The organism is Kitasatospora sp. NPDC088264, from assembly GCF_040685715.1.
Lineage (GTDB): Bacteria > Actinomycetota > Actinomycetes > Streptomycetales > Streptomycetaceae > Kitasatospora.
Genome location: NZ_JBFBIR010000054.1, coordinates 1 through 57,153 on the forward strand (window position 1 = coordinate 1; position 57,153 = coordinate 57,153).

Genomic DNA, 57,153 nt, shown 5'->3' on the forward strand with positions numbered 1-57,153 from the left:
CTCCACCAAGCCCCACTCGGCATCGGAGAGTTCATGGCGACGTATCACCACACCATGATCCACTAGCCAAGATCACTTTGACGACACTGCCTAGGGCCACCTGAGACAGCGACAGCGACAACATCGCGTGAGACGGGACAGTAGACCCCGCCGGACCAGATCATCTGAGACGACGAGCGAATCGGACCAGATCACCTGAGACAGGGACCAGATCGACTGAGACGGGACACCCGACCTGCTGATCGGTGCTGGTGGAGGCGCTCGTGGGAATCGATAGTTGGCCCGGATCAGAAGCGGCAGTTGGCCCGAGAATGTCGCGCGATGTCACGAGGAGTAGCCGCCTGGTTGGCGATCGGCGGCGGGGTTCCCTGCCGTCACGTCCGCCTGCTTGGCTGAGCAGTCGCTCCATGTAATCCCGAGGAGGACTGGCCGGAGGGACGCCTCCGAAGCATGATCCGCACGAGCTTCCGGGCTCATGGAAGAACTCCACCGGTGGGACTCGGCGCGCTCAGCACACAGAACCTGGTCAACATCTTCGTCGCCCATAACGAGAACGGCCCCCGAGACAACACCGCCTTGGGGGCCGTCAGCATGACAGCGCGGCTACCGTCGTCGCCGGTCAGTCTCCGTAGGGGTGGATCTTGAGGTGGACGTCAGCGTCCTGCCTCGGCTGATCGCTGCTCCAGTACGCCCATCCATTCCAATGGCCCGGGTGATCATGGTCGCCGTGAGCCGTCGTTGCGCTGAGAGAGGCCCCGGTTCGATACGACGTCACCTCGACATCGTCGCCGTAGCAGACCGGCGCACCGCCGTTCGCTCCGATGAGTTTGCCGCCGGGTGTAAGTCGCGCCTGGGTGCCGCCGTCCCTGGTGAAAACCAACTCACCGTCAGCGCCCTCGGAAATGCTCCAGCTCCCGATGGTGACTTTGTTGCCTTCTGCCACGACGTTCTCCTCACTCCACAAGGTATCCGGGCTAATCGGTGCCTTGTTGAAGGTAGGCAGTCACGCTGAAGGCAGCGCGGTAGCCATCCCGGGACACACCGTCAGCTCCATCGAACGTGTCTCGACCTTGCCTACGTTGACGAAAAGTCATGGCCACGGGCCCCCCGCCTTGCGCGGGGCCGATTCGCGAGATCATGGGAAAGTCGGAAGCCAGGCCGTCGCCCACCATCGCAACCGGGACCCGTCCAGCACCAGCCGCGACCGAAAAGCGGCGCCACCCGTGAACTGGCCGATCAGCGCCGCCAGATCACACACATCCGACCACGCCCCGGGCCCCGCCCTCGTCGACATGCCAGAACGACACCACCCGGTACGCGTACGCGCGGGCGGGATCCCCAAACGAGACCTCTACTCGGGAAGCTTCACCCACCCTAGTGACCGATTCGGTCACCCACCGTAGCCGTAGGGCCAGTGCGGCCAGCGGCGGCAGGCGGAGCTCGAGGAGCTGCCCCCATGGGGCTGGTGACAGGTTCGCAAGGGCCAGGCCCCATCCTGAAAGGCAGGGGGCGCAGCAGGGCATCCCTGTTGCCTGGCCGGCCAGCGGGGATCGAGGTTCGGCGTCGGCAGGGGTGGTGCCGGACCTCGGCCCGGCCACGCTGGCCCGCGCCGGACTGCCGACGCGGTGGCAAGGAGGCTGTGGAAGTGGTTCCTGAGACCTGGCGTCGCTCACCGTGGCAGAAGTCCGCCGGCCCTTGGCGGCTGCCGACCAGGTAGGGGCTTCACACCGCGTATTGAGGCGCGCGGTCACCTGACGTCCGGGCGACGCCAGCGCCACTCCGTCGCCGTCGCTGCTGGCGTCGCACCGGCCTTGCGGATGTTCTCCGCACCGAATCCGGCCCTGAGGTCACATCGGTCGCCGAGCTCACAACACGGCCGCTGATCAGCCGGGACGGAGAACCGGCGCTGGGGCGCTGGGCAAAAGAGGCGCCTACCGGTCCCACCGGTAGGCGCCTCACTGTCTTCTCGGGCTGGGACGCTAGATGGACACGAGTCCGGACTGATCGAAGTTGCTTGCCCATTCCCTGATGATTCCGATCATCTGGTCCCAAGCTCCTGTCAGCAACAGGACTCCTACGATGACTAGCATGCCGCCGCCCAGCCTCATGACCAGGAGGTAATGCCGTTTCACCCAGCCGAATGCTCCGAGTGCGCCACGGAAGGCGACTGCCGTCACCAGAAAGGGAAGGCCCAGGCCTACGCAGTAGGCGGCGCTGAGCAGGGCTCCCCGTCCGGCGCTCGCCTGTTCCATGGCGAGCACCTGTACTGCGCTGAGTGTCGGTCCCAGGCATGGTGTCCATCCCACGCCGAAGACCACGCCGAGCACGGGGGCTCCGATCAAACCGACAATCGGCCGTCGGTGCAATCTGAACTCGCGCTGAGCAAATTTTGGCAGCAAGCAGGCGAACGTCAATCCCATGAGGATTGCAAACGCTCCGGATACTTGTTGAATAATACGCTGATGCTGCTGGAGGAAATATCCGAACGATCCAAATAATGCTCCTGCGGATACGAACACGATCGTGAATCCTGCAACGAAGAGGGTGGCGCCGAGTAGAACTCGGCCGCGTTTTCTACCCTCGGCGTCGGCAAGGTCCGCAGCAGAGAATCCAGTGACATAGGGCAAGTAGCCTGGGACGAGAGGGAGGACGCAAGGAGAAAGGAACGACACAAGGCCTCCGAGCATCGCCACCGGGATTGCGAGGAATAGGGCACCGGTGAAGATGGTCTGACTCCCGTCGAAAACCAGAACGACTCGCGCTGTCTAGCTCACGACGCCACCGCGATCACGGCAAAACGCACCTTTTGTCGAAAGGCGGACAACGAGACGAGCGCGTGAGGGCGCTGAATCAGAGTGCAGCACATGAAACAAAGCCTCTCACGGTAGTGGACGGGGCTTGAATGCAGGGGCGACCGACCGTATTTGGCCAGGGCCAGGGCAGCGGTGCGCACCTCTCCACTCACTCCCGTGGCCCGCCTGTCAGACCCCACGCCTCGTCGACCGGGACAGCCGGCTTCTGGTACCCGTCGCCTGCGCGGCGGATGGAGGTATACCGGGAGATGAGCGAGGCCGACGACTGTGTGTTCGGCGGCACCCTGCACCACTGGTGGCTGCGCGCCCAGCTCTACCGAAACCCAGAGGGCGACCGCATCCACGCCGCCGTCAGGGCTGGCACCACCCCCGGCACCTCCGCGGCGCGGACGGCGGCGGGACGGCGGCGGCGCCGACCTGGTGGCCGCCGACGACGCACTGGCGCGCGGCCTGCTTGGATACAGGTATGAACAGCGGCAGCCATCAGGAATCGGGCCTCTCGAAGAGTGTCTGGAGCGACACCGACTTCGAGGAGATGGGATGGCACGACGCCACCGTCCACGGCCTGTACGTGCAGCAGACGCGAGACGTCCTGCCTCGGCTTCTGCTCGACCTCGACTACATCGTCCGCTGGGTCCACCCGGTCCGGCCGGCAAAGAACTTCTCCTTCTGGATCGCCCCTGCGACGCTCGTCTTCGAAGAGGTCTGGGACCTTGAGGGCGACCTCGGTTTCAAGGGCATGCATCCGGAGCTGGAGATCGACTCGGTGCGCCGGCTGGCGCCGGACGACGGCAGGCAGGACTGGCCGCAATGGCACGTCGAAGGCCACTCGTTCGACCTGAAGTTCCGCGCGTCGGGCTTCCGTCAGTACTTCCGCGACACCCCGCGGCTCACGTCGGTCCAGGCCCTGTCCGCAGCCGAGCGCGGAGGCTGCTGCTTCACCGAGGTCGGCTTCGGCTGAGCAGGTCCGGTCCCGCGTCCTCGACCGGGAGCGGGTGACACCACTCGGCAGTACGCCACGGGCCTCGTTCCGAACCCTGTCTGACCTGAGTTCAACTCCCGGCCGATGGTGCCCGAAGGGACCCGCCCGCCGAGACGGTCGCCATCGCTGGACCGGGTTCGGACCGTCGGCGAGCGGCTGAACGCCCCATCCGCCCGCCTGTCGGACAGGGCTGAGGTGCCGTCGCCGACCCACGCACCCCCACGCACCGCGCTCGAACTCGAACTCGAACTCGGACTCGACTGACGCCGGGACGGCCGGCGGCCCTGACACCGGCCATGGGGCGCCCGGCCACCGGTGTGTGACCGCCACGGTGGCCGGGCTCTGAACCCCGGTGGCACGGGTCCGGACGATGAAGAGGGGGATGTCCACCGCCCGAACCACGCTCTCGACCACCGGTCCTCTTCTCACCCCGATCCGCCCCCGCAAACCACCAGGCATCGCAGAAGGCCACCGGCAGTGGCGACGACGTCCAGGGCGTGCTCGGAGAACGCCCTGCCCTGGCCGTCCCGCTCGAGGCGCAGCGCGGACAGCTTCGCCCCGGCTGGGAGCAGGGCGGCGGCCTCGCGGCGCCCGGTCGCGGTCAGGATCCACAGCTTGCGGTTGTCCGGCAGGCGCAGTTCCTCCCGCACCCTCCCCGCGGCCTCCAGGTCGACCACGGCGTCGCGGGTCGCCCGATCGTTGCGCTGTCCCGGCAGCACCAGATGCCACAGCTCCCGCCCGGTGGCACGCTGGAACAGGCCATGGCCGGGCTTGTGGACGCTGGCCCATCGCGGCGGCCTGGGTGTCCAGGCCCTCACCGTCTGGGTCTTTCGCACCGAGGCGGACACGCTGGAGACTGGCTCGGCAGGAACGCAGCCTCGCCGGTCTTCCTCGGTCTGCCGACGATTCGACAGCATCGCAGCCGCCGCCGTGCAGTGAGGCTCAGCACGGCACGCCTGCGACGCTGTCGTCCAGGCACGACGGCGTCGGGCCCTGAGGCCTGTCCGACAAATGACCAGACAAATGAGCAGTTGAACACCTCATCGGACAGACGTCGACCGCCGGATGTCGCTGGCGACGAGGTCACCGGGCGGTCTGGAACCGGTAGACCTTCCGGCCGCCGGCGGGCCCGGCCAGGGTGGTGGGGCGTGGGACGCCGGACGCACCGACGCCTCGAGGTACACCGTCTCAACCCTGCGACGGCGTCCAGAACGCGGTGATCCTCGCGGCTCCGGGCCCGATCCTCTGCCAGGAACCGTCGAACTCGAGGACGGCCACGGAGGCGGTCGGGAACCCAGACTCCTCCACCCATCGCGAGAGGTCGCCGTCGGCCGTTCCGACGAGGAGCCGGACCAGCTCGGACAGGCTCGGATCGTGTCCGACGACGACCAGGTCGCCCACGTCGTCCGAACTCCCCCGCACCATCGCGACCAGCTCGCCGATCCCCGCTTCCCCCCGATGGATCTCCACACTGAGGTCGTAGAGCCCCTGCTCGTGGACCGTCTCGGGGAGCCGCGGCAACGCGGCGCCCACGCGTTCCCAGGTCTCCCTGGTCCGGCGGGCGCCGGACACCCGCGCGAGATCGGGCGTGATGCCGGAACCCGCGAGCCATCGTCCGGCCCGGGACGCCTCCTCCCGCCCCCACTCGTCGAGACGCCGTTCCCTGTCGACCGCCGTCTCCCGTTCGGCCTGCGCATGACGGATCAGGACGAGCCTCCGGCCGGTACCCACGATCACGTTGACCTCCCCCTGTCTGCGGGCCGTGGCGCCGCCCGGCGGAATCGCCTGATCCTTTGCATCCGAACACTATCCGGCGCGAGTTACGCAGTAAGGAAGTACTTGACTGTAAATATGTGCCGACTCATAGTTAAGTACATGCCTAACTATGCTGGATCGCTGGACCGGGTGTTCCAGGCGCTGGCGGATGAAACGCGCCGGGCGATGGTGCAGCGCCTGATCCGTGGGCCTGCGCCGGTCAGCGAACTGGCCAGGCCACTGGAGATGTCACTACCGGCGGTCATGCAGCACATCCAGGTGCTGGAAGCGTGCGGGCTGGTCAGATCCGAGAAGGTCGGCCGCGTCCGCACCTGCCGCATCGAGCCGGAGGTACTGCGGACGGCCGAGGACTGGCTTGCCGAGCAGCGCACGTCCTGGGAATGGCGCCTGGACCGGCTCGGCGACTACCTGCTCGATGATCCCGGCACACCGGAGCAAGGGAACTTGTGATGATCGACCGTTCTGTCACGCACGCCACGTTCACCCTCGAACGCCTCTACCCGGCCACGGCGGCCCGGGTGTTCGCGGCATGGGCCAACCCGAAGGCGAAGGCCCGCTGGTTCTCCACCCCCGACGCGGAGCATGAACTGGACTTCCGGGTCGGGGGCCGGGAGGTCAACCGCAGCCACCCGGACAACGGCCTGTCGATGACGTTTGAGTCGTTGTACCGCGACATCGTCCGGGACGAGCGCATCGTCTACACCTCCGTGTTGCACGTGGAAGACGACCTGGCGACGGTATCGCTGACGACCGTGGCGTTCTGCCCGGCCGATGGGGGCACCCGGCTGGTCCTCACCGAGCAGGGCGCCTTCCTCGACGGCCGGGAGGAGCCCTCCTGGCGGAAGCACGGTACGGGCGACTGGCTTGACGCGCTGGGCGTCGAGCTGGGTACGGGAGGGCGCGAGTGAGCCCGCGGGCGGCCGCCTTGAGGTGGCGGGCGCTGGTGTTGCTGGGCACGGCGTTCTTCATGACCATCCTGGACGGGACCAGCTTGCTCACCGCCCTGCCGGCCGTCGAGCGGGAGTTTCGGGTGCACGGCACCGCCGTCCACTGGGCGGTCACGGCCTACGCGCTGGCCTTTGCCGGCCTGCTGCTGTGCGGCCGCGCCGCGGATCTGCTCGGCCGTCGCAGGGCCTTCCTGGCCGGGATGTCGCTGCGCGTGTTGGCCTCGTTGGGACGCGGGTTCGCCCCGACGGTCGAAGCCCCGGTTGCGGCCCGCGCTTTGCAGGGTGTGTCGGCCGCCATCATCGCCCCCGCAGCCTTGCCCATGGTGACGAACGCCTTCGCCGAAGGCAGCGAGCGGAACAGGGCACTGGGAATCTGGGGGTGGGATCGGAGGGTTCGGTGCCACCGCCGGGCTGCTGCTCGGCGGCCTGATCACCACTACGCTCGGCTGGCAGTGGGTCTTCTGGACCGACGTCCCGGTCGGGGTGGTGGTGCTGATCCTCGCGCCGGTGATACTGCCTCACGGCCGGGGTGATGACCGTGGCGGCCGTCGTCGGCGCTCTGGTCTGCCAGCGGGTTGTGACCAGGATCGGCGTGCGTCCGGTCGCGACCGTCGACACTGCCCTGCTCGGTGGAGCCTGCCTGCTACTCACCCTGGTGGTGCCCGAGCACAGCTCACCGGAACTGCTGACATTTGCCCTGTTGGTCTTCGGGGCGGGCATGGGCACCGCCACCGTCTGTACGCAGATCACGGCGTTCACCGGTGTCGCTGAACGGCACTCCGGTCTGGCCGCCGGACTCGCCGATACCTGCTTCGCGGTTGGTACCGCCCTCGGCGTAGCCATCGCCGGCAACGTTGTCGCCGCGCAGGCACCCACGCCTGGGATCGCCGCGCCGCAGACGCTGGTTCCCGGTCATCCGGCCGCGTTCGCCGTGATCGGCCTCGTCGCGGCAGTGGGCGTGGTCATCGCTCCGGCCGTGCTCGGCAGGCGATCGGCACCGGTCACCAGAGAGACCGCGGCGCCTCCCGTCGACCAGATCGTGACCGACCCCATTTCCAACTGACCCATTGAGGAGCTTCCATGTCAGACCGTGACCCGGTCGCCGAGATCGGACCCTTCAGCGACTCAGGCGCCGACGCGACCCCCTGGCCGACCGCACTGCGTGAGCTGGAGCAGGCGCGACTGTTCTGGCTGTCCACCGTCCGGCCCGACAGCCGGCCCCACGTGACACCGTTGCTGGCCGTCTGGACCGGCGGCGCCCTGTACTTCGCCACCGGTGACCAAGAGCGCAAGACGCGTAACCTCCACGCGAACGACCACTGCGTCATGACGACCGGCACGAACGTCCTCGACGGTATCGACATCACCATCGAGGGACGTGCCGAGTTGGTGTGCGATCCGGCTGAACGCAGCACCACCGCCGACGCCTACGAGAGCAAGTACGGCGACCTGCTGACGAGCCCGGACGGCACCTGGCACGGCCTCGGTGACACCATCCGCTCCGGCAAGGTCCTGCTGTACCGCATCGACCCGGAGGCCGGATTCGCCTTCGGCAAGGGCGAGACGTACAGCCAGACCCGCTACCGCTTTCAGCACTGACCGCTGACTCCGCGGGCGCGTGTCAGACGGCCGAGCGTTGGCCCGTGAACCCGCGCAGGATCACCTCGGTGGACGCGGTACGGGTCCGGATCGCGGTCGCGTACTTGACTATCTGATCGTGCTGCTGGGTGATGAGTTCCCAGCGGATCGGGCGGGTCAGCGCCGGGGCCAGCTGCGGGTAGGCGTCCGGCTCGCCGGCCCGGCCGGTACAGCTTCACCTTGTTGATCCGCTTGGTCCTCGGCAGCAGATCAAAGTTCAGCAGCCTCGTGACGCCGAACCCGATTTCCGACCTTATGTGGACAGTTCAAGTTGATCTTCCTTCGGCTTGCCGCTCGGGGCGTTGGCGGTGTTGGTGCGGGCCGGAGAAGCCGCGCGCATAGAGTGAGATCTTCGATGGAGTGGCAGGGGTGGAGGCCGTGGAAATCACCGTCCAGTGGATACGGACGTCCTGGACGAAGCAGTCCCGCGGAGGAGAGGCTGCCGCCCGGAGGAACGCGACCCCAGTCGGCTTCACTGTCCCGTATATGCCGCCCTCGTTTGCGCACGTAGTCCGCATGCATGAGCGAGACGGCTTCGAGCCCCATGGCGTCGAGGAAGACCTGCGCAAGGTCGACGTCCAGCTTCGCGAAGCCGACGGCCGACTGCGCGTCCTTCCCCGAGTGCAGCCCCTGTTCGCCATCCCACCTCGGCCGCGACGGCCCCCAGCTGTGCGCCTTGCCTCCGGCCAGTGGGTCCGCTGGCAGCTCAACTACCGTTTCAGCAGCGCGGCGGGTGTGCGGGGCTGGTCGTACTGGCTGGACACCTTCAACATCGCCTATGGCCCGGTGGATGCCGACGTGTTCTTGTCGGATCCCACTGTCCACGTTGACGAGCAAGGACCGCTCCGGTAGCTCAGCCATGGGGCAATCACGCACTGGAGCCGTCCTCCTCCGCTTCCGCGTTGACCGGCTGCCTGAGGTCGGCCAGGAGTCTTTCGATGCGTTCGCTGGTGCAGCGGTGGCGTTCGACCTCGCGGTCCCAGCCGCGTTCGGCCGCGTCGCGGGCGAGGGTCAGCTCGACCTCGCGCCGTGCCCGCAGTCGTGGTGCGTACTCGGGCGTGGTGACGAACTTTGCGCAGGTCAGGTAGAGGTCGCATTCGCAGGGGCCTTCGGCGGGGAGCCGGAGGCAGCGGCCGAGTTCGAGTTCGGTCTTGAAGAAGTTGGTCTTGAGCCAGTCGACCAACGTATCCGGCAACGTGCCGTTGCGCAGTTCGTCGGCGGCAGGGCCAGCGATGGTGGCGCCGGGGCCGAGCACTGCCTGGTAGTCGCGCAGGACTTCCTGGTCGCTGATCTGCGCGTAGACGAGGGCCATGTTCACGGAGGTGTGCCCGAGGACCTTCATGATGGTGTGGAGTTTCGCGCCGCGTTCGGCGAGCTGGGTGCCGACGGTGTGGCGGAAGCGGTGGGCCGAGACGGTGCCGCGGCCGGTGCCGCCGCGGCCGCCGGGGCGGACGAGGCCGGCGGTCTTGCAGGCGGCCTGGATCGGGGTCTCGAACAGGTAGTACGTCGACAGCAGCTTGCCGTGGCTCATGAACAGGTAGCGGATCTCCTCGCCGGTCCGCTCGTCGGTGAACGGCCGCTCCGGTGCGTGTCTGCGCAGGTCGATGACCTTCTGCAGGGCCTCGGCGGCGTCCTCGTGCAGCGGAACGACGCGCTCTTGGTAGGTTTTGCGGCCGGACAGGCGGAGCCGCGGGGTTCCGTCGGGGTAGCGGTCCAGGCAGTCCAGCGGCAGGCGCTGGATCTCGGTGCGGCGGGCTCCGGACCAGCGGGCGACCAGCAGGGCGGCTCGCTGGAACGGGCAGGCGATCGCGTCGATGGCGGGCATCAGCCGGTCGAGGTCCTGGTCGGGGATGAACTGCGGCACCTTCTCGGTGTACTTCGGTGCGTCGCCGGCGCCGATGAGGGTGTGGCCTGGCACGTCGTCGTACTGCCAGAGCGCGGTGTCACGGAAGAACTGCGACAGCCCGGAGATCCGCTGGATCCGTGACATGACGCCCAGCGGTTTGCCCGTGGTCGGGGCCGGGACCTCGGCGATGTGTCCGATCCAGTCCAGGCAGTGCTGACGTCTGACGTCGGCGAAGGTCGTGATGTCGGGGTGCTGTTCGCCGAGCCACTGCCCGAAGACCCGGACCGCGAGCTCCAGCTTCTCCACCGTCGAGGGTGCGTCGGTCAGTCTGCGGGCCGCGAGCCACTTCTCCGCGACGGCCTGCATCCGGGGAGGCAGGGCCAGGGGCGGTTTCCACGACGGCATCAGCTTGCGTGGCTGGACGGCGACCTGGCCTCGGTGGAAGAGCACCACCTCCAGCTGGTGCAGGTGCGTGATCCAGCACCTGGCCGGGCCCTCGTAGAACTGCTCGGCTGAGGGGTAGAAGGCCCCGAACTCTGGATTCTTCGGGAAGAGCCGGATGGCTTCGAGGACCTCGGCGATGTGCTCGCCGGTGATGTCGGCGACGTCGGTCAGGCCGTTGCGGAGCACGATCCGGGCCACCGACCAGTGCATCGCCTGCTTTACCGCCGGTCCGCTGTAGCCGAGGGCGATCGCCTCCTCGACCAGCGCTGTGGTGCCCAGGTCGATCCCGGCGAGCGTGGCCTGGTCGTGAACACGCAACTGGCCGACAGCGAACATCCACGGGTAGTCGAACGTCGCATATCCGCGCAGGCCGAGGTAGGTGAGGTAGGGCCGGGCCTTGTGCGAGGCGGGAAACGGCGGGGAGTGGAAGGACTCGCCGGGCAGTCGGCCCACCCGGTCGGCCAGCGGCTCAGCGAACCACGCGGACAGGTCCGGCCACCGTTCGCGAAAGGCCCGGTAGAAGCGCAGTTTGGCGTTGAGGTAGTGGTGGTTGAAGCCGTCCTGAGCGCGGACGAATCGCACGTACTCATGGTCGGGGCAGTGTTGGGGGCGCTGTCGGCGGACCGGGTCCGGGCTGGCCGCCATGGCCGCAGTGGAGATCGGGCCACCCCTCATGAAGTGGCCTCCCGCGGCTTGCCCAGGGTGTCCAGGGCCCGGTGGCAGTCGGCGACGACGGCAGGGTCGGAGACTCGGGTGTAAAGACGCGTCGACTCCGGCGAGGCGTGACCGAGTCGCTTCTGCAGCGTCAACTCTCGCATTCCGCCCTCCCACATGCGGGTCGCGTGGGTGTGGCGCAGGGCATGGGGCGTCACCCAGAGCTCGCGGATCCCGGCGCGGGCGCAGGCCCGGGAGAACATCCGCACCAGCCCGTCGTAGCCGAGAGCTTCCAGGCGCCGGGTGCCGCGGCCGCCGATCAGGAACACGAGCCGGCTGTCGGCGTCCTGCGGGCGCTCGTTCATCACGTAGGCGCTGACCGTGGCCAGGGTCTCCGCCTCGTGCAGGTCGACGACCCGCTCGAACCGGGACTTTGACCGGACGCCCTTGGGATGATCGTCACGGTGCCGGACGACCACTCGGCGCCGTCCGTAGGCCAGGTCGTCCAGGTGCAGGCCGAGGACTTCGCCAGGCCGCAGACCACCGTGGAGCATCAGCAGCACGATCGCCCTGTCACGCAACCCACGCAGTTGCGCGAGCAGCAACTGGACCTGGTCGTCTTCCAGGGGGCGCGGTACCCGCTGAACGGTCTTGACACGCACGGCCCGCCGTACGGGGCGCTGCCGGCTGGCCCGTCCCATGAACGGGCGGTGGCGGTCGGAGACACGCTGCAGCGCAGGGTCCGGGCGCTTCTCGATCGGGTTGGCGCGCTCCAGCAGCCCCGCCAGGATCACGTACTCGTAGAACGAGGACACCGCGGCCAGGATCCGGTTCACGGTGCTCGCCGCGAGCTTGGTGGCCGGGCCCTCGGCGTCCATCGTGACCACCGACAGCGTCATGCGGCGGCGCGGCCGGCGGGACGGCACCGACCGCAGGTACTCCAGCAGCGCGATCGCGTCCGGCGGCCCGAACCGCTCCCAGCTCAGATCCTTGCTTGCGAAGAAGCGCCACAGGTGCCGAAGGTCGTAGGCGTACGAGACGAGGGTGTTCGGCGAGCAGTCCCGGGCGCCGAGGAACCGTAGGAACCCCGCAACGACCTCGACCGGCACACCGTCCTCGTCGACCAGCTGGACCAAGGTCGAGCCGTCCTCGTGACGCTGCTGCTGTACCCGCACGGAAGCCCCCGGAGCCATCGCACCTGACGGCACGACCGGCCGCCCCCGCCCCTCAACGAGGGCCAAGGTGTCCAGGTAACTAAATGGCCGTGCGAGTCCGTGTAGTTGGCCTCCACGTCCATGGTGGTGTCGTGCCGCATCGTGCCCTCGATCATCGCAGCGACCTCGGAGGCGGTGCAGTTGATCAGCTGGGAGTGGATGGCCAGGGACTTCTTATCCACGTGCCTTGTGATCGTCTCGGCGCCATGTGGCCACCGCACGCCGCGGGTCAACCGGATGTGGGCCGCAGATTGTTCATGAGCAGGCCGAGGGCGAACTCGAAGCGGTCGTGTCCGGTGCCTGAGATCAGCTCGGCGGCATGGCGTCGGGTGTGCGGGAACTTCTCGGCGGGCAGTGCGGTGAAGCGGTCCAGCAACTCCTCGTGGCTGAGCACCCATTCGTGATCCTGGTGCCGGCGCCGTTGTCGGACCAGCGACTGCTCCAGTGCATAGGCGCTGACGTAGAGGGAGAGCGCGTCGCGGGCCCATCCGGCCGTCCTCGGTTCGATGCCGCCCGCGAGCAGGATCGCCAGGATTCCTTCGCCGACTCGCAGCGTTTCCAGGTTGGTCGGCACCATGGCCAGCGCGGCGCGCGAGATTCCAGGGTATTCCAGGTACAGGTCGCGGATCTGTGTGTACACCCCGAGCAGCTGCTCGCGCCAGGCGGCCGGGTCCGGTTCGGGGAGCATGACCTCGGCGTAGAGCCTGCCGATCAGCAGATCGTCGATGTCGTCCTTGTTGACGATGTGCGCGTACAGCGACGACGGACCGGTGCCGAGCACGGCGGCGACCCGGCGGATGGTCAGCGCGTCATACCCCTCGGTGGCGACGACCTCCAGGGCGGCGTCGGTGATCCGTTCGACGGTGATCGGCTTCTTGCGTGGCGCCGACGCGGCGACCTCCGCTGCGGGTTGGGCGTGGCGAGCTGCGCGGCGTTGGCGGGGATCGGCGGACATGCCGACCACTATACCTTGACGCGATCTAAGTTCGTTGAGTAGAACTTAGATCACCAAAACGAACTAAGTTCGTACCGATGTTCCGGAGGTATGCGATGCGAGTTTCCATTGTCGGAGCAGGCCTGGGAGGCCTGGCCCTCGCGCAGGGTCTGCGCGGTGCCGGGATCGAGGCCGACGTGTTCGAGCGCGACCCGGGGATCGCCGCACGATTCCAGGGCTACCGGCTCGTCCTGGACCCGATCGGTTTCCAGGCGGTGCGCGACTGCCTGCCGACGCGCTGGCACCCGCTGCTGGACGAGATCGTCATGGACGCCTCCGCCGAGCAGCTGATCCTGGACCCGCAGCTGAACGAGATCGGCAGGCTCGGCGCGGGCCGGACCGGCATCGTGGTCGACCGGCAGGTGCTGCGACACCTGTTGCTGACCGGCCTCACCGTGCACACCGATGCCGCGCTGACCGGCTACGACGTGCTGGCCGACGGCAATGTCCAAGCCCAGTTCGCCCGCCGCGACCCGGCCACCGCCGACCTGCTCGTCGGCGCGGACGGCGTCACCTCCGCGGTCCGCGAGGTGCTGTCGCCGCAGACCACCCCGACCGACACCGGCGTCCGGTTCGTCATCGGCCGCACCCCGCTGACCGACGAGTTCGCCGGCCTGTCCAAGGCATACGGCTCGAAGATCGCGGGCGACGGCGTCAGCCTGCTGCTCGGCGCGATGCGCTTCCGTACCCCGCCGAAGCAGGCCGCCGAGCAACTGGCCCCCGAAGTCACGCTGCCCGACATCGGCGACTACGTGCGCTGGGCCATGATCCTGCCGCCGAACGGCTCACCGGAGAACCTGACCGCGCAGGACACCGTGCTGTCCAGGATGGAAGGGTGGCACCCGCGGCTACGCACGCTGATCGAGCAGGCCGACCCGGACAACAGCACCCTGCTGTCCATCCGGGTGGTCAGGCCCGGTGAGCGCTGGGCGTCCGGCCCGGTCACGCTGCTCGGCGACGCGATCCACGCCACCTCCCCGACCGGCGGCAACGGCGCGAACACCGCACTGCGCGACGCCGACCTGCTGCGCCGCTGCCTGATCGAGGCACGCGAAGGCCGCCAGGATCTGCTCAGTGCGGTCGACGACTACGAGCGGCAGATGTTCGAGTACGGCGCCGAGGCCGTGCGCAGCAGTCTCGAGAAGCTGCCTGCCTTCGCCCCCGAAGCGAAACTGTCCTGAGGTCGAAGTTCACCTTGCGCGATCAACCGGACCCGCCCGCTCGTGGACATCCTGATCTCCGCCAGCTGACGACGCGGTCGACCGCTGGAGGCCAGCGACAAGATCGTTCGGCCGTTGGCAGCGCACGGTGGCGCGTCGGCCCCGCACGCGCGGGGGTGGCTCGCTCGGTTGGGTCGCCCGCTGGTCGAGCAGTCGCAGCCCGTCACGCGCCCGTGGGTCAGCCTTTGTCAAGGCGGGTCGATGTGGGTCGACGGTTCGGCTCGACGCGAGTGTGCGCTGGTGGTCCCCGATCAGCGGCGGCCGGTGGCCAGGATGACGAGAAACTGGCCGCCGCCCGCCTCGATGTCGGCGGTCACCGGCAGCCCCGGTGCCAGTCGGGAGAACCGGTCCACCAACCAATCCGCCGCTTCCTGGGCGTCCTGCCTGGTCGGACAACGGCCCACCATCTCGCGGCCCCCCTTGCGCTCCAGCCTCGTGGCAACGGTGATCAGCGGCGCGGGTTCGGCCACGTACAGGCGGTCCGGCCAGGCGATGACCACCTTGACCGCGCCCTTGCGGGTGTTGCACCCGCGGTGCGCGAGCCGCTCGGCGACCTTGGCCTTCCGGTCGGCGGTCCGGCTGTCAACGCTGGGCCCCCTGGGATCGTTCACCGACTTGTCGGGGTCGACCGGTTCGTCGCACACCCAGCATCGCCAGCCGTCGCGCTCAGCCACATCATCGAGGAGACTCACCCGGACAAACTAGCTTGCCCGGCCGCCACCCCGCGCACCAGGGCCTCGGCAACCAGGTGAGCGGTGGTCCACGTTGTTCCTGAACGACGGGCGAATGATCGGGAATCTGCGGTCACCACCCGACTTTGCCGGCCTCTGGAGGAAGGTCACCGTGGTGACCGTGCCCCGGAGGCCTACCTGTCTCATGCGTTCCAGGAGTTCCGTTCGCTGAACGCTTCCGCAAACTTGTCGTTTCTGGCTTTATCGGGCAGTGGTGACGTCACTTGTCGACGGGTTCGGGAAGCGCCCAAAACCACGGTCTGGTGATGTTGATGAGTTTGGGTTCTGGCACGAGTTGTGCGGTCGGTGGCGGGGAGTGGCGGAGTTGCCTTTCCTCGGCGACCGAGGGTGGGTTGCTGGTCGGGAGGATCACTCAGGTCGGCCGAACGCGGAGCGCCACAGGATCGGTGGGTGAACAGTGACTATCCGTTCGAGAACGGCCGCGACCTCTCGTGGGCACTGGAAGGATTCGGTCCCGACGAGTGGCCCTGCTCGTCCGTCACCCTGGCCCGAGAGCAGTTCCTCAAGGTCAGGGGCCTGTTCGCGCTCGGTGATGACGAGTGGATGACGACCGGCGACCATCCGGTTCCTGTCGAGGTTCAGGGCTCGCTACAGGCAGTCGTCGAGACCGCTCTGTTCGAGGAAGGAGTGGACTACTTCCTCGGGGCTTGTCAGGACCTCCCTCCGGGCCCTGGCCTCCCACTGGATGATCTGGCCGTTCCCGGGGTGGACCCCTCCGCCGTAGCGTCTACACAATCCGTGACAGCGCCACAACGCCACAACTTGTGATTCATCGTCCGGCTTCGAACAGCGTACGGACCGCCCCCCCCCGCCCGGCGTTCGGGCTTCCCTTCGGAGCTGTCAGCAGCGTGGTGCGGGGGCGCCTTCAGTGCCTGTCGGGTACCTGACATTCCTTGGCTGTTCATCCGCCGTCTCCACTGCCTCGAAGCTCCCGGGGGAAGGCCACAGGTGGTCCGGTGCGGTGACATCCCGCACGCGCACCGGCGCGACGGAGAGGGTGGGGCTGATGTCCGGAATAACCCGACGGAGGCTGCTGGGATCGGCGGCCGGCGCGATGGGAGCGGCAGCGGCGATGAGCCTGCTGCCACCGAGTGTCCAACGAGCGGTAGCGGCGGGGGTACCGAAGGCCGGTTCGCTGCGGGACGTCCAGCACGTGGTCCTGCTGATGCAGGAGAACCGGTCCTTCGACCACTACTTCGGCACGCTGGCCGGTGTCCGCGGCTTCGCGGACCCGAACGCGCTGCGGCTGGACAACGGACGCTCGGTGTTCTACCAGCCCGACAGCGTCAACCCGGACGGCTACCTGCTGCCGTTCCACCTGGACACCCTCACCACGAGCGCGCAGGCGATCCCGTCCACCAGCCACTCCTGGTCGGTGCAGCACCGGGCCTGGAACGGCGGGAAGATGGACCGGTGGCTGTCCGCGCACCGGTCCGCCGACGGCGTCAACGGCCCGTACGTGATGGGGTACTACACCCGGGAGGACATCCCCTTCCAGTTCGCCCTGGCCGAGTCGTTCACCATCTGCGACAACTACTTCTGCTCGGTCCAGGGACCGACCTGGCCCAACCGGCTGTACTGGATGACGGGTTCGATCGGAGCCGACGGCGGCCAGGGCGGCCCGATCATCAGCAACTCGGCACCCGAGCCGCTGACCTGGAAGACCTACCCCGAACAGTTGGAGGCGGCCGGCGTCAGCTGGCAGGTCTACCAGGAAGCCGACAACTACGGCACCAACATGCTCTCGCTCTTCAAGAGCTTCCAGCAGGCCGCGCCCGGCAGCGCGCTGCACCGCAAGGGCATGACGGCCCGGCCGGCCGGCACCTTCGAGGACGACGCGCGCAACAACCGGCTGCCCGCCGTCTCCTGGATCCTGCCGACCGGCTACCAGTCCGAGCACCCGGACTACCTGCCCGCCGCCGGTGCCGACTACGTCGCCTCCAAGATCGAGGCGGTCGCCTCGAACCCCGAGGTCTGGGCGAAGACAGTGTTCATCCTCAACTACGACGAGAACGACGGGCTGTTCGACCACGTGCCGCCACCGGTGCCCCCGGCCGCCACGCCGGGCGAGTTCGTCGGCGGTCTGCCGATCGGCGGCGGCTTCCGGGTGCCGTGCATCATCATCTCGCCCTGGACGGTGGGCGGCTGGGTCGCCGGCGAGGCCTTCGACCACACCTCGGTGCTGCAGTTCCTGGAACGGTTCACCGGGGTCCGGTCGGCCACCGTCACCGACTGGCGTCGCAACGCCTTCGGGGACCTGACCTCGGCCTTCCAGTTCAACGGCGGCGTGTGCAAGGCCCCGGCGCTGCCCCCGACCGCCGAGCAGCTCGAACTGGCCAAGTACGAGGTGTCGAACTATCCGGCGCCCGCCCTTCCGGGCGCGGGCCAACAGTTCCCCACCCAGGAACCCGGCGACCGGCCGCACCGACCGCACCGACCGCACCGACCCCGATAACGCCCAGTAGCACCCGGCGGCCTTCGGCCAGGGCCCGGGCCGAAGGCCGCTGCGCACCGCCAGCGGGGCCTACGCCGCGTCAGACCGGCGTCCCAGCCACCGCGACGCTATTGCCGATCGTCAACGTGACCGCCCGTCCCCGAGAGTGCGGTCCGGGAGGTCCATGCTGAACCCGCGACGGCCACGGCCACCGGGGGTTCGAACTGCACCGAAGCGCCGAGCAACTCGACAGCCTCACCGACGTCCCCGAAGCATCAGGCCGCACCATCCGATGGCGGCTGTCCGACAACGTCGCGGTCGAGGAGTTCCGGAACCGGAGCAGCGACGCGCCACGTCGTCGGCGCGCATTCATCTGGAGCCGAGGTGAATCCGGCCGACGCCAGGTGGAAGAGGCCGCTGCACGAGCAGCAGCCGCACAGCAGATCACGACAGCCACCTGATGACGACCGCTGCTTGACGGAGCTGATTCCACACAATGATGCGGTTGACGGTCCTTCGACCGCGCCGGAGCGGTAAGTTGACGGCTGCCGACTATGGAAAGAAGCACCGACGTGACCATCGACCAGGCTGCCCTCGGCAGCGCCGTGAAGGCAGTCGCCGCCGCCGCACACGCCGATGACCCGGCTGCGCTGTACCGCGCCGTGATGCCGCCGGCGGGCACGGACACGCCTCCGGCCGAGGCCGCCAACTGGTTCGGGTCGCTCCTCATTCACCTGGCGCTCGCCGCGGCGAGCGCTTCGCGGTTGGAGCGGGGCTGCCCCCGGGAGACCGTCGCGGGGTGGATCGGGGAGGTGCTGGGCCCGCTGCCCACCCCCGCGCTGCTGCGCGCTGCGGATCCCGGCCGCATCGACCACGTCGAGGCGGTGCGCGCCGTAGCGGACTACTCCCGGTGCCGCGAGTACGCCGTCGACCTGGTCCGGGTGGGCCTGACCGAGCCGGATGAAGCACCGGACGAGCGAGGCGTCGATGCCCACTGTGCGGTGACGAACGACAAGGACGCGCGGATCACCGTGATGGCGATGCTCGGCCGCCTCGCCTCCGTTCCCGGCGGGCGAGGTTGACGGCACCTCCCCGGTGGTGCGCGGGGCGTCGGGCCGCCTTCGGGTCGCCCGGCTCGGCCTCGCCGCTCGGCCGGACGCCTTCGCCGGGCTGTCGGGGCATCAGGCCGGCGTAGACGATCTCCACGGCCGGCTCAGCCGCCCCAATCGAAGCCGTCGAGGGTCACGGTCGGAACGGGGGCACCGACCGGGGCCGAGGCCGTGGCGGCGGAGGGCGCGAAGGCGATGACGGTGAGGGCGATGGCGGCGACCGCGACGGCCTGGGCGATACGGGTGCGGATCACGGCGGGTGTCCTTCGCTGCTGATGGTGTGGCTGTCCGGTACCGGCAGGCGCCTCGCGGTTGGCGCCTCGTCCGGTTGCCGTCCCGGGGTGTTCTCCCTGGCGGCGATCACCAGCTTTTCCGCTCGCCGACGGCGCCGGAAGATGTTCCGGCTGTCGCCCACCGGACTGTCCGGGGTCGGACATGGAGACATGTCCACAACAGGACTGTCAGCGCGATTCGGTCCGAAGAGTTCGTCGACGGGGCGGTCGAAGCGGGCGTGGGCCTCCCGGTCGAGTTCTTCGGTGTCGCGGTAGGGCTAGCCACAGGACGGATACACCCGCTGGCCGGGCTGTGGCACGAGGGTGACCGTACGTAGCGTCGGCGACATGGAATCCACCTACTTAGCAGGCACGCTACGGCCCGTGCTTGGCCGGCGGAACGTCCGAACAGTCCTGGCCGTGCTGGCTACCGCGGCTGTGACGACGGGAGCCGCCTCGGCGGACACGGTGCATCGAAGCGATCGCGGACGGCTGGTTTCCGTTCAGCAGACGACCACCCTGGCCGCGAAGGAGGACGTCACCGCCGCGCTGGCCGCCGCCGGGTATGACGCGGGTGCAGTCCGGTTCGGAGTGGACGCCTACCGGCTGGTGTACCGCACCGTGGACCCCAGCGGCCGGCCGATCACCGCCAGCGGACTGCTGGTGCTGCCCCGTGGCGGCGAACACGAGTTGCGGACGGTGTCATTCACCCACGGCACGACCAGTCACCGGTCCGACGCCCCGTCCTCCACGGCCGAGGCCGGGTTCGTGTCCTCACCCGCCGTCACGTACGCGTCCGCCGGGTTCGCCGCCGTCGCCCCGGACTACATCGGGCTGGGCGCCGGCCCGGGACTCCACCCCTGGATGGACGTGCCCTCGGAGACCACCGCCTCCCTGGACATGCTCCGGGCAGCCCGCGCCTTCGTCCCGCGTACGGGCCGGGCGCTGGGACACGACGTGCTGGTCACCGGGTTCTCCCAGGGCGCCTCGGCGGCTATGGGACTCGCACGGGCACTCCAGGCCGACGACGACCGGTGGTTCCGGCTCCAAGCCGTCGCGCCGGTCAGCGGCGCCTACGACTTCCGGCACGCCGAGCTGCCGGCGCTGCTCGACGGCTCTCTCGACCCGAAATCAAGTGTGCTGTACTCGGCGTACCTCCTCGTCGCCTGGAACCGGCTGCACCGTCTCTACGACTCCCCCGGCGAGGTCTTCCAGGCCCCGTACGACAGCACGGTCGAGATGCTGTTCGACGGTTCACACACCGGCCCGCAACTCTTCGCCGGCACACCCGACACCATCGACGCACTGCTCACCCCACACGGCTTCGAGATGCTCCGCCACCCAACCGGCCGACTGGCCAAGGCACTTCGGGTAGCCGACAACACCTGCGACTGGGCACCACGCGTCCCGGTCCGCTTGTACGCGGCCGACGCGGACGAGCAGGCGGCCAACGCCAACACCGACCACTGCGAGGCCACGCTGCGATCGCACGGCGTGAACGCGGCGGTCGTCGACCTCGGCACCCCCGACTTCGCGGGTTCCAGACACCTCGGCTCCAACGTCGCCGGCACCGCCGCCATCGTGCGCTGGTTCAGTCGACTGCGCTGAGATCCCGCCGGCCCGCCCCGCCCGCTCCGCACCGACCGGGCCGGTGCGGAGCGGGCGGCGGGTGTGCCGGGCCCGGGGTGTGGACGGCGCGGACCGGGACGGCGTCCCGAACGGGTAGGGACGGGGACCCCGGGCAGCTCTCCCGGCTGGTGTGACCAGGCGGTGCGCGACGAAGCCGAAGCGTGGGACGTGACGGAAATGTGTTCGCCAGCGGGGGGTACCGTTGCTATACGATCACTCGGCCGACCGTCGCGAGGCCGCGACTGGCTCATCCGTGTTGCAGATCCCGGGGGACCGTTGAAGATCCGTCATTCGCTCGCTGCCGTCCTCCTCGCCGCAGCCGCCGCGCCCGTCGCCCTGGGCGCCGCCCCGGCGTTCGCCGACACCGTCCCGACGGGGCAGGAGCAGACCGACCCGGCCGAGACCAAGGCGGACGAGGAGAACCGGGCGGCGATCGAGAGGCTGCTCGTCTACCCGAACGACTACCTGCTCACGGCTCCGAGCGACTACCTGCGCGAGCACGCGGGCCAGGCCCTCGCCGGCACCCCCGCGGACCGGGCGCACTTCCTCGCGGTGGAGGCGGACAGGATCCGCCGGGACGACGCGCGGATCGCGATCCTGCGGACCATGAACGCCGCCGGCCCGGCCGTCACGAAGGCCGCCAACGCCGCGTTCGGCTCGAACGACCTCGACGTGTTCCGCGCCTACCTGAACGTCGGCCAGTACACGGCCCGGACCGAGGACGAGAACCGCGCCAAGCTGCAGCAGCTCCTCGACGACCCGAACAGCGGACCGGGTGTGCGCGAGGGCGCCCAGCAGGCACTGGCGGGAACCGCCGCGGATGTCGAGCGCTTCCTCGACACGGGGCTGAAGACGGCCGCCGAGCACGACGACCGGGTCCTGCTCAGCCAGATCATGTCCCACGGCGGCCCGGCGGTGAAGAAGGCCGCCAACGCCGCGATGTCCGGCACCGTCGAGGACGTCCGCGCCTTCCTGAAGACCGGCCAGTACGTCGCCCGGGCGGAGGACGAGAACCGCGCCAAGGTCCAGGACGTCCTCGCCGACGCGGGCACCGGCCGCCACGTCCGGGAGGCGGCCGAGAAGGCGCTCGCCGGCAGCGCGGCGGACGTCGAGAACTTCCTGAAGACGCAGCTGGAGCCGCTGCGGGCGAGCGACGACCGGATCCACGTCTCGCAGCTCGTCGAGGCCGGGGGGCCCGAGGTCCGCAAGGCCGGCCTCGCCGCGCTCGACGGCGGCATCGCGGAGGTCCGGGCCTTCCTGAAGGAGGGCCAGTTCACCGCCCGGGCCAAGGACCAGGCCGCCGCGAAGACCTCTGCCGAAACCGCTACGGAGACCTCGCGGAGCGGCTCCGGTACCACCCGGGCGGTCACCACCGTGACCCCCGACGCCACGGTCGCCCCCGTCTCGGCCGCCGGCGGCACGACGACCACCGCGACGACGACCACCGCCACCACGGACGGCCGGAGCACCGCCGGTGGCTCGCTGGCCGCCACCGGCTCGACCGCCCCGCTCGGGCAGCTCGGCGCCGCCGCCGGCGCGGCCGTCGTGCTGGGCGCCGGCGCGGTCGTCGCCTCGCGCCGCCGCTCGCAGGCCTGATCACCCTCCTCCGCCGGCCGGTCCACACCTCGCGCCGGCCGGCGGAGCGTTCCCTGCACACCCGGTCCCACGCCCACGGACGGGCCGCGCGCCCCACGCTTGGTCCCGGCCCCCGCCCGTACCCGCTCCCCCGCCCCGCGTGGTGCAGATCCCCCCTTCTCCAGCACGCGGGACGGACACCCGGCCACCGCTCCACACCCCCGGCGCCGTCCACCCGGAGGCGCGCGGCCGATGTTGAGGCGCCCCGGCCCCCGGGCGGGAGCGCCCGGGGGCGGCGGCGAGCTGCTGGGCCGCGGCGTCCTCGGCCCTGCTCGTCAAATGGTGCTGCTCACGAGCGGGCCCCGCAGGGGCGCCGGAACGCCGGTGCTACTTCTGCCAGCCGATGGTCTCGGGCAGCGGGCTGTAGAAGATGGTGGCACCGACGTTGGCGAGGCCCTTCCTGATGCCGTAGGTGGAGGGTCCGCTGTAGAGCGGCAGGAAGGCGTACTGCTGGAGGGCCTTCTGCTCGACCTTGTTGACGGCCGCGACCTGCTGGCCGAGGTCGGCGATCTCGCCGGTGGCGCGGATCTCCTTGTCCAGCTCGGGAGTTCCGGCTCCGGTGATGTTGGAGTCACGGTCCGAGCAGTAGAAGTCGCACAGGTACCGCGCGCCGAAGGGGTCCGTCGAGCGGTTGCCGGAGATGAACAGGTCGAAGCGGCGGTCGCTGAGCACCTTGGAGAAGTCGTTCTCGGAGACCTTGTTGACGTTCACCTTCACGCCGACGGCCTTGAGCATCGCGGTGAGCGCTCCGGCGGTGGCCTTCTCGATGGGGTCGTCGCCGAGCACGGTGTAGCCGAGCTCGAGTTGCTTGCCGTCCTTGGCGCGGATGCCGTCGGCTCCGGGCTTCCAGCCGGCCGCGTCCAGGGTCTTCCGCGCCTCCTGCGGGTCGTACTTCAGGACAGCGGCGACGTTGTCCTGGTAGCCCTGCTGGAAGCTGTAGAGCACCGCCGAGCCGGGCAGCGGCTCCGTGTAGTCGAGGCCCTGGAACCGGATCTTCGTGATCTGCGGACGGTCGATGCTCTCCTGCACCGCCTTGCGGACCTGGACGTCACCGAGGAACGGGGACTTGGCGTTGAGGTACAGCGCGTACTCGAAGGGGCTGCCGCCGCTGCGGATCTCGGCGTCCTTGACCGTCCTCACCTGCTTGAGGTTCTCCGCGGTCCCGACGGGGGCGTAGTCGAGTTCGCCGTTCTTGAAGGCGTTGATCGAGGCGGCGCTCTCCAGGTTGACGTAGACGCGCTTGTCGAGCTTGCCCGGCCGGCCCCACCAGTTGGGGTTGCGCACGAAGGTGATGTTGCCGGAGTGCTCGTCCCAGGTGCCCACGGTGTACGGTCCGGTGCCCCATTCGGGGTGGGCCGTCTTGACGTACGCCTTGTTGAAGTTGTCGACGGTGGCGGCCTGGGGGTGCAGGAAGGTGGTGAACAGCGCGGACCAGGAGGCGTTGACGCCCTTGAAGGTGATGACCGCCTGCTTGTCGTCGGCGCCCCGGGTGACGGAGGTGATGCGGTCGTAGCCGTCGGTGGAGGAGGCCGCGTAGTCCTTGTCCGAGCCGTTGTTGGCCTTCCAGGTGGCTTCGATGGCCCGCCAGTCGATGGGGGTGCCGTCGTTGAAGACGGCCTTGGGGTTGAGGGTGATGACGACCTTCTGGTCGCCACCCTCGACCGAGACCTTCACGTCGCTGTAGTAGTCCGGGTTGTACTGGACCTCGCCGGTCGGCGAGTAGGTGATGGCGTGGGCGTTGTACCAGGACCAGATCCGCGAGGAGTTCAGGGTGCCGTTGACGTTGAAGGGGTTGCCCTGCTCGTCGAAGGTCCCCGCGGTGGTGTAGGTGCCGCCGTCCTTGATGTTCTCGTACGGCTGGGGGTTGTAGTCGGTGACCGAGGACGCGACCTTGGCGGCGTTCTCGGCGTTCGGCCCGGAGGATCCGCCGGGGGATCCTCCGGAGGCAGACGAGGAGGAGGACGAGGAGGAGCACGCGGTGGCGGCGACCAAGACGGCCGCGGCGAGCGCGAGGGGCAGGGCGAGCTTCCGGCGCATGGGTTGTCCTTGGTGGGAATCGGTGAGAAGGGGGTGGGACGGGGCGGGTGTCAGACCGCGTGGCAGGCGTACTGGTGGTCGGAGCCGTCCGGGGCGCCGACGGTCGCCGGCCGCTCGGTGCGGCAGCGGGTCCGTACGCTCTCGTCGGCCTCCCGGTACAGCGGGCAGCGGTCGACGAACACACAGCCCTCCGGCAGCCGGGTGGCACTGGGCTGCTCGCCCGCGAGGACGACGCGCTCGCGGTGGCGCTCGCGCTCCGGGTCGGGCACCGGGATCGCCGACAGCAGGGCCTGGGTGTACGGGTGCCGGGGTCGGGCGAAGATCTCCTCGGTGGCACCGGACTCGACGATGTGCCCGAGGTACATCACCGCGATGCGGTCGGAGACGTAGCGCACCACGGCCAGGTCGTGCGCCACCACCAGGTATGCCAGGCCCAGTTCGCGCTTCAGTCGGGCGAGCAGGTTGATGATCTCGGCCTGCACGGAGACGTCCAGCGCGGACAGCGGTTCGTCCAGGACCAGGAGTTTCGGCTCGCGGGCCAGGGCGCGCGCGATGCCGACGCGCTGGCGCTGGCCGCCGGACAGGGCGGCGGGGAAGCGGTCGCCCATGGCGCGGTCCAGGCCCACCAGGTCCAGGAGACGGGTGACCCGGGACCGGATGGCCGTCCGGTCGGCACCGGCGGCCTGGAGCGGTTCGGCCAGCAGGTCGAAGACGGTCAGGCGGGGGTCCAGGGCGTCCGTCGGGTCCTGGAGGACGATCTGGACGTCGCGCCGCAGCTCGCGCACCTGGGCCGCCGACCGCAGCGTGGCGACGTCGGTGCCGGCCACTTCGATGCGACCGCCCTCGGGGGCGCGCAGCCGCAGCACCTCACGCAGCGTGGTGGTCTTGCCGCTGCCGGACTCCCCCACCAGGCCCAGGGTCTCGCCCGCGCGCAGTTCGAAGTTGACGTGGTTGACCGCGTGCAGGGTTCCGACCCGGCGTTTGAGGAGGGCCCCCTTGGTGACGGGGAAGGTCTTGACCAGGTCCTCCACGCGCAGGACCACCTCGCCCGCGGTCCGCTCTCCGGCGCGGGACGGCGGCACGGGAGCGGCGCGCCCGGCCGGGTCGAGGGTTCCGTCGGCGATCTCCCGCGCACGGTGGCAGGCGACGCGGCCGCGCTGCCCGACCGGTGCGGTCGATTCCGGTGCGGTCGAGTCCGGCGCGGTCAAGTCCGATGCGGTCAGGTCCGGTTCGGTGGTCCGGCACACGTCCTGGGCCACCGCGCAGCGGGGCGCGAAGGGGCAGCCGCCGGGCAGGCCGACCAGGGAGGGCGGCTCGCCGCCGACCGGGATCAGGGGCCGTTCGACGCCGCTGTCCACGGTGGGGACGCTGGCCAGCAGCCGGGCGGTGTAGGGCATCGTGGGGCGGCGGAAGAGCTCGTCGACGCTCGCGTGCTCGACGATCCGTCCGGCGTACATGACGGCGACGTCGTCGGCGTGGCCCGCCACCACGCCCAGGTCGTGGGTGATCAGGACGAGGCCGGCGCCGGTCTCGCGCTGGGCCAGGCGCAGCACGTCGAGGATCTGCGCCTGGACGGTGACGTCGAGCGCCGTGGTGGGCTCGTCGGCGACGAGGACCGAGGGCTTGTTGGCGATGGCCAGGGCGATGACGACGCGTTGGCGCATGCCGCCGGAGAACTCGTGCGGGAACGACTTGGCGCGTTCGCGCGGGTCGGGGATGCCGACCAGGTCGAGCAGTTCCACCGCCTGCTCCCACGCGTCCTTCTTCGACAGTTCCCGGTGCACGCGCAGGGCCTGGGAGAGCAGCCGACCGACGCTGAAGATGGGCGTGAGCGCGGACATCGGGTCCTGGAAGACCATGCCGATGTCCTTGCCGCGCACCCGGGAGAGGCCCTTGTCGTCCATCGCCGCCAGGTCGCGGCCGCCCAGCAGGATCCGGCCGCCGAGGCGCGCGGTGGGCGGCAGCAGGCCCATGACGGCGAGGGCGGTGGCGGACTTGCCGGAGCCGGACTCGCCGACGATGCCCAGGGTGCGCCCTGGCAGCAGATCGAAGCCGATGCCGCGCACGGCCTCCACCGGTCCGGCCTCGGAGGGGAAGGAGACGCTCAGGTCGCGTACGGACAGGACGGGTGCGGGCTCGGTGGGCCCGGCCGGGGAGCCGGCCACGGGCCCGGTGTGGTGGGCGGGTGCGAGGGTCATCGTCGGCCTCCTGCCGCGCCGATGGTGGACGTGGGGTCGAGGGCGTCGCGCAGGCCGTCGCCGACGAAGGTCATCGAGACGGTGAGCAGGACGGTCAGCCCGGCGGGGAAGGCGAAGAGCCATGGGGCGCTGGTGATGGTGCCCGCGCCGTCGGCGAGCATCGTGCCCAGCGACACGTCCGGGGTCTGCACGCCGAAGCCCAGGAAGGACAGGGCGGTCTCGCTGAGCACGGTGGAGACCACGCCCAGGGTGAGGTTGACGATGAGCAGTGAGCCCAGGTTCGGGATGATGTGGCGCACCACGATGCGCAGGGGGCGTACGCCCATGTACTCCGCGGCGCGCACGTAGTCACGCTCGCGCAGGGACGTGGACACCGACCAGACCACGCGCGCGGTGGACATCCAGCCGAACACCGTCAGCACGAGGATGAGGACCCGCCAGTCGCCCGCCAGCCGGTGCGAGACCAGGGCGAGGATGAGGAAGGAGGGCACGATCAGCAGGAAGTGGATGACGGCGAGGGTGGTCTTCTCCACCCGGCCCCCGAAGTAGGCAGCGCCCGCGCCCACGACCGCGGCGATGGCGACGGTCAGCACGGACACGCTCACCGCGATCACGAGCGAGCGCTGGAGGCCGTGCACGGCGGCGGCGTAGACGTCGTTGCCGCCCTGGTTGGTGCCGAACCAGTGCTCGGCGCTGGGGGCCTGGGTCAGTGCCGAGAAGTCGGCGTCCGCGTAGCCGTACGGGGTGAACAGGTCGCCGAGCGCGCTGAACAGCACGAGCAGCAGGAAGATCACCACGCCGGCGACGGCGATCCGGTTGCGCAGGAAGCGCCGTAGGTAGAGACGGCGCCGGCCCAGATAGTGCCCGTCGTGCCCGTCGTGCACGTCATGCACGTCATGCCTGTCGCGCCCATCGTGCCCGGTGGGCGGCGGATCGGCGGCTCGCGCGGGTGCGATGGCGAGTACGCCTTCGGAGGTCGCGTCGGGGCTCACAGGGGTGCCCATCTCAGCTCACCCGCACTCTCGGGTCGAGGAGAACGGTGGCGATGTCCGCGAGGATCGCACCGATCGCGGTCAGGGCGGCGGCGAAGGCGGCGGTCGCCACGGTGCCGTGCACGTCGTTCTTGCCGATGGTCTGGATGAAGTACTGGCCCATGCCGTTCCAGCCGAAGATCGTCTCCGTGAGGACCGCGCCGGTGAAGACGGCCGGGATGCTGAAGGCCACGGACTGTGCGGTGGGGATCAGGGCGGTGCGCAGGGCGTGTCGGCGGATCGCCTGGGCACGGGTGAGCCCGGTGGCCCGGGCGGTGCGCACGAAGTCGGAACCGATGACGTCCAGCAGCAGGGAGCGCTGGGTGAGGTGGTAGCCCACGTAGCCCGTCAGGGTGAGCGTCAGCGTCGGCAGGATCAGGTGCAGCAGCCGGTCACCGACCGTCGCCCAGAACCCTTCCACGCCGGGCGAGTTCTCCCCCGCGACGTACAGGAAGTGCCAACCGGCCTGCTCGTTCAGCCGGATGGCCAGCAGCACCAGGGCGAGGGCGGCGATGGACACCGGGACGTTGAACAGCGCCATGGAGAGGGCCTGGGCTGCCCGGTCCCTCCAGCCGTACTGGCGCGAGGCGGTGTGGACCGCGAGGGCGACACCGACGACGACCGACAGGACCGTCGCGCCGATCACCAGTTCGGCGCTGACGAGGGAGCGGTAGCCGATCTCCCCGTTCACCTGGACCCCGACCGGGGAGCGGCCCCAGTCGAAGTGCAGGACCACGCTGGTCAGCCAGTCCCACCAGCGGTGGAGCAGCGGCTCGTGCGGGTCGAGGTTGTAGGGGGCCAGGGCCCGGGATATCTGCTCCTCGGTGCGGACCGGACGCAGTTCCTTGAAGTTCGAGCGCGGGTCGAGGAACCAACTGGCGAGGAAGTATGTGGCGTTGGTGGCCATGGCGATCACCAGGAACCAGCCCGCCGCCCTGCGTGTCACGTACCGGAGCACGGACGGCACCTCCCCACCAGGTGCGGCGGGTGCGCCTGGGGAACGTCGGGTCTGGAGGAGGTACGCATGCAGGTAGAAACCTTCTGGGGCGAGAGCCGGGTGCACGATCGTGCAGATGCGAGTCTGTGTACGACTGGTGCGCGACGCCAGTGATCTGGGCATATGTACATGGGAACGAAACACCCCCGCAGCAAAGAGGCGTTGAACCCACTCCCCCGTTCACATTCGCAGGTGGCCGGGTCGACGACGTCTTCCCGAAACACCTCGGCTCCCCACACACAGTCGAGCGAACCTGTGGGGCCATGGAGCACAGGTACCTGCTCAGGGGGCGGGCCGGGTACGCAGGGTGCGGTCGGCGAGGGTCGTCAGGACCAGGACGACACCGACGCCGACCATGATCCAGGCGATGAGGTGCATGCCGCGGTCGGAGACGTGGGTGCGGAAGACGATGCCGGTGATTGCGGAAGCGACGATCGAGCCGAGGTAGCCGAAGGTGCGCAGCAGGCCGGAGGCGGTGCCGAGTTGTTCGGCGGGGGCGTGTTCGTAGAGGGCGGTCTGGTTGCCCGCGCCAGACGTGCCCATGGCGACGCCGAAGATGAGCGTGACCACCACGACCCATCCGATCCAGCCCGAGGTGCTGAGCAGCAGTACGCCGGCGGATCCGATGAGGCAGGCCAGGGCCGCTGCTATGACCGGTCCGCGCACCGGGTTGTGCCGGGAGACGAGCGAGATCACCAGGCCGGACATGAGCGTCATGGGCAACAGGAGCAGTCCGGCTTCGGTCCCGGACAGGCCGCGGACGCTCTGGGCCCACTGGGTGACGCCGTAGAGCACGACGTACGCGCAGACCAGGACCAGGCCGTAGCGAAGGTAGGTGCCGGTCAGGGCCCGGTTGCCGGCGAGCAGGCGCAGGTCGAGGAACGGGGTGCCGGCTCGCAGCTCCCACAGCACCAGGGCGATCCACAGCACGGCGGAGATCGCCAGCAGGTACCAGTGGGCGTCGGGCAGGGCGAACAGGAACAGCAGCAGCGTGATCATCGCGGCGGCGAACCCGGCGATGCCGATGGCGTCCAGGGCGGCCGCGACGTCACGGGCGCGTCGGCTGCGGTCCGGTGGGCTGTCGGACGGGCTGTCCGGTGGGCTGTCGGACGGGCGGTCCGGTGGGCTGTCGGGTGGGACCCAGGCCACTGTCGTGACCAGCGCGACGAGTGCGACCGGAACGTTGATGAAGAACACGGACCGCCAGCCCAGCGCGGCCACCAGAACACCGCCCAGGGGCAGTCCGAGCGAGGCGGTGGCGATGCCGGCGATCTGCAGGCCGCCCAGCACTCCGCCCGGCGGCTTGTCCAGACCGGCGTCCTCGGCGCGGCGGCGGATCAGCAGCATGGCCGTCGGATAGGCGCACGAGGTGCCCGACCCGATCAGTACTCGGCTGATCAGGAGGATCGGAAGACTGTCGGCGGCGCCGCCCATGAGTCCTCCGACGATGACGAGTCCGATTCCGGCCAGGAACACCCGTCGTGGGCCGAACACCTCGGCGGCCTTGCCCGCGGTGGGCTGGGCGATCGCGCTGGCCAGGTACAGGGCCGTCACCAGCGCGGCGGTCTGCCCGATCGACACGCCGAGTCCGTGGGCGATCGGTACGAGGGCCGTGGCGATCAGCGAGCTGTTGATCGGGTTGAGCGCCGAACCGACGAACAACGGGGTGGTGAATCGCCAGGAGAACGGACGCCCGGGCGGTATCCCGTTCACCGGCGGGGCGTTGGTCGTCGGTCCGGGGGCGGGCATCGGAATCTCCAGTACATGGTGGTCGCAGAGGCTCGGCGAGGCGCCCGGGCGACAGCGTGGCGGCATCCGGGGTCGCGGGCTCATCGCTGGTGGAGGACTCGCCCAGGACGTCGGCGACGTGGTCGACGAAGGTGACGGCGGCGGGACGAGGCGTCGCACGGCGCACGCCGGACCAAGGCCTGCACGGCTGACGGCGTGGTTCGTTCGAGTGGATTCGTGTCGCGCAGCGGTGCGACGGCGGTGTGCGGAGGCGGGAGGCGGTCATGACGGTCCGTTGGCCTCCCCTCGTACGCGAGGATATGGGACTCGTGGACTGAGGGAACATCAGTTCGCCGGGACCGAGCTCGCGGTGGTGCGGATGATCTGGCCGTTTCCGTGGCGAGGGAGTCTGCCACTGGCGCAGCAGCGGGAGGTTCGCATGGTGGTTTAGGTTGGAATCCACGGGAAGCCGGCGACAGGTCTGACACGAGAGCCCAGCAAGCAGTCGCCCGCCTCCTGCCCTGCTTCGTGCTCAGCTTCGTGCTCTGCTTCGTGCTCTGATCGGAGAACTCGCGTGTTCACCAACAACACACACCCCGTCGTGGTCCTGCACGACCTGGACGACGTCCGCGCCGAGCTCCTGGCGGAAATACAGACGGCGGGCGCGGCGGAGCGACCCGGGTTGGAGGCAGCCCTGCGTGTGGTGGATCGCCAGATGATCGTGGCGGACGAGGAGCGTGTCCGCCGGTGGGCGAGCCGGATCCTGTCCGCGGCGGACGTCGACCCCGTGCTGGACCCGGTCCGGGCCGTGAAGGTGCTGCGGGACGCCGTCCCGGGGCTGGGGCTCATTTCAGCGAACGACCTGGTGAAGTCCGCTCTCCCCCGCTGACACGGGCGAGGCGTGGCAAGCCGGGGCGGGGCCGCCGTGTACATCAGCTGAGGAGCCGCGGAGCTGAGGACCCGCACACCCGCGGCACGACCACGGCGACTGCCGCGGGTCGGACTGCCGCCAGGTCGGGCGCCCGCGTCGGCCGCCGCGACGGCGAGGACGCCGCAGGCCCCGCCTCGGCGTCGAGCGTGGCCCGCGGCTGCCGGAGGACCGCGCTACCGGGGTCGGTTCGTCGGGCCCAGACCAGGAAGCGGCGTGGTCCACCAGCGGGCCTTGTACAGCTCGGTTCCGGTCAGGGCGAGCGTCCCGTCGGGGTGGTGGAAGGTGACGGCGGAGGTGCACCAGGAGCAGGGCCCCGCGTGATCGGGCGTGACGGTGAGCAGGCGACCGGTGACGGGCTCACTGCCCACGCTCTTGATCCCGCGGGCCGAGTCCTCCGCGCCCAGCCCGACGGCTTCGAAGCGGTCGAGGTGTGAGTCGTAGCGCCACAGGCGGTCGCCGGTGCTGACCCAGAACGTCCCCGGCACGGAGCGCACAGGTGCGAGGTCGTGTCCCCCGACTTCCGGAAGGGGGACACTGCGTTCGGGGGTGAGGGACGGGATGTCGGGCGTGCCACCGACCCGGAGGGCCAGCAGGGTGTCGTCCCCGAGCACCCAGAGCAGCTCCGCGCCCTCGTCCCACTGCACGGCGTGGGCCCCGTCGAGTTCCTGCTCGGTATAGGTGGTGCTGCGAGGCCCCTCCGAGGCCGCGTACAGCCGCACCCATCCACCGGTGCTGGCGACCACGGCGACGTTGCCGTCCGGTAGGAGCTCCGCGCTGTGGGGGTTGACGGAGGTGCCGAGGTCCGTGGCCCAGATCGGCGTGCCGGTCGCCGTGTCGACCAGGGCTGCCAGGCCACCCGAGGCGGTGACCAGGAGGGAGCCTTCACCGTCGAGCACCACGTCCCTGGCCTCGGTGGGCCTGGCCCAGCTGCGGGCCGGCTCCAGGTCGGCCAGCCGATCGTCGCCGTCAGCGGTCCACGACCACACCACCGGCAACCGGTCGGCCTCGGGTTCGGCCTCCCGCGCCGTCTCGCCGTCCAGGACGAGAACCTGCCGGGACGCCTGATCGACCGCGACGATCAGCGCACTGCCCCGAACGCCGGCCTGCCCGGACCCCGGGTCGGTCTGCCCGGGCCCCGGGTCGGCCGCAGCGAGCGGCGGACCGCCCGGCACGGGTGCCCGCCCGGCCTCCTGATCAGCCGCGATGACCACCGCACTGCCGCGGGGCTCTCCGCCGCTGCCGTCCACGGCATGCGGGGCGGGGGTCGAACACGCCGTCAGCATCAGGCCGCCCAGGACGGATCCCACCCTGAGGCCCGCTCCGGCTCTTGCGCACACTGCCACGTCCCTTTCGCGAGATTATTTTCAGACTTTCCACTCTGCGTCCCGGCGCCCCGGCCCGGCGTCATCCTCGTCGCGGCGTCCGGGTGAACTCGCCCCAGCGGGCCCTTGACGTCATCCGTATAGACCGCGTGCGCGTCCGGTGGAAGCATTGGTGCCAACGGGTGACCTACAGTCACCTCGAAGTTCTCCCCAAGGAGAGTCATGCGGATCAGCACGCGCATGCGCGCCGCCTCGGCTGTGCTCACCGTCATCGCGGGCAGCCTCACGTTCGCCACGGTCGGAGCGGGAACCGCCAGCGCGGGCAGCCTCACGTTCGCCACGGTCGGAGCGGGAACCGCCAGCGCGGCCGACTGCGGCCAGGTGCTCGGACCTGCCCGCACCATCGTGGCCGGCGGCCAGTCGATCGGTCGGGCCTACCTCGCCTGGAACTCCTGCAGCAAGCAGGCCTACACCGAGATCAACCTCTGGAACACCAACTACGTCAACGGCAACTGGCACGGCGGCCTGATCGACGTGAAGTCCAGCTCGAACTACAACTCGAACACGGGCTCGCCCCAGCCGAACGTCGGCTCGTGGTGGTGGGACTCCGGATACATTCCGGTGACCGGTGTTTCGAACACCCGCCTCTACCACGGCAACTGGAACTTCACCGCCGGCGGCCACAACTGCAACGGTCAGACCGTCACATGGAACTTCTCCAACGGAAGCTACGACAGCAGCCAGGAGTCCCTGCCGCACTGCGACTGACGCTGACCGGCTCCCCCGGGCGGCCCCGTTCCCGCGGAACAGGGCCGCCCAGGCGGCGGACCGGTCGTCGGCGTCCGGGCGGGAGAGAGCGGCCCGCAGCTCCGGCTGGGCCTCCTCGGTGGGCGGGTACTGGCCAGCACCCGCATCCGCGCGCCGGCGCTGACGCCGCGCGCCCGACGGGCCGCCCGCGGCTGGAGCCCGCCACCCGGGGAGGATGGCGGGCTCCTTCGCGTTCGGTCTCGCCGTACGTGCTCAGGCCCGGCGCAGCACCCGGCGCAGCCAGAGGGCGCCGGCCCCGGCGGCCGTCAGGGCGAGGCCGCCGAAGGCGAGGCCCGCGGTGTGGTCGGTCCCGGTGGAGGCGAGCTGGACGGATGACGGCGCGGCAGGCTGCGCGGCGTCGGCGACGCGGGCCTGCTGGATGGACGGCGCGGTGGAGGTGGTGGACGGGTCCGCCGGAGCCGGGGCGCTCGGGGCGCTCGGGGAGGACGCGGAGACCGGCACGGCGGCGCCGGCCGGGGCCGACGGCGCCGAGGAGGAGGACGGGCTCGGCTCGGGCGCCTTCGTGGCGGCGGGCAGGACCTGAATCGTCGAGCGGGCACCGCAGTCCGTGGTTCCCCGGAACGGCTGGCCCTCGTTGACGAACACGCACGGGCCGAGCGTGGTGGTGCCCGCCGGAGTCTTCGCGTCGTACGACACCCGCACCCGGGCGACGGCCTTGTCACCCGATCGGAGGCTGGAGTCACGGCCCTGGAGGTACACGCCGTAGGGGTCGTCGGGCGCGATTCCGGCCACCTTGTCCAGCGTCCGCCAGGCCCCGTCCGCCGTACGCACCTGCACGGTCGCGTTCCGGTCCACGAACAGGACGTTGCCGAGGTTGGTGTAGTCGGACGGCGTGGGGTTGTCGAGGGTGGCGTCGAACTCGACCGGCGCGCCGCCCGCGACGGCGGTGGCGGGCACGTGGTCGAGCGAGCTCGTGATCGAGGTGACCTTGATCGTGCGGGTCACCTCGGCCTGCGCCGGCTCGTGGGGGTCGACGACGACGGCGGAATGCAGGGCGATGGACCGGAAGCCACCGTTGGTGGCGCCGTTGTGGGGCAGGCCCATCGGCGCGCCGATCCGCAGGTCGACCCTGAGGGTCCCCCCGGCCGGGACGGTGAGCCCGGGCACCGTCCCGTCGTACACGACGCCTCCGGAGGTGCCGGTCATCACCAGCGGCACCGACTTCCACGTACCGTCGGCCGGGTCCCTGTAGTCGATGACGATCGCGTCCGGCGGCGTTCCGACCTCGGTGACGGTCTACAGCTCCAGGTTGTAACCGGTGCTCTCCTGGCCCGAGTTGGTGATGTCCTCGGTGAACTCGACCGGCCCACCGGCGAATCCGACCGAGGCCGGGGCCTGGACGGAGAGCGAGGTGTGCGACGGCTCTCCCGCGAAGGCCACCGGGGCGGCGGCCACGACCGATCCGCAGACTGCGGCCACACCGAGGGCGGCGGCGACGACGATGGCACGACGGGTACGACGGGTACGACGAACATGAACGATGGCGGACACAGTTCTCCCCTGAAACCGTTCTGCGGGCAGGCCGCAGCAGCGCGCTGATGACTGATGACTGAATGACTGAATGACTGATGGCGAGCGGGCCGCAGCAGGTTTGTGTGCGGCCGGGGGGCGACCACGGCCCCGCTTCTCACTGTCATAGACGTGGAGCCCGGCCAAAGGTTGCAGGCGGTCGGAAAGAAATTCCTCCCCATCTCCGGACACCTGCCGACGACGAGCGATCTCGGCGCAGCCGGGCCGTCAGCCCCAGCGGGCGGATCCCGACAGGCCCCTGACACGCCCTCAAGTTACTATCGGGTATTTTTAAGGGGCCTCACATCTCCACCCTCGCGCCGTTCCCCGACGGCGCGTTCCAGGACGCGATCGTCTCGGGCCTGAAGGCCTCGGTGGCGGCGGGCAACAAGCTGACCGTGCGGGTCCTGGTGGGGGCCGCCCCCCTTTACAACATCACCGCGCTGCCGACCAGTTACCGGGACGACCTGCTGGCCCGGCTCGGCCCGGCCGCCGCCGGCGTCACGCTGAACGTCGCCTCGATGACCACCTCGAGGACCGCCCTGTCCTGGAACCACTCCAAGCTGCTGGTGGTGGACGGCCGCAGCGTGATCACCGGCGGCATCAACAACTGGAAGGACGACTACATCGACACCACCCACCCGGTGTCCGACGTCGACCTCGCGTTGACCGGCCCCGCCGCCGCCTCGGCCGGCTCCTACCTCGACACCCTGTGGGGCTGGACCTGCAAGAACACCGGAGTGCTGTCGAGCGCCTGGTTCGCCTCCAGCAACGGCGCGCCCTGTCTGCCGAACCTGGAGAAGGACGCCAACCCCGGCCCCGTGCCGGCCACCGGCAACCTGCCGGTGATCGCGATCGGTGGCCTGGACGTCGGCATCCGGAGCGCAGACCCGGCCTCCACCCACCAGCCGGACCTGCCGGCCGCCGCCGACGCCAGGTGCGGCCTGGTCGCCCTGCACGACAACACCAACGGCGACCGCGACTACGAGACGGTCAACCCCGAGGAGAGCGCGCTCCGGGCCCTGGTGGCCGGCGCCACCAGCCACATCGAGATCTCCCAGCAGGACCTGAACGGCACCTGCCCGCCGCTGCCGCGCTACGACCTGCGCCTCTACGACCTGCTCGCCGCCAAGCTCGCCGCCGACGTGAAGGTGCGCATCGTGGTGAGCGACCCGGCCAACCGCGGCACGGTCGGCAGCGGCGGCTACTCGCAGATCAAATCCCTCTCCGAGATCAGCGACGCGCTCCAGGCCCGGCTGGCGGCCCGGACCGGCGACGCGTCCGGCGCGAGGGCCACCATGTGCCGGAACCTCCAGCTCGCCTCCTTCCGCGCGGCGCCGACCGCGACCTGGGCCGACGGTCACCCGTACGCACTGCACCACAAGGTCGTCGCGGTCGACGGCTCGGCGTTCTTCGTCGGCTCGAAGAACCTCTACCCCGCCTGGCTGCAGGACTTCGGCTACCTGGTGGAGAGCCCGGACGCGGCCGCCCAGCTCGACGCGAACCTGCTGGCACCCGAGTGGCGCTACTCGCAGGCCGCCGCCACGGTCGACCACACCCGCGGCATCTGCCCGAACTGAGCGCGTTCTCCGTCCGTCAGGATCTTCCGGGGCCGCCGACGTCTCAGCACCTCGGGGCGCCGGACGGTCCTGCCGACGTCGTAGCGGGGTGCCCGGTGTCCGTTCTCGGCGCTGGGTGTCCGTTCTCGGCGCTGGGTGTCCGTTCTCGGCGCTGGGTGCGGCCTTCGAACGGCAGCACCGAGAGGACGCCCGTCCCCGGCTACCAGGCGGCGGTCCGGAGGACGTGCGCGGCGATGTCCTGAACCGATCGGCCGTCGGTCGGGATGCGGACCCTACCGGCCGGGGCCTGCTCGTCCAACTGTCGTGCCATCCGCAGGCTGCGCTCGATGTGGGCGCTCAGTTGGGATCCGATCTCCCGTTGGGCGAGACGCCCGCGCACGGTCGCCTCCTCGGCAGTGAGCAGCACGCAGGTGGCTCTGGTCCCCCGGCCGCCCATGGCCCGGCTGATCATCGGCGCTTCGAGGATGCTCACCGTGTCGGTGTAGATGAGGCGGTGCTGGCCGAGCGCCGCGTAGTTCGACCAGAACGCGGCGATGTTCCGTTCGGTGATCGCCGAGCGGTGGGGGTCGCCGACGGGGGTGGGGTGGATCTGGTCCATGAAGTCGCCCTCGATCAGGCAGTGCGCCGTGCTCGTCTCCTGCAGCACTGCCGACACCTCCCAGCCGACCGTCGTCTTTCCGACGCCCGCACCACCACCGATGAGCAACAGTTCGTAGGCCATGGCGGGCCGTCATGGCAGGCCCGGGCCGCCGCCGCGATGGGAATTCGGCGGGCCCGCCAGGGTTCGCCGTCAGAGTTCGCCCGCCAGGATCCGGCGCTCCTTCTGCGGATCGATGCCGAGCACGTCGCCCTGTAGACCCTGGGTGTAGGGCTCCTCGCGCGGGCCGCGTTCCTGCAGCCAGGCCCAGGTGTCATGCACCGTCTCGGCGAGCGGGCGACAGCGCAGCCCGGCCGCCGCAGCTGCCCGGGAGTCCGCCCGCCAGATCGCGCCGGCGCTCCCGTTGTCATCGAACTCCGGGTACCAGAGCGGGAGTTCGCTCCACGGCCGGACGCCGGCCGCGCGCAGCCGCTGGTCCTCAACCCAGACCAGTTCGGCGTTCGAACCGCTGGCCGCCGCACAGGCCGTGAGCAGTTCGCCGTAGGTGCTCGACCCCGGCAGCGAGGTGGTCACGAACCGGCCGCCGACGCCGCGTTCCCCAGGTCCAGCCCGAAGGCGGCGAAGTCCCTGGCATCGACCAGTTGGATCGGCAGGTCCGGCCTGCCGGGGGCCAGCACGCGCCCGCCGCGCGCCGTCCGCTCCAACCACCAGGGCAGCCGCCCGATGCTCTCGTGCGGGCCGATCAGCAGACCGCAGTTGAGGACGGTCGATCGATCGGTGCCGAACTGTTCGAGCACAGACCGCTCGCAGCCCGCCTTGAGCGCGGTGCTGAATGGCAGGCCGGGTGGCGAGTCGGCCGGGCAGTCGTGCAGCGGCGAGTCCTCGTCGACCGGCCGGTCGGGCCAGCGGGCGAAGGCGTGGACCGAGGAGACGAAGACGTAGTGGCTCGCGTGCTCGCGCAGCAACCGGGCCGAGGTGGCGACGGCGTGCGGCTGCTGGCCGCTGGTGTCGATCACCGCCTCCCAGGCCCGGTCGGGGCCCGGCGCCCGCTCGACCAGCGCGGCCAGGTCCGCGGCATTGTGGCGGTCGCCGCGCACCGTCACGGTGCCCGGCAGGTCGGGTCCGGAACGGCCTCGGTTGAACACGGTGACCTCGTGGCCCCGGGCCAGGGCCTCCGTGACGAAGGCGCGGCCGAGGAACACCGACCCGCCGAGAACGAGGATTCGCATGTGACGATCGTGCCCCGGAGGCCGTGCCGCAGAACCGTGCGGCATCCGGCGGGTTCTCCCGGTCCCGCTGAGTGGCCGAGGCCCGGCCCGGCCCGGGCCGGGCCGGGCCGGGCCGGGCCGTGGCAGCGGCGGTGACGCGTGCCGTGTCCGTGGGCGAGCTCGTCACCGCACTGCGGGGGGGGTGGTCAGCGGCAGGGGGGATCGCTTGGGGACGGTCCGGGGGCCGGGAGAGGAGAGCCCGGCGCGGGCGAGGTGCAGGAGGCCAGTTCCCGAAGCAGCTCGGCGCGCAGTTCGAGGTCCGGGCCGGGGTCGGCGGCGAGTGCGCGGGTGGAGTCGATGGATTCCATGCATCCGGGCTCTCTCTCGCGCGGTATCCGGCATACGCCCGCGGACTCGTTGCGACCGATCCGGGCCGATCCGGATACTCGGTGCGCAAGCCGGCGCGGGCCTGCGCGGCCGCCGCCGTCGAGGAAACGAGGAACGCATGCGACTGATCGCTGTCGAAGAGCACTTCCTGCCGTCCGAGCACGGAAAGGAGGTGATGGCCGGGTATGGCCTACCACCCGCTGCGGCGGGCCCGTTGGCGGATCTCGGCGCGGGTCGGATAGCGGTCATGGATGCGGCCGGCATCGATGTCCAGGTGCTGTCGGTGGTCGCTCCGGCCGCTCAGGAAGTACCTCGTCCGCGTGCGGTTGACCTGGCGCGGGCGCTGAACGACCGGGCGGCAGAGGCGATCCGGCAGTACCCGGGGCGATTCCGCGCGCTGGCGAGTCTGCCCATGCCCGTCCCTGAAGCCGCCGCAGCCGAAGCCTTCCGTGCGGTGCGCGATCTGGGGTTCTGCGGAGTCATCATCAACGGCCATACCGGTGGCCGATTCCTCGACAGCGCCGAGTTCGAACCGGTCCTCGCGGCGGCGGAGGAGCTCGGGGTCCCCGTATACCTGCACCCGACATATCCGCCGGCTGCTGTCATCAAGGCATACGGAGCAGGTCTCGACCCGGCTGTCGCTGCGTTGTTGGTGACAGCAGGGTGGGGCTGGCACGCCGAGACCGGGATGCACGTCCTGCGCATGGTGCTGGGCGGTGTGTTCGACCGGCACCCGCGTCTGCAGGTCATTGTCGGGCACATGGGGGAGAACCTGCCGTTCTCCCTGCTGCGTGCCGATGAGGTCCTCAGCCGTCTGCGGCCGGGGCACGAGTCCGTCGCCGACACGGTGCGCTCCCACGTCCACCTCACGATCAGCGGGTACACCACCGTCGCTCCCCTGCAATGTGCGCTGACGGTGTTCGGAGCCGACCGGCTGATGTTCTCCACGGACTATCCCTTCGGAGACCCCGTCCAACACGCCACGTTCCTGCAAACCGCTCCGCTCAGCCCCGAGGACCGCGACAAGATCGCGCACACCAACGCTGAACGCCTTTTCAACATCTGAGACTTGATGTCGCCCTTCCAGGTGGCAGTGGCCGACGCGGCGCCAGCACGGGTTCTCCACCCATCCCCTTCGATCAAACACGAGGGCGCCTCATGCAAGTGACCCGCCACCGAAACACCAGGGGCGGCACGCCACTCGTGAGCAGACCGCACAGACCGCAAAACAGCAGGCTGGCACGGCGCCGGGCACCAGAACGGCGTCCTGCCCGGGCGGTTCCCCGCAGGCCCGACGCCGCGCGCTCCGCTCAATGGAGAGTGCCTCCGATCCCCGGTACACCCGCTTCCTCCACACCGAGTCAACCGATCAGCTCGAACCGACGCCGAAGGTCCGCAGTTCGTAGTAGTCGCCGCTGTACGTGCCGTCGGGTCCCTTCTGGAGCATGAAGGCCACCGGGCCGGAGCGGTGGAGCGGGCTGTCGATGGGGGCCCGGCCGGCGGCGAAGGCGGTGTCCACTCGGGGCTTCATGGCGTCCAGCCAGGTCTTGGTGGACTCCGGTTCCGCTCCTGGGTGATCCAGGCCGGCGCAATCATGGAGGAAATCGGCTTGCTTCGCGGCGGTGGCCGTCACGTGGCAGGACCAGGTCGTCAAGTCGCCGTCGATGGTCCACGCCGCGGCGATCCACATCGCGGTGTTCCCGTCCTGCTTGACGCCCGAGGCGTGCCAGACCGTCGGCCGGCCGGGGAAGTCGACCTTCTCCCGGGCCTTCATGGTGATGCCCCAGGTGGTGGCCAGGTGGTTCAGATACGACTCGCCGGTGTACCCGGGCTCGATCACCTGGCTCCTGACCGTCGGAGCCTCGGCGGCGGCCACCGGCTCGGTGGGCCAGTCCGCCGGACTCCCCACGCTCGGGGCGGCGCTGGAGGGTGCTGCCGTGCCAGCCGGGGGCGGTAGGTCCGGGCCTTCGCCTGGGCCGAGCCGAGTGGCGGCTTCGACTCCGGGCCGGTGCGGCTCCTTGCCGTGCGAGGACGAACAACTGGCCAGGACGGCGAGGGTCGCTGCGGTCACGGCAAGGCGCGTCAGGGGGTGAGCGGCACTCAAGAACGGCTCTTTCGGGCTGAGGTGTCGCGCGGTCGACCAGGACGGCCCCGCTCGCCGACGCGAACGACGCCCTGGTCCCGCTCTGGGGGTCGTGCCTGATCCTGGCCGCCGCGATCGCCCTGCTGGCGGGTGCGACCGCGCTCCTCCTCAGCCGACGGCGGCGTCTGGAGGGCCGGCCGCAGGCCGAGCGGCTCTGGAACCAGGCCTGGTACTGCGCCCGGTGCGGCACCGCTCACTTCCCGCCCACCGCCGGGCAGGGCACCCAGGCACTCGTCCTCGCGGACTTCCGCAAGGCGGTCTGAACGGCCGGCGGCTACGGCGACCTCGCCGAGCAGTACCGGCCGTAGGCACACGTCCGCCCGGCCTGGCCCGGCTGGGGCGGGCGTACGTCTGCGGGGCGGGTGAGGCGGTCCGGGCTGGTGGGTCCGGGTCAGCGGGCGGGGCCGATGCCCCAGGCGGCGGCCCGGGCGGCCGCGGCCGCGCGGTTGGGCAGGTCGAGCTTGGCGAGGATGTGCTCGATGTGGGTTCCCACCGTGCGGGGCGTGATGTGCAGGCGCTCGGCGATCTGCCGGTTGGTGCGGCCGGCGGTCAGTTCGGCCAGCACCTGGAGTTCGCGTGGCGAGAGCCCGCCGGGCCGGGGCGCGTTCGCGGCCGGGCCGGGCGCGGCGAACGCCTCGGGTGGCGGGCCCGCGTGGGCGGTGACGGCCGCCGCGAGGGCCTCGGTGAGGAGGGTGACCACGGCGCGCGCCGGATCGGGCGCGCGCCGCGGCCCGCGGGTGCTGACGTTCAGCATGCCGACGTACCGGCCGTCGGCGGCGAAGAGGCACTGGGCCACGCCGTCCTCGATACCGAGGGGGCACAGCACCTCCCGGAAGCCCGGGGATGCCGCCAGGAGCCGCCCGGGAACGTCCCCGAGCCACAGGGCGCCCCGGGCCGGCCTGCGGAGCACCGGGAACACCGGGTCGCGGTGCAGGCGGGTCTCGATGTAGGCCGTGGCGTCGTCCGGGTAGCTCCCGGCCAGGGTGGTGTGGCGCCGGCGCAGCGGATCCCACCTGGTCAGGGAGGCGTGGTCGTACTCCACCACCTCCGACAGCGCCGCCAGGACCGCGTCGACGCCGCCCGCACCGCTCGTGGCGCTCCTGGCGGCCTCGCGCACGCGCAGGGCCGCCTCCAGGATGTCCGCACCGCCGCGCCGTGTTGCCATCATCCAAGGATGATCATGTGCCCGGATTGCGTCAATCGCGCAGGGTGTCGTGCACGATGTGCCCGTCCATGACGGTCAGGACGACGGGCATCGCCGGGATGTCGTGGGCATCGGCGGCGAGCAGGTCCCCGTCCAGCACGCAGAGGTCGGCGACCTTGCCCACCTCCAGGGAGCCCTTCCAGTCGTCGGCGAAGTCCTGCCAGGCCGCGTCGATGGTGTAGGTGCGGATCGCCTCGGCCAGACCGATGCGCTGCTCGGGACCGCTGACCCGGCCGTCGGCCTTCGACTCGCGCAGCACCATGGTCGCCACGCCCTGGCGCCAGTCCGGGAACGTGACCGGGGCGTCCGACCCGCTCGCGACCCGCACCCCGGCGTCGATGGCGTCGCGGTAGGGCCAGGCGTAGGCGGCTCGCTCGGCGCCGACGAAGTCCTCCTCCATGTCGGCGACGGTCCACTTGATGGTGGGGTTCATGTTGACGCCGAAGCCGTGCGCGGCCAGCACCTTCATGCCGTACGCGGTGAGGAAGTCGCCGTGGATGACGTAGTGGCGGGCATCTGGCCGCGGGTGCTCGGCCATGGCCGCGGCGAAGGCGTCCGCGACGGTGTCGATGGCCCGGTCGCCGGTGACGTGGACGCCCACCTGGTGCCCGGCGGCGTGGGCGTGTCGGATGATGGCGGCGATCTCGGCACTGCGCTCGGTGTCGCTCCGGCCGCCGACGCACAGCGAGCCGCAGCCGCCGCCGACGTACGGCTCGTGCATCCAGGCCGTCTTGTTGGGCACGACACCGTCGGCGAAGACCTTGACGCCGTGGATCGCGAGGCGGCGCGGATCGGCGCCGCCGGAGACGGCGGGTTCGAAGGGTTCGCCGGACCCGCCTGACCCACCGGACCCGCCGGGTTCGCCGAGGGCCGTGAGCGCGGCGAGGCCGCGGGTGAACTCCTCGGTGGTGCTGGCCATTCCGGTGGGCAGGAGCAGGACGCCGACGCGGGCGGTCAGTTCACCGTCGGCCAGCAGCCGGCGGTAGACGTCGAGGGTCTCCGTGCCGAGCGCGCCCCGCATGATGCCGTCGCCGCCGGGGCCGAGCCCGGGCTCGGTGTAGCTGGTCACGCCGAGCCGGGCGAGCGTGGCGAGGGCCGACCTGACCGCGCCGGTCCGTTCCTGTCGGCTGAGCGCCGGCAGCGCGTTCTGGACGAGGTCCTGGGCGCCCTCGTGGAGCAGCCCGGTGGGCTCCCCCGCCTCGTCCACGACGATGGCCCCGCCGGGCGGCGCGACGGTGTGCCGGTCGATCCCGATCAGCTCCAGCGCCTTGGAGTTGACCCAGGTGGCGTGCCCGGAGAAGGAGTACAGGACGACCGGGTGGTCCGGGCTCACGGCGTCGAGGTCGCGCCGCGAGGGCAGCCGCGACGGATCGGCGACGCACTCGTCGAGGTAGCCGGTGTCCCAGCCGTGCCCCGTGATCCACTGCCCGTCCGGGACCCGGCCGACGGCCTCCCGCACCGCCTCGGCCACGTCCGCGAGGGAGGACACGGCGGGGTGGCCGAGGTGGAGGGAGAGCGGCGGCGACGCCATGCCGAAGGCGCATCCGTGCAGATGCGAATCGTTGATACCGGGAAGCAGCGTCGCCCCCCGCAGATCGACGACCCGGGTGCCCGGTCCGATGAACGGTGCGACGTCGTCGCGCCCGCCGACGGCACTGATGAGCCCGCCGGTCACCGCCAGGGCCGAGGCGACGGAGAACTCCGCGTCGACCGTGACCACCCGCCCGTCGAGAAACACCAGGTCCGCATACGTGTGCACAGAAAGGCCCCTTTCGAAGACCGGGCGCACCACGGCCGCCCGGAAACGCTCTCCCGAGGACTATGTCCGCGCACCCGTCCCTCGCACATCGGTCATCCCACCGATACACGCTCCTCCGGTAGCGGGGTGACACCCCGTGCCCTATCCGACCCGGCGCGGGCCGTGCCGGGCCGGATAGGGCACGGGGCCGTGCAGGGGCTACATGGTCCAGCGGATGGTCAACGGCTTGCCGTAGCCCGCGAGGCCTCGAAGGAGCAGCTCACCCAGGACGATTCCGCTGTCGGTGACGAAGAACGGCATGGAGTACGGGAAGTCCTTCGACCACTCGGGAAGCGCGATGACGGACCCGTCGGGGTTCCAGCGCTGCGCGTAGAGCTGGGCGCGGGCCGGCCACGGGTCACTGGTGTACCCGACGATGACGCCCTGGTCGTTGATACCGGTGGCGACGCTCGTGAGCGTGGTCGGCGCGAGCGGCAGAGGCGTGCCGTCGACGGCCCAGCGCGCTGCCTGTCCTCCCAGGCTGCCCACCACCGTGCCCGCGTTGTTCACGGCCTTCGCCTGGCTGCCCGCGCCCAGGTCGGAGACGGCGCCGGCGGCGTTCCAGACGAGGGCGTGGTCCGCGCCCGGCTCACCGCCCGGCCGGCCGGCCCCGATCACGACGCCGGAGTCGGTGATGCGGGCCGCGCTGCTGGTCACGTAGCCCGCCGGCACGTCGAGCGCGGTGACGGTCCCGTCGGGGCTCCACGCCACCGCCCGCCGGGAGACGATACCGCCGGCCGGGTACGAGTAGCCGACCGCCGTACCCGAGCTGTTGACGGCGACGGCCTCGCTCTCGGTGTCACCCGGCAGCGGCGGCAGGACGACGGGGGCACCGCTCGGCGGCCACGCAACGGCGTGCTTCGCGGTCGCCGCGCCCCAGGAGGACCCCACCGCGGTGCCGTTGTCACCGATCGCGGCGGGGGCCGCCGTCGTGTCGCCGGGCAGCGGAAGCAGTTCGGTCGGTGTGGACGGGGAAGTCCATCGCACCGCGTGCTGCCGGCCCCCGACCTGCGCGGCGGAAGTCCCCACCACGGTACGGGCGTTGTTGATCCCGACCGGACTACCACCGGCGTCCCCCGGCAGCAGCGCGAGTGGTTCGGTCGACCAGTCCGCCCTCCAGAGCAACATGTACGTCCTGATGTTCTCGTTACGGGTGAGGTCCCCCACGATGACGAAGGAGACGCTGTCCCCGTTGCCGTTGGCGGCCTTGAGCTCACTGGAGTAGGTACCGGGCTCGATGGGCGGCGACCCGACCGAGATACCCCCGGGGTAAGGGTTGGCGGCCGCCGCCGGTGCCGAACCCACGGCCAGGGCCGCGGCCGTGGCGGCGGCGACGGCCGCCGCGACTGTGCGAGAGGTGCGCTTGCTCATGGGATGTGCAGCTCCTGTCTCTCGTTGACGTCACGGAGGCACCGTCGAGCCGATGGCACGCCGCTTCCCCGCCCCCGTGCCGCGCACCAGTCTCCGCCAGCCCGGCCGGGACGCGCAGCCCGATCGGTGATTTGCCCCCGACCGGTTCGTCACCGGATCAGCGCGAACTCGCCGACAGAACACGGATGTTGCGGCGCCGGAGGGCGGCTTGCGGCCGGACCCTGAGGAACGAGGGGCAGGTGTCCCGCTATGGTCGGCTGGGCACTCGGGATCCGGGGTACCGGTCATCGACGGAAGCGGGGCTGGAATCGTCATGGTCAGGTCTGTGGTGCGGTTGATCACCGGGGCACCGGGGGCGGGCAAGTCGACACTTCTGGGTCGGCTGCGGGAACGGCCGGTCACGGTGGTCGACTTCGACGAACTGCCCGACGACGACGGTCGGTTGCTCGGTATCGACATCACCTCCCCGGACGCGTCCGGCATCTGGCCCGACTACAACCGCCTGTGGGTGCGGATCGCGGGCATGCTCGCGCGGGGAGGCGGGCCCGTCCTGGTGTCCTGCCCCATCACCCCGGCCGAGTGGGAGGCCGCCGCGGCCGATGTGCCGGACGCCCCGGAGGTCGTCTGGGCGCGGCTGGACTGCGCGGACCACGACCGCCGCGTCCGTTTGGCCGCCCGCGGCTGGAGCGCGGAGCAGGTCGAGGAAGCCGTCCAGGACGCCGACGAACTGCGCGAACTCGTCCCCACGGCCTTCACCAGCTCCGACCGTGCCCCGGTGGAGGTCGCCGAGGACATCCTGCGGTGGATCACCGACTCCCCCAACGCCTGACCCGGCGACGATCGGAGCCGATTCCCTTCCCCCGGCCGGGTCGACCACGGCGACCGCTGCCGGCGGCTGCACGACCGGCGGCGGTGACCCCCGGCAGCCGGCCGTCGGCCGTCGGTTGTTGGGTGTTGGGTCTTGGGTGTTGGGTGTTGGGTTGACGAGATCGTTCGTGCCCGGGAGCATGTGTCGCCGCGTGCGTGCGCGGGTGTGTGCAGACCGGATTCGTGGGGTGTGGGGTCATGAGGTTCGTGGTGTCCGAGCGGTGCGTGGGAAGGATCGGGCTGGCCGTCGGCGCGGTGCTGGTGTTGGCGGCCTGCGCGGTAGGCGGGGGCGATGGAGCGTCGGCCGGTTGGCCGGGGGCCGGCAAGCAGGCGTACGGCCCGGCCCCCACCGAGGCGGTCGACTCCCTCAGTTCCGTCGGCTCCGTCGGCTCCGTCGGCTCCGTCATGGCCGTCAGGGCCGCGTTCGGCAGGGCTGCCGGGACCATGGACCTCGCCGGGCCCGCCGCTGCGTCCGGCCCGGTGGCCGAGGTCCGGCAGGCCGGTGCACCCGCGACCACCCTCTCGATCACGGAGGGCGAGGTCGGCGAGGTGGGTCCGCACGGGACGATCACCTACCCGTCGGTGACCAGCTGCCTGGTCGTCACCGTCTACCTGTGGGACGGCGGCAAGGTCGGCGGCCATGCCAGCCTGTTCCAGGTCCCGGGGAAGTACTACTCGGACGAGGTCCTGCCGGCCATCAAGCGTGCCGTCGGTGGCCGACGGGTGGCGGCCGTCGACGTCAGCGGGGCCGTCGGGGCCTGGAACCCCTCCTACTTTCAGAAGGCCATCGAGCGGTACACCGACGGGTCGGTCCCCGAGCCGACGGGCGACGCGAAGGGGATCGGTGACGTGGTGGCCAAGATCCTGGGCCGACAGGGCAAGGAGGTCACCGTCCGGGACGTGCCGGACGGCGACATCACCAGGTGAGCACCGCGTCGACGGCCCTGCCCCGTACACGGGGGGAATGACCACGGCCCGCGCACCATAGCCCCTGAGGAGAACGAACCGACGGGGCACCGACCACCGGGGCGCGGGCCCGGCCTTCGGCGGGACGGGGCACCCGCCGGTCCCACTCAGAGCGCCAGTTCGACGAGGCCTGCGAGCAAGCCGACGACGATGCCCAGGACCGCCACGGCCGTAAGCCCGATGAGGAGGCCGACCACCAGGGTCATGGCCTCCGGGGCCTCACCACGCCGGACTCCGACCAGCAGCCAGCCGGCCGGCACCGCGCCCAGTACGAGAATCATGCCCGCGCCGATGCCGTACTTCACGGCGGGCGCCGACGACGGCTCGTAGGCCACGCCCCGCACCAGCCGCACCGGGAGCCGGGTGCCGCCCCGGTGCTTGCCGGTCGTGCCGTTCACCACGATCGGGCGGGCCTCGCCCGCGGAGGCGCCGGCCGGCGTGAACCGCCCCTGGCAGTCGGTGCCGTCGCTGTTGCCCTCGCTGTCGGACACCTCGTAACAGCGGTCCACCAGCACCACGCCGTCCGGCGGGCCCAGCCCCATGGCCGCGCCCATCCGCTCCGCGCTCAGCCACCAGGCCAGCCACACCGCCCCGGTCAGGAGCGCCACCGCCAGCATCCCCGCCGCCACACGCACCGCCGCACGCGCTGCCACACCCCACACGCCGCCTCCCCGCGCACGCACCACGACCGCCGCCCACCGTTGTTGCTGCTGCGCCCACCGCCCCCGCCACGAAGCCGCACGAGCCGTACGAGCCGCACGAGCCGCGCCCGCGATGCAGGGCCTGCCCGACCGCCGGGACCGGTACGGCCAACTGAGGATGTCAGCAAGGCAGTTGACACGCAATGCCCCACCCGGGCCCGGCGACACCCGATGCCGGTGAACGACGCGGTGCCGGACGGGCGCGCCCGTGCGCACGTGGAGGCGGTGTCGGCGCGGCGGAGGCCGCGGCCCAGTCCGCTCTTCTCCTCAGCTCGGCGCGGGCGCCGCACCGTCGAGGACGAGGTCGATGATCCGCCGGCTTGCCCGTTCCGGGTCCAGCTGGTCGGTGCTGCCCGATGCCATGCGGGCGAGGAGGGGGGACACGAGGAGTTCGGAGACCAGGTCGAGGTCGATGTCGGGGCGGATCTCTCCTCGTTCCACGCCGCGTCGCAGGACATGGTTCATGGCATTCCGGCGGGGAGTGACGATCTCTTCGAAGTAACGGCTGTGCAGCCGCGGGAAGGTTGCCGCCTCGGCGTTGAGAGCGCGCAGCATGCTGCTGGCCCGTTCGTCGACGACGCGCTCGGCCAGGGCCTGGAGAAGGACCGCGAGGTCGGCGCGGGTGTCGGCGCGGGTGTCGGCGCCGGCCGGCAAGGGCCGCGGTTCGTTGATCGTCTCCAGCACGTCGAGGTAGAGCTCGTCCTTGGTCTTCCAGCGCCGGTAGACGCTGTTGCGCGAGACCCCGGCCTGCTTGGCGATCGTCACCAGCGACAGGCCGGTGAGGGTGGCGCCCGAGGCGACCATGCCGAGAACCGCATCGATGATGGCCGTGTCGGTGGCGGGGTCACGCTGTCGGCCCCCGCGGCGGCCGGGGAGTTCCGTGGTCACGCCAGTAACGATACAGGCCTGTTGCGTTAGGGGGCCGCCAGCGGGCAATAATGGAACAGAGCTGTTCTGTTTCTTTTGGAGGGTCCATGCCCGTGCCAGGTCCCATCGCTCCCGCCACCAGGGCCGACAGCAAGACCGCTTCGTCCGCTGCCGCCCCGACGCCACCGCCCGCACGCGTCCCCGTCCTGATCGTGGGCGGCAGCATCGTCGGGGCTTCGGCCGCCCTGTTCCTCGCGGCCCGGGGCATCACCCCCGTCCTGGTCGAGAAGCACTCCGCGGTCTCGACCAGGCTGCGCGCCAAGCTGTTCTATCCGCGAACGATGGAGGCCTACCGCTCGGTCGGGGCCGACCAGGACGTCTACGCCGTCCAGCACCGACTCCCACCGGCCGACCACGCCGCGGTGGTCACCTCGCTCAACGGCCCGGAGCTGCGACGCTGGCGGCTACCGGCCGCAACGGACTTCAGCCGCCTCTCGCCCTGCCCCAGCGCCTTCGTCAAACAGGCCGACCTGGAGGAGGTCGTCCGCGCCCACGCCCTTGCGGCCGGCGCCGACCTGCGCCTCGGCCACCGCCTTCTCGAACTGCGCCGCCACGACGACCACACCGTGGCCCGGATCCGCGGCGCCGACGGCGCCACCTACACCGTGGCCGCCGACTACCTGCTGGCCGCGGACGGCAACGGCAGCGCCGTCCGCGAGCACCTGGGCATCGGCCGCAGCGGCACCGAGGTGGTCGCGCACGTCATGGAGATCGGCTTCGAAGCCGACCTGCGTCAGGTGCTCGACGGCCGCCGGCTCGCCCTCGCCTTCACCGGCCCACCCGAGCACGCGTTCCTGAGTTGGAACACGGCGCAGGACCGCGGGACGGTGTCGGTGACCTACGACCCCGACACCACGGATCCAGCCGCGTTCGACGTCCAGCGCTGCCGCGGCATCGTCTCGCGCGCGCTCGGCCTGGCGCCATCGCACTTCACGCTCACCGGACACCGGCCCTGGCAGATGGGCGGCTGGCTGGCCGACTCCTACCGCGCCGGCCGCGTCTTCCTGCTCGGCGACGCGGCCCACGTCACCCCGCCGACCGGCGGATTCGGGGCCAACACCGGCATCCAGGACGCCTGGAACCTCACCACCAAACTCGTCTCGGTCCTGCGCGGCCACGCCGACCCGCGGCTGCTGGACGACTACGAAACCGAGCGCCGCGCAGTGGGCCGGATCACCGTGGACCAGGCACTCCTGCGCGCCCGCGACCGCGCCCGGGTCCCGATCGAGTTCCGCCCGCTGCTCAGCGAGGCGGCAGTGGCCATCGGCTACCGCTACCCCGTCCCCGGCGACGACCCGGCCGCCGCCCTCCCGGCGGCCGACGAGCCGGAACGCTGGCACGGCGAGCCCGGCACCCGGCTGCCGCACCTGCCACTCCCCGACACGGACCGGCCCCGCTCCACGCTCGACCTGGTCCACGCCGGCCGCTACCTGGTTCTCGCCGGACCCGAAGGACACCCCTGGATCCGGGCCGCACGCGAGCTGGATCCGCACAACGCCTTCCTTGACACGGCACTCCTGCCCCGCCGGGCCGCCCCGGCAACGGAACGGCCCGCCGACACCTGCGGCATCGGCGACCACGGCGCCCTGCTGGTCCGTCCCGACCACGTGATCACCTGGCGCACCGCCCACGCCGCCCCGAACCCCCTCACAGTCCTCGCCGCCGCCACGCGACGGGCGTTGGGTGGCTTTGTTCACAAAAGAACCGGTTCTGGTCCAGCTCCCTGGAATTGGCCAGAGCCGGTTCTCATGAACAAAGCCACGCTGGGAGCCGACCTCCCCTCAGCACGCTGAGAAATCCCAACAAAATGGGGTGGAAGATGCCTTCCGGCCGAGCGAGGATCTCTTACTACTCGCCGACGAAAGGGCAGCAATGGGCGACAGGTCGCCGAGGGAGCTCATCTACCTCGCCGATGACGAGGGGAACAGCGTCACAGTCAGCGTCCTGGGGCGTAACCTCAGGTGGACCACCGGGCTCGACGCCGAGATCGTCGTCAAGACGCCCTTCGTGTCCGGCCGCATCGACCTGGCGTTGTCCGTTTCGAAGATGGAGAGTTGGGCCGACGCGCTGGACCGGCTCGACGCCGGCGAGGACGTTGCGTGGATGGAGATGAGCAGAGGGCCGTCCATCTTCATCCAGCTCACCGGCGAGCGTGACTGTCCGGAAGTGGTCGTAGAGGACGAGTCCAGGTCCATGGTCACTGTGCGGGTCCCACTCGTCCCGCCGGACGACTGGATCGCCGACCATCGCCAGCGTCTGCGCCAGGTGATGGATCACTGGGTTCCGATGCTGTCGAGGTAGGGAGACAAGCCGCCGCCGGCAGATGAGTGCGCATCCGAGAGCGAGGAAGGCTTCGTGGATCTCGTCGCGGATCTCTTCAGCGGATCCGCAGACGGCGGAACCAGTGCAGATGGGCGAACCCGCGCTCCACGAACCGGCGTTGAGTGCCAGGACCAGAGCCGTGGGAGGTACCGCGTCGGGCGATCACCGGCTTCACCCCGAGAGCCCGGACAAGGCGGCGGTACTTGTCGTGTTCGTAGCCGCGGTCGCCGAGCACGATCTCCGGGCGACGTCTGGGGCGTCCGCGCCTGCCGCGTACCGGCGGCACGGCTTCGAGTAGCGGGATGAGCTGGGTGACGTCGTTGTGATTGCCACCGGTCCGGATGCCGTTCGCGCCCCGGATGCCGAACCCGACGCTCGACCTTGGACAGCAGTGGCTCGACCACTACCCACAACTCGTCATCGACGTCTCACGGCTTCGGTCGAGCCATCCCGCACCCCCGGATCCACGCTCCCGGAGTGATCCAACCACCTCGGAGATCATTTCGTGAGGGATTCTGAGGCGGCTTCGACCGGCGGCCGCAACCACGGTGCCGAGGCAGCGGAGTGCTCTACCGGTCGCGCCGAGGGCCGGGCGTCGTCGGGCGGCTGAGTGCCACGGCTGCCTGGACGGTGTTCGCCTGGTGCTCGGCCTGGCGGGCGACGGGCAGCCAGGTCGGCTGGAAGCGCCGCTGGTACTGGGCGCACCAGTCCTGGAGGAGGTGGTCGAGTCGGGCGGTGGCCGGTGTGGTGGGTGCCTTGGCCGCCTCGGCGGCGCGGCGGAGCAGCGCCGCCGCGCGGACCGGGATCCGGTGGGCCCACAGTTCGATGCCGGCGAGTTTCGCCTCCGTCATGGGCGTCGGGTGGAGGAGGCGCTGTCCGGCGGCCCGCGGGTCCCATGCGTGGGCCAGTTGTCGCGCTGCCGTCAGCGGCGTGCGCGCAGCCCGGAGCAGGGCGGTGTCGTCCAGGTGGGGCAGAGCTTCGTCCATCAGGTCGGTGAGCAGGCGCCCTCGCTCCCGGACCTGGCCGGCGCAGGCGGTCAGGCGCGCGTAGGGGTCGTCGGCCGGGCGGGTGTCCCCGAGGTGGGCGCCGGCCCAGGCCGGCGTCTCGACGATGACCGTCTCGCCGCCGTAGCGCTGGGGGGCGAACCAGGTGGTGGCGCGGACGCCTCCTGTCTCCTGCTGGGGCTGGGCGGTGTGAGGTTGGCCGGGGCGAGGTTGGCCGGGGCGAGGTGGCGCCAGCATTCCGGTGCTGCTTTCCTGCTGGTCGATGTGGTGCGGCGCCATCATGAAGACGCCCGGGCCCGCTTCGCGCAGCCAGAAGGCGTCGTAGGGGCCGGTCTCGACCGGGATCCCCAGTCCGGCGGCGGAGTTTGCGAACGGCTCGGCGAGGCCGGCCGGATCGCAGGTCGACTGGAGGAAGGTCCCGCCGACGTCGGCGCTGTGGAGGGAGAACTGGAGGGACGGCCGGAGGTCGTCGATCAGGTCGAGGAGGATCCGGCTCTCGGGAAGTCTCCCGCCGATCGCCGGCGCCCACTCGGGCTGTTCCTCGGCGGCGGGGCGGAAGTAGTGCTCGAAGTACTCGGGCAGGCTTCGGGTGCCGGCGCCGGCTTCTGCGAGGCGTGCTCCGTCGGGGTCGAGGCAGAGCAGGAAGTTCCAGGTCACCGCCTGGTGCAGAGACGGCTGCGCGAGGACGCGGTGGGCCAGTTCCACGATGCCGACGCGGCCGGAGAACTCGTCGGCGTGCGCACCCGTCACGATCAGCACGTTGGCGGTGGCGGCGGCGTGGCCGATCGTCAGGAGCACCAGCGGCCGGCCGGCGCGGGATGTCCCGACGGTGCGCACGCGGCAGAGTTCCGGGTGTCTGGCGGCCAGCAGGTGTGCTGTGTCGGCGAGTTCTTCCAGCGTGGGGTACCGGTCATGAAGCAGGACCGCCCTGCCGGCGCTGGTCGACGTATCGGTCAACATCGGTGCCCTCCCTTGTCTGACCGTCCAGTCTCGCGCCAAAAGCGGCGGCCTGCACCTCGTGGTGCAGGCCGCCGCCCGGTGTGCGCGGCGTTGTCAGGCCGCGGTCCTCAAGTCCCGCCGTCGGCCCCGGTTCGCGTCCAGGTGAGCCGGTCGGTGAGCGGTTACCAGCTTCCCTTGAGGGGGATCCAGCCCGGGTTGCCGAACGTCGTGGTCACGGCGGCGGTGCTGTTGTCGTTGGTGAGGTAGAACGTCGCGGTGGCCGGGTCGTAGCCGCCGACGCTGTCCTTGCCGGAGCCGTTCCAGTCTCCGACGAGGGGCTTCCAGCCGGGGTTGCCGAACTTGATGGTCACGGCGGTGGTGCTGTTGTCGTTGCTGAGGTAGAAGGTCTGGGTGTTCGGGTCGTAGGCGCCGATGCTGGTGACGCCGTCGCCGTTCCAGTCGCCGACCAGCGGGGTCCACCCCGGGTTGCCGAACTTCGCCGAGCCCACGACGGTGCTGTTGTCGTTGCTCTCGTAGAAGGTGGCGGTGGCCGGGTCGTACGCGCCGATGCTGTCCTTGCCGTCCTTGTTCCAGTCGCCGACCAACGGGATCCAGCCGGGGTTGCCGAACTTCGCGGTCACGGCGGTGGTGCTGTTGTCGTTGCTGAGGTAGAACGTGGCGGTGCTGGGGTCGTACGCGCCGACACTGGCGACGCCGTCGCCGTTCCAGTCGCCGACCAGCGGGATCCAGCCCGCGTTACCGAACTTCACCGAGCCCGCAACCGTGCTGTTGTCGTTGCTCTCGTAGAAGGTCTGGGTCGCCGGGTCGTACGCGCCGATCCGGTCCGAGTACGGCTTGGCGTGGTCGGTGCTCAGGCCCGCGTTGCAGTTGGGCCAGGCACCCGGGCCCTGGCCGGCGAGGATCTTCTCCGCTACGAGGATCTGCTGCTTCTTGGAGGCGAGGTCGGGCCGGGAGGCGTAGGCCAGGCCGCCGTAGGCCTTCCAGGTGGGCAGTGTGATCTGCAGGCCGCCGTAGTTGCCGTTGTTGGTGTTGATGCTCCAGTTTCCGGTGCTCTCGCACTGGGCGACCTTGTCCCAGGTGGCCACCGAGGCGGCTTGGGCCGGTGCCTGGGAGGCGACGGACAGGACGGCCGCCCCCAGGGCGACAGCGGCGAGCGAGCGGGTGCGACGGGTGTGACCGGTGTGACGGGCGGTCGACTTGTTCTCGGGCATGCTCGACTGACTTCCTCTCGTGTCGGTTGGGGGCGGACTACCAGCGGCCGGCGATCGGGACGTCGCCGGGGCTGCCGTAGACGAAGCTGGTGGCGGTGGTGCTGTTGTCGTTGCTGAGGTAGAAGGTCTGGGTGTTCGGGTCGTAGGCACCGATGCTGGTGACGCCGTCGTTGTTCCAGTCGCCGACCAGCGGGGTCCAGCCCGCGTTACCGAACTTCACCGAGCCCGCGACGGTGCTGTTGTCGTTGCTCTCGTAGAAGGTCTGGGTCGCCGGGTCGTAGGCACCGATGCTGTCCTTGCCGTCCTTGTTCCAGTCGCCCACCAGCGGGATCCAACCCGGGTTGCCGAACTTCGCGGTCACGGCGGTGGTGCTGTTGTCGTTGCTGAGGTAGAACGTGGCAGTGGCGGGGTCGTACGCGCCGACGCTGTCCTTGCCGGAGCCGTTCCAGTCACCGACCAGCGGGATCCAGCCGGGATTGCCGAACGTCGTGGTCACGGCGGCGGTGCTGTTGTCGTTGCTGAGGTAGAACGTCGCGGTGGCCGGGTCGTACGCGCCGACGCTGGCGACGCCGTCGTTGTTCCAGTCGCCCACCAGCGGGGTCCAGCCCGCGTTACCGAACTTCGCCGAGCCCAGCGTGGAACCCGCGTTGTCGCCTTCGTAGAAGGTCTGCGTGGACGAGTGGTACACGCCGGCCTTCGTGGCCCGGGTCTGGACGTCGTCGACGATGTTCTTGTAGCGCAGGGCCTTGTACTCGCTGTTGGGGTGCGAGTCGAGGGTGCCGTTGATGGACGCGCCGGTGACGTGCTTCACCGGGGTGGAACCGAAGGAGTAGTACGAGAAGGTGGTGTGCGCGGCGTCGTCCCACTTCTCGAAGAGGAGGACGTGGTTGTAGTAGCTGTTGAGGACGTCGCCGGCCTTGAGCTCGCTGCGCGGGATCTCGTAGGTGTAGGAGTCCGCGATGCCTTGGGTGTTGGGGCTCGCGCCCAGGTGCCAGGCCATGGAGACGTAACCCGAGCAGTCCGTACGGTAGTTGCGGCCGCTGGAGTCCGGGTAGGAGCCGCCCTGGTTGTAGGGGATCGACTTGCCCAGCCAGTACTGCGCCCGCTGGATGACCTCACTGCGGGTGACCTTGCCGTCGATCGAGGACGAGGCGGAGACAGCGGCGGTGGCCGCGTGAGCCGCGGTGGTGGTGACGGCCGTCGCGGCTATCGCACCGGAAGCGGCGAGGGAGGCGGCGAGGGCGACGTGGGCGAGCCTGGACAGCGTGGACGAAGGCATGGCGGAACTCCTCTTGCTGGTTGCGGGTTGCGAGGTCGAGACGGTGTCGGATGCCGGACAGCGTCGTGCGGGCGCAGCGGTACTGCGGGTTCAGCGGCGGCGTGGGTTCAGCAGCCGGGGGGCGCCGGTGGCTGGTAGCGCCGGCGCATCAGGGGTGAGGCCTGGTGGCCTCGGGCGATCAGGACGTGGGCCCGGCTCAGGGTGTCCTGGTCGACGGCGGGGTCACGGCTGGCGAGGTAGACGAGCAGGTCGACGCGGTCGGCCTCGCTTCGGACAGTGATGTGCTGGAGGCCGTCGTCGGGGCGGGCGTGGGCCCACAGGACGGCGCGGACCTCGGCCGCCTCGCCCGCTTTGTCCACCTCGGCCGCCTCAGCCGCCCCAGCCGCCCCAGCCGCCTCGCCGGACGGGACCGGCCCGGCGCTCTGCCTGCGGTGCAGGGCGGCGTAGATGACGTCCATCCGCGGGTCAGCCGCCCCAGCCGAAGCTGGCGTTGACGGCGGTGTCCGGGGTGCTCACCGACAGGACGGCGGGGGCGGCGAGCAGCGCGCCCAGCGAGATGGCGATGGCCGCGGCGGCCTTGGCGATACGGTTCTGGATCACGATCGGCTGTCCTCAACTGTTGCTGACACGAAGGGATTTCTCCGATCGGTGCGTCCCGCGGTTGACGCTCCGTCCGGCTGCCGTCCGGGCTGTCTTCCTGGCGGCGATCACTAGCTTTGCCGGTCGGGGGGCTGCTCGGAAGGCCTTGCGGGTGTCGCCAACCGGCCTGTCCGACTCCGGACAGGCCGTCATGGACATGACCAGAACCGGGTGGCGCGGCCTGCCGTCGAGGCCGGATATTCGACCTTGAGGGCCGTGTCATCCCATGAAAGGATCATGAAGCTTCGTGTGCTGTCACAGCCACGAGAGCTCACGGATCATCACACAAGGGGGACACCATGTTGCAGGCGCTTGGACTATCGGCCCGCGCCGAACAGGTCTACCAAGCCCTGCTCGACCACCCCGCCGACGACGTCGAAGCGATAGCCGGGCGCTGCGCGACCACCGCCACCCAGGTCCACGACTGCCTCGACGAACTCGGCGCCCTCATGCTCGTGCGCGCCTCCGCCGACCACCCCGGCCGGATGCGCGCCGTCGACCCGGCCGTCGGCCTCGCCGAGATGCTCGCCCGTCAGGAAGCCGACCTCGCCGCCCGCCAGGCCGCCCTCGCCGCGTCCCGCGCCGCCGTCACCCGCATGGTCGCCGAGCGCGCCGAACACCACGCCGCCCACGGCGAACGCCTGCTGGGCATGGACGCCGTCCACCACCGCCTGGAACAGATGAGCCGCACCACCACCACGGAAGCCCTCAGCAGCCAGCCCGGAAACCAGCACCCCGAGGACCTCGACTCCTCCCGCCCCGGCGACGCCGGCGCGCTCGCCCGCGGCATCACCATCCGCACCCTCTACCAGGACTCCACCCGCCACCAGCCGCACGTCACCGGATACGCCCACTGGCTGCTCAGCCAGGGCGGCGAAGTCCGCACCGCCCCCACGATCCCCCAGCGCATCGTCATCGCCGACCGCCGCGAGGCCCTCGTCCCCATCGACCCCGAGGACCACCGCAAGGGCGCACTGCACGTCACCGAACCCGGCATCCTCACCGCCCTGCTCGACCTCTACGAGCAGGCCTGGAACACCGCCGTCCC

Annotated in this window: 53 protein-coding genes and 5 pseudogenes (1 of these 58 only partly in view); 23 read left to right on the top strand and 35 right to left on the bottom strand. The window is 70.5% G+C overall.

The window, feature by feature from the left end:
- Positions 1-619: 619 nt before the first annotated feature.
- Entirely contained in the window at positions 620-943 is a 324-nt protein-coding gene (locus AB0O82_RS30155; RefSeq protein WP_363587081.1) for a hypothetical protein, read from the bottom strand.
- 1,036 nt (positions 944-1,979) lie between these two features.
- Entirely contained in the window at positions 1,980-2,750 is a 771-nt protein-coding gene (locus AB0O82_RS30160) for a cytochrome c biogenesis protein CcdA (protein WP_363587132.1), read from the bottom strand.
- A gap of 529 nt (positions 2,751-3,279) precedes the next feature.
- On the opposite strand from AB0O82_RS30160, the gene AB0O82_RS30165 reads away from it, so the two are divergent.
- Entirely contained in the window at positions 3,280-3,774 is a 495-nt protein-coding gene (locus AB0O82_RS30165; protein WP_363587082.1) for a hypothetical protein, read from the top strand.
- Between the two features lie 446 nt (positions 3,775-4,220).
- Here AB0O82_RS30165 and AB0O82_RS30170 read toward each other — a convergent pair whose 3' ends face one another.
- The gene (locus AB0O82_RS30170; protein ID WP_363587083.1) at positions 4,221-4,631 is read right to left on the bottom strand and encodes a hypothetical protein; all 411 of its coding nucleotides are present in this window, start codon (positions 4,629-4,631) and stop codon (positions 4,221-4,223) included.
- Between the two features lie 352 nt (positions 4,632-4,983).
- Positions 4,984-5,532 (bottom strand): histidine phosphatase family protein, encoded by a 549-nt coding sequence (locus AB0O82_RS30175; protein WP_363587084.1) that lies wholly within the window; start codon positions 5,530-5,532, stop codon positions 4,984-4,986.
- A 138-nt stretch (positions 5,533-5,670) separates the two neighbouring features.
- On the opposite strand from AB0O82_RS30175, the gene AB0O82_RS30180 reads away from it, so the two are divergent.
- The 6 genes and pseudogenes from AB0O82_RS30180 (at position 5,671) to AB0O82_RS30205 (ending at position 8,117) form a co-directional block, all read left to right on the top strand.
- On the top strand, positions 5,671-6,021 hold the full coding sequence (locus tag AB0O82_RS30180) for a metalloregulator ArsR/SmtB family transcription factor (protein ID WP_363587085.1): 351 nt from the start codon (positions 5,671-5,673) through the stop codon (positions 6,019-6,021).
- Positions 6,021-6,479 carry an SRPBCC family protein gene (locus tag AB0O82_RS30185; RefSeq protein WP_363587086.1) on the top strand — a complete coding sequence of 153 codons (459 nt, stop codon included), beginning with the start codon at positions 6,021-6,023 and terminating at the stop codon, positions 6,477-6,479. Before AB0O82_RS30180 ends, AB0O82_RS30185 begins: the two co-directional genes overlap by 1 nt.
- 59 nt (positions 6,480-6,538) lie before the next feature.
- A pseudogene (locus AB0O82_RS30190) lies at positions 6,539-6,862 on the top strand (MFS transporter); the annotation flags it as partial.
- 40 nt (positions 6,863-6,902) lie between these two features.
- Positions 6,903-7,019, top strand: a pseudogene (locus AB0O82_RS30195) (hypothetical protein); the annotation flags it as partial.
- A 37-nt stretch (positions 7,020-7,056) separates the two neighbouring features.
- Positions 7,057-7,581 (top strand): MFS transporter, encoded by a 525-nt coding sequence (locus tag AB0O82_RS30200; RefSeq protein WP_363587087.1) that lies wholly within the window; start codon positions 7,057-7,059, stop codon positions 7,579-7,581.
- A gap of 17 nt (positions 7,582-7,598) precedes the next feature.
- The gene (locus AB0O82_RS30205; protein WP_363587088.1) at positions 7,599-8,117 is read left to right on the top strand and encodes a pyridoxamine 5'-phosphate oxidase family protein; all 519 of its coding nucleotides are present in this window, start codon (positions 7,599-7,601) and stop codon (positions 8,115-8,117) included.
- Between the two features lie 22 nt (positions 8,118-8,139).
- Here AB0O82_RS30205 and AB0O82_RS30210 read toward each other — a convergent pair.
- Positions 8,140-8,301: pseudogene (locus AB0O82_RS30210) on the bottom strand (Tn3 family transposase); the annotation flags it as partial.
- Positions 8,302-8,534: 233 nt separating this feature from the next.
- Between AB0O82_RS30210 and AB0O82_RS30215 the strand changes: the two are divergent.
- Positions 8,535-9,008, top strand: a complete 474-nt coding sequence (locus AB0O82_RS30215; protein ID WP_363587089.1) for a hypothetical protein — start codon at positions 8,535-8,537, stop codon at positions 9,006-9,008.
- 16 nt (positions 9,009-9,024) lie between these two features.
- Here AB0O82_RS30215 and AB0O82_RS30220 read toward each other — a convergent pair whose 3' ends face one another.
- From AB0O82_RS30220 to AB0O82_RS30235, 4 genes and pseudogenes are all read right to left on the bottom strand, one after another.
- A complete protein-coding gene (locus AB0O82_RS30220; RefSeq protein WP_363587090.1) occupies positions 9,025-11,028 on the bottom strand; it encodes a site-specific integrase in 2,004 nt (667 codons plus the stop codon).
- An 89-nt stretch (positions 11,029-11,117) separates the two neighbouring features.
- Positions 11,118-12,275, bottom strand: a complete 1,158-nt coding sequence (locus tag AB0O82_RS30225; RefSeq protein WP_363587091.1) for a tyrosine-type recombinase/integrase — start codon at positions 12,273-12,275, stop codon at positions 11,118-11,120.
- A gap of 98 nt (positions 12,276-12,373) precedes the next feature.
- Positions 12,374-12,535: pseudogene (locus AB0O82_RS30230) on the bottom strand (Tn3 family transposase); the annotation flags it as partial.
- An 8-nt stretch (positions 12,536-12,543) separates the two neighbouring features.
- A complete protein-coding gene (locus tag AB0O82_RS30235; protein WP_363587092.1) occupies positions 12,544-13,269 on the bottom strand; it encodes a TetR/AcrR family transcriptional regulator in 726 nt (241 codons plus the stop codon).
- 95 nt (positions 13,270-13,364) lie between these two features.
- Between AB0O82_RS30235 and AB0O82_RS30240 the strand changes: the two genes are divergently transcribed.
- Positions 13,365-14,489 carry an FAD-dependent monooxygenase gene (locus AB0O82_RS30240; protein ID WP_363587093.1) on the top strand — a complete coding sequence of 375 codons (1,125 nt, stop codon included), beginning with the start codon at positions 13,365-13,367 and terminating at the stop codon, positions 14,487-14,489.
- Between the two features lie 290 nt (positions 14,490-14,779).
- Here the strand turns inward: AB0O82_RS30240 and AB0O82_RS30245 are convergent, their stop codons facing one another.
- Entirely contained in the window at positions 14,780-15,220 is a 441-nt protein-coding gene (locus AB0O82_RS30245; protein WP_363587094.1) for a hypothetical protein, read from the bottom strand.
- A 450-nt stretch (positions 15,221-15,670) separates the two neighbouring features.
- On the opposite strand from AB0O82_RS30245, the gene AB0O82_RS30250 reads away from it, so the two are divergent.
- From AB0O82_RS30250 to AB0O82_RS30260, 3 genes are all read left to right on the top strand, one after another.
- On the top strand, positions 15,671-16,048 hold the full coding sequence (locus AB0O82_RS30250; protein WP_363587095.1) for a hypothetical protein: 378 nt from the start codon (positions 15,671-15,673) through the stop codon (positions 16,046-16,048).
- Between the two features lie 238 nt (positions 16,049-16,286).
- Positions 16,287-17,735 (top strand): alkaline phosphatase family protein, encoded by a 1,449-nt coding sequence (locus tag AB0O82_RS30255; RefSeq protein ID WP_363587096.1) that lies wholly within the window; start codon positions 16,287-16,289, stop codon positions 17,733-17,735.
- A 551-nt stretch (positions 17,736-18,286) separates the two neighbouring features.
- Positions 18,287-18,796 carry a hypothetical protein gene (locus tag AB0O82_RS30260; RefSeq protein ID WP_363587097.1) on the top strand — a complete coding sequence of 170 codons (510 nt, stop codon included), beginning with the start codon at positions 18,287-18,289 and terminating at the stop codon, positions 18,794-18,796.
- A gap of 131 nt (positions 18,797-18,927) precedes the next feature.
- Here the strand turns inward: AB0O82_RS30260 and AB0O82_RS30265 are convergent, their stop codons facing one another.
- Complete coding sequence (locus AB0O82_RS30265) at positions 18,928-19,077, bottom strand: hypothetical protein (protein WP_363587098.1); 150 nt, start codon at positions 19,075-19,077, stop codon at positions 18,928-18,930.
- Positions 19,078-19,563: 486 nt separating this feature from the next.
- Here AB0O82_RS30265 and AB0O82_RS30270 point away from each other — a divergent pair, with 486 nt between their 5' ends.
- Positions 19,564-20,703, top strand: coding sequence for a lipase (locus AB0O82_RS30270; protein WP_363587099.1), 1,140 nt, complete (start codon positions 19,564-19,566; stop codon positions 20,701-20,703).
- A gap of 297 nt (positions 20,704-21,000) precedes the next feature.
- Positions 21,001-22,320 (top strand): ALF repeat-containing protein, encoded by a 1,320-nt coding sequence (locus AB0O82_RS30275; RefSeq protein ID WP_363587100.1) that lies wholly within the window; start codon positions 21,001-21,003, stop codon positions 22,318-22,320.
- A gap of 366 nt (positions 22,321-22,686) precedes the next feature.
- On the opposite strand, the gene AB0O82_RS30280 is transcribed toward AB0O82_RS30275, so the two are convergent.
- The 5 genes from AB0O82_RS30280 to AB0O82_RS30300 all read right to left on the bottom strand — a co-directional run bounded on the left by AB0O82_RS30280 (position 22,687) and on the right by AB0O82_RS30300 (position 30,371).
- Complete coding sequence (locus tag AB0O82_RS30280) at positions 22,687-24,396, bottom strand: ABC transporter family substrate-binding protein (protein ID WP_363587101.1); 1,710 nt, start codon at positions 24,394-24,396, stop codon at positions 22,687-22,689.
- A gap of 50 nt (positions 24,397-24,446) precedes the next feature.
- Entirely contained in the window at positions 24,447-26,594 is a 2,148-nt protein-coding gene (locus tag AB0O82_RS30285; protein ID WP_363587102.1) for an ABC transporter ATP-binding protein, read from the bottom strand.
- Positions 26,591-27,451: an ABC transporter permease gene (locus AB0O82_RS30290; protein WP_363587133.1), complete on the bottom strand. Its 861-nt coding sequence runs from the start codon at positions 27,449-27,451 to the stop codon at positions 26,591-26,593. Before AB0O82_RS30290 ends, AB0O82_RS30285 begins: the two co-directional genes overlap by 4 nt.
- A gap of 148 nt (positions 27,452-27,599) precedes the next feature.
- Positions 27,600-28,583, bottom strand: coding sequence for an ABC transporter permease (locus AB0O82_RS30295; RefSeq protein ID WP_363587103.1), 984 nt, complete (start codon positions 28,581-28,583; stop codon positions 27,600-27,602).
- A 321-nt stretch (positions 28,584-28,904) separates the two neighbouring features.
- On the bottom strand, positions 28,905-30,371 hold the full coding sequence (locus AB0O82_RS30300; RefSeq protein ID WP_363587104.1) for an MFS transporter: 1,467 nt from the start codon (positions 30,369-30,371) through the stop codon (positions 28,905-28,907).
- Between the two features lie 553 nt (positions 30,372-30,924).
- Here AB0O82_RS30300 and AB0O82_RS30305 point away from each other — a divergent pair.
- Positions 30,925-31,239 (top strand): hypothetical protein, encoded by a 315-nt coding sequence (locus AB0O82_RS30305; RefSeq protein WP_363587105.1) that lies wholly within the window; start codon positions 30,925-30,927, stop codon positions 31,237-31,239.
- A gap of 215 nt (positions 31,240-31,454) precedes the next feature.
- On the opposite strand, the gene AB0O82_RS30310 is transcribed toward AB0O82_RS30305, so the two are convergent.
- Positions 31,455-32,588: a DUF6528 family protein gene (locus tag AB0O82_RS30310; RefSeq protein WP_363587106.1), complete on the bottom strand. Its 1,134-nt coding sequence runs from the start codon at positions 32,586-32,588 to the stop codon at positions 31,455-31,457.
- A gap of 237 nt (positions 32,589-32,825) precedes the next feature.
- On the opposite strand from AB0O82_RS30310, the gene AB0O82_RS30315 reads away from it, so the two are divergent.
- A complete protein-coding gene (locus AB0O82_RS30315) occupies positions 32,826-33,371 on the top strand; it encodes a hypothetical protein (RefSeq protein ID WP_363587107.1) in 546 nt (181 codons plus the stop codon).
- A 252-nt stretch (positions 33,372-33,623) separates the two neighbouring features.
- Here AB0O82_RS30315 and AB0O82_RS30320 read toward each other — a convergent pair whose 3' ends face one another.
- Together AB0O82_RS30320 and AB0O82_RS30325 are read right to left on the bottom strand one after the other, a co-directional pair.
- Positions 33,624-34,577 carry an LPXTG cell wall anchor domain-containing protein gene (locus AB0O82_RS30320; protein WP_363587108.1) on the bottom strand — a complete coding sequence of 318 codons (954 nt, stop codon included), beginning with the start codon at positions 34,575-34,577 and terminating at the stop codon, positions 33,624-33,626.
- A 90-nt stretch (positions 34,578-34,667) separates the two neighbouring features.
- Entirely contained in the window at positions 34,668-34,922 is a 255-nt protein-coding gene (locus AB0O82_RS30325; protein ID WP_363587109.1) for a hypothetical protein, read from the bottom strand.
- Between the two features lie 392 nt (positions 34,923-35,314).
- Here AB0O82_RS30325 and AB0O82_RS30330 point away from each other — a divergent pair, with 392 nt between their 5' ends.
- The gene (locus AB0O82_RS30330) at positions 35,315-36,520 is read left to right on the top strand and encodes a phospholipase (RefSeq protein ID WP_363587110.1); all 1,206 of its coding nucleotides are present in this window, start codon (positions 35,315-35,317) and stop codon (positions 36,518-36,520) included.
- Between the two features lie 199 nt (positions 36,521-36,719).
- Here the strand turns inward: AB0O82_RS30330 and AB0O82_RS30335 are convergent, their stop codons facing one another.
- The 4 genes from AB0O82_RS30335 to AB0O82_RS30350 form a co-directional block, all read right to left on the bottom strand.
- Positions 36,720-37,241: a hypothetical protein gene (locus AB0O82_RS30335; RefSeq protein WP_363587111.1), complete on the bottom strand. Its 522-nt coding sequence runs from the start codon at positions 37,239-37,241 to the stop codon at positions 36,720-36,722.
- Positions 37,242-37,310: 69 nt separating this feature from the next.
- Positions 37,311-37,691 (bottom strand): hypothetical protein, encoded by a 381-nt coding sequence (locus tag AB0O82_RS30340; protein WP_363587112.1) that lies wholly within the window; start codon positions 37,689-37,691, stop codon positions 37,311-37,313.
- Entirely contained in the window at positions 37,688-38,347 is a 660-nt protein-coding gene (locus AB0O82_RS30345) for an NAD-dependent epimerase/dehydratase family protein (protein WP_363587113.1), read from the bottom strand. The genes AB0O82_RS30340 and AB0O82_RS30345 overlap by 4 nt, the downstream gene beginning before the upstream one ends.
- Before the next feature lie 185 nt (positions 38,348-38,532).
- On the bottom strand, positions 38,533-38,694 hold the full coding sequence (locus AB0O82_RS30350) for a hypothetical protein (protein ID WP_363587114.1): 162 nt from the start codon (positions 38,692-38,694) through the stop codon (positions 38,533-38,535).
- A 137-nt stretch (positions 38,695-38,831) separates the two neighbouring features.
- On the opposite strand from AB0O82_RS30350, the gene AB0O82_RS30355 reads away from it, so the two are divergent.
- Positions 38,832-39,779, top strand: a complete 948-nt coding sequence (locus tag AB0O82_RS30355) for an amidohydrolase family protein (protein ID WP_363587115.1) — start codon at positions 38,832-38,834, stop codon at positions 39,777-39,779.
- 303 nt (positions 39,780-40,082) lie between these two features.
- Here AB0O82_RS30355 and AB0O82_RS30360 read toward each other — a convergent pair whose 3' ends face one another.
- From AB0O82_RS30360 to AB0O82_RS30375, 4 genes are all read right to left on the bottom strand, one after another.
- Entirely contained in the window at positions 40,083-40,784 is a 702-nt protein-coding gene (locus AB0O82_RS30360; RefSeq protein ID WP_363587116.1) for a hypothetical protein, read from the bottom strand.
- A gap of 463 nt (positions 40,785-41,247) precedes the next feature.
- Positions 41,248-42,024, bottom strand: a complete 777-nt coding sequence (locus tag AB0O82_RS30365) for a LuxR C-terminal-related transcriptional regulator (protein WP_363587117.1) — start codon at positions 42,022-42,024, stop codon at positions 41,248-41,250.
- Between the two features lie 28 nt (positions 42,025-42,052).
- Positions 42,053-43,819 (bottom strand): amidohydrolase, encoded by a 1,767-nt coding sequence (locus AB0O82_RS30370; RefSeq protein ID WP_363587118.1) that lies wholly within the window; start codon positions 43,817-43,819, stop codon positions 42,053-42,055.
- Positions 43,820-44,017: 198 nt separating this feature from the next.
- Positions 44,018-45,229 carry a hypothetical protein gene (locus AB0O82_RS30375; protein WP_363587119.1) on the bottom strand — a complete coding sequence of 404 codons (1,212 nt, stop codon included), beginning with the start codon at positions 45,227-45,229 and terminating at the stop codon, positions 44,018-44,020.
- 313 nt (positions 45,230-45,542) lie between these two features.
- Here AB0O82_RS30375 and AB0O82_RS30380 point away from each other — a divergent pair, with 313 nt between their 5' ends.
- Positions 45,543-46,058, top strand: a complete 516-nt coding sequence (locus AB0O82_RS30380; RefSeq protein WP_363587120.1) for a hypothetical protein — start codon at positions 45,543-45,545, stop codon at positions 46,056-46,058.
- 236 nt (positions 46,059-46,294) lie between these two features.
- On the top strand, positions 46,295-47,023 hold the full coding sequence (locus tag AB0O82_RS30385; protein WP_363587121.1) for a hypothetical protein: 729 nt from the start codon (positions 46,295-46,297) through the stop codon (positions 47,021-47,023).
- A 146-nt stretch (positions 47,024-47,169) separates the two neighbouring features.
- Here the strand turns inward: AB0O82_RS30385 and AB0O82_RS30390 are convergent, their stop codons facing one another.
- The gene (locus AB0O82_RS30390) at positions 47,170-47,670 is read right to left on the bottom strand and encodes a hypothetical protein (protein ID WP_363587122.1); all 501 of its coding nucleotides are present in this window, start codon (positions 47,668-47,670) and stop codon (positions 47,170-47,172) included.
- A gap of 360 nt (positions 47,671-48,030) precedes the next feature.
- Positions 48,031-48,651 (bottom strand): TetR/AcrR family transcriptional regulator, encoded by a 621-nt coding sequence (locus AB0O82_RS30395; RefSeq protein WP_363587123.1) that lies wholly within the window; start codon positions 48,649-48,651, stop codon positions 48,031-48,033.
- 86 nt (positions 48,652-48,737) lie between these two features.
- On the opposite strand from AB0O82_RS30395, the gene AB0O82_RS30400 reads away from it, so the two are divergent.
- Entirely contained in the window at positions 48,738-50,483 is a 1,746-nt protein-coding gene (locus tag AB0O82_RS30400) for an FAD-dependent monooxygenase (protein ID WP_363587124.1), read from the top strand.
- A 19-nt stretch (positions 50,484-50,502) separates the two neighbouring features.
- Positions 50,503-50,991 (top strand): DUF5959 family protein, encoded by a 489-nt coding sequence (locus AB0O82_RS30405; protein ID WP_363587125.1) that lies wholly within the window; start codon positions 50,503-50,505, stop codon positions 50,989-50,991.
- On the opposite strand, the pseudogene AB0O82_RS30410 reads toward AB0O82_RS30405, so the two are convergent.
- From AB0O82_RS30410 to AB0O82_RS30435, 6 genes and pseudogenes are all read right to left on the bottom strand, one after another.
- Positions 50,992-51,349 (bottom strand): annotated as a pseudogene (locus AB0O82_RS30410) (transposase); the annotation flags it as partial.
- A 232-nt stretch (positions 51,350-51,581) separates the two neighbouring features.
- Positions 51,582-52,976: a M14 family zinc carboxypeptidase gene (locus AB0O82_RS30415; protein ID WP_363587126.1), complete on the bottom strand. Its 1,395-nt coding sequence runs from the start codon at positions 52,974-52,976 to the stop codon at positions 51,582-51,584.
- Positions 52,977-53,137: 161 nt separating this feature from the next.
- The gene (locus AB0O82_RS30420) at positions 53,138-54,187 is read right to left on the bottom strand and encodes a transglycosylase family protein (RefSeq protein WP_363587127.1); all 1,050 of its coding nucleotides are present in this window, start codon (positions 54,185-54,187) and stop codon (positions 53,138-53,140) included.
- Positions 54,188-54,224: 37 nt separating this feature from the next.
- Positions 54,225-55,466 (bottom strand): VCBS repeat-containing protein, encoded by a 1,242-nt coding sequence (locus AB0O82_RS30425; protein WP_363587128.1) that lies wholly within the window; start codon positions 55,464-55,466, stop codon positions 54,225-54,227.
- A 107-nt stretch (positions 55,467-55,573) separates the two neighbouring features.
- Positions 55,574-55,924: a hypothetical protein gene (locus tag AB0O82_RS30430; RefSeq protein ID WP_363587129.1), complete on the bottom strand. Its 351-nt coding sequence runs from the start codon at positions 55,922-55,924 to the stop codon at positions 55,574-55,576.
- Between the two features lie 7 nt (positions 55,925-55,931).
- Positions 55,932-56,066: a hypothetical protein gene (locus AB0O82_RS30435; protein WP_363587130.1), complete on the bottom strand. Its 135-nt coding sequence runs from the start codon at positions 56,064-56,066 to the stop codon at positions 55,932-55,934.
- Between the two features lie 338 nt (positions 56,067-56,404).
- Here AB0O82_RS30435 and AB0O82_RS30440 point away from each other — a divergent pair, with 338 nt between their 5' ends.
- Positions 56,405-57,153, top strand: partial view of a helix-turn-helix transcriptional regulator gene (locus AB0O82_RS30440; RefSeq protein WP_363587131.1) — the 5' portion only. 223 nt of this gene lie beyond the right edge of the window; the window shows 749 of its 972 coding nt (coding positions 1-749); its start codon is at positions 56,405-56,407; the stop codon falls past the right edge of the window.

Coding starts and splice junctions, on each gene's coding strand:
- AB0O82_RS30400 (WP_363587124.1), top strand. CDS start 48,738: ATGCCCGTGCCAGGTCCCATCGCTCCCGCCACCAGGGCCGACAGCAAG.
- AB0O82_RS30285 (WP_363587102.1), bottom strand. CDS start 26,594: ATGACCCTCGCACCCGCCCACCACACCGGGCCCGTGGCCGGCTCCCCG.
- AB0O82_RS30165 (WP_363587082.1), top strand. CDS start 3,280: ATGAACAGCGGCAGCCATCAGGAATCGGGCCTCTCGAAGAGTGTCTGG.
- AB0O82_RS30205 (WP_363587088.1), top strand. CDS start 7,599: ATGTCAGACCGTGACCCGGTCGCCGAGATCGGACCCTTCAGCGACTCA.
- AB0O82_RS30350 (WP_363587114.1), bottom strand. CDS start 38,694: ATGGAATCCATCGACTCCACCCGCGCACTCGCCGCCGACCCCGGCCCG.
- AB0O82_RS30185 (WP_363587086.1), top strand. CDS start 6,021: ATGATCGACCGTTCTGTCACGCACGCCACGTTCACCCTCGAACGCCTC.
- AB0O82_RS30385 (WP_363587121.1), top strand. CDS start 46,295: ATGAGGTTCGTGGTGTCCGAGCGGTGCGTGGGAAGGATCGGGCTGGCC.
- AB0O82_RS30380 (WP_363587120.1), top strand. CDS start 45,543: ATGGTCAGGTCTGTGGTGCGGTTGATCACCGGGGCACCGGGGGCGGGC.
- AB0O82_RS30320 (WP_363587108.1), bottom strand. CDS start 34,577: ATGACCGGCACCTCCGGAGGCGTCGTGTACGACGGGACGGTGCCCGGG.
- AB0O82_RS30420 (WP_363587127.1), bottom strand. CDS start 54,187: ATGCCCGAGAACAAGTCGACCGCCCGTCACACCGGTCACACCCGTCGC.
- AB0O82_RS30300 (WP_363587104.1), bottom strand. CDS start 30,371: ATGCCCGCCCCCGGACCGACGACCAACGCCCCGCCGGTGAACGGGATA.
- AB0O82_RS30335 (WP_363587111.1), bottom strand. CDS start 37,241: ATGGCCTACGAACTGTTGCTCATCGGTGGTGGTGCGGGCGTCGGAAAG.
- AB0O82_RS30415 (WP_363587126.1), bottom strand. CDS start 52,976: ATGTTGACCGATACGTCGACCAGCGCCGGCAGGGCGGTCCTGCTTCAT.
- AB0O82_RS30255 (WP_363587096.1), top strand. CDS start 16,287: ATGTCCGGAATAACCCGACGGAGGCTGCTGGGATCGGCGGCCGGCGCG.
- AB0O82_RS30345 (WP_363587113.1), bottom strand. CDS start 38,347: ATGCGAATCCTCGTTCTCGGCGGGTCGGTGTTCCTCGGCCGCGCCTTC.
- AB0O82_RS30365 (WP_363587117.1), bottom strand. CDS start 42,024: ATGATGGCAACACGGCGCGGCGGTGCGGACATCCTGGAGGCGGCCCTG.
- AB0O82_RS30425 (WP_363587128.1), bottom strand. CDS start 55,466: ATGCCTTCGTCCACGCTGTCCAGGCTCGCCCACGTCGCCCTCGCCGCC.
- AB0O82_RS30375 (WP_363587119.1), bottom strand. CDS start 45,229: ATGAGCAAGCGCACCTCTCGCACAGTCGCGGCGGCCGTCGCCGCCGCC.
- AB0O82_RS30235 (WP_363587092.1), bottom strand. CDS start 13,269: ATGTCCGCCGATCCCCGCCAACGCCGCGCAGCTCGCCACGCCCAACCC.
- AB0O82_RS30315 (WP_363587107.1), top strand. CDS start 32,826: ATGCGGATCAGCACGCGCATGCGCGCCGCCTCGGCTGTGCTCACCGTC.
- AB0O82_RS30180 (WP_363587085.1), top strand. CDS start 5,671: ATGCCTAACTATGCTGGATCGCTGGACCGGGTGTTCCAGGCGCTGGCG.
- AB0O82_RS30240 (WP_363587093.1), top strand. CDS start 13,365: ATGCGAGTTTCCATTGTCGGAGCAGGCCTGGGAGGCCTGGCCCTCGCG.
- AB0O82_RS30355 (WP_363587115.1), top strand. CDS start 38,832: ATGCGACTGATCGCTGTCGAAGAGCACTTCCTGCCGTCCGAGCACGGA.
- AB0O82_RS30430 (WP_363587129.1), bottom strand. CDS start 55,924: ATGGACGTCATCTACGCCGCCCTGCACCGCAGGCAGAGCGCCGGGCCG.
- AB0O82_RS30280 (WP_363587101.1), bottom strand. CDS start 24,396: ATGCGCCGGAAGCTCGCCCTGCCCCTCGCGCTCGCCGCGGCCGTCTTG.